General features: G+C 35.8%; 46 protein-coding genes and 9 pseudogenes (1 of these 55 only partly in view). 46 read left to right on the forward strand and 9 right to left on the reverse strand.

Annotated features, from left to right (window positions below):
* The first annotated feature begins 493 nt into the window (after positions 1–493).
* The 18 genes and pseudogenes from CD001_RS16850 to CD001_RS16935 all read left to right on the forward strand — a co-directional run bounded on the left by CD001_RS16850 (position 494) and on the right by CD001_RS16935 (position 23477).
* Positions 494–1594, forward strand: a complete 1101-nt coding sequence (locus tag CD001_RS16850; protein ID WP_096188802.1) for a polysaccharide deacetylase family protein — start codon at positions 494–496, stop codon at positions 1592–1594.
* 242 nt (positions 1595–1836) lie between these two features.
* Complete coding sequence (locus CD001_RS16855) at positions 1837–5421, forward strand: dynamin family protein (protein ID WP_096188803.1); 3585 nt, start codon at positions 1837–1839, stop codon at positions 5419–5421.
* An 843-nt stretch (positions 5422–6264) separates the two neighbouring features.
* On the forward strand, positions 6265–7122 hold the full coding sequence (locus CD001_RS16860) for a CvfB family protein (RefSeq protein WP_096188804.1): 858 nt from the start codon (positions 6265–6267) through the stop codon (positions 7120–7122).
* Between the two features lie 374 nt (positions 7123–7496).
* Positions 7497–9656 carry a type IA DNA topoisomerase gene (locus CD001_RS16865; RefSeq protein WP_096188805.1) on the forward strand — a complete coding sequence of 720 codons (2160 nt, stop codon included), beginning with the start codon at positions 7497–7499 and terminating at the stop codon, positions 9654–9656.
* A 184-nt stretch (positions 9657–9840) separates the two neighbouring features.
* A complete protein-coding gene (locus CD001_RS16870) occupies positions 9841–10614 on the forward strand; it encodes an IclR family transcriptional regulator (protein WP_096188806.1) in 774 nt (257 codons plus the stop codon).
* Between the two features lie 289 nt (positions 10615–10903).
* Positions 10904–12069 (forward strand): annotated as a pseudogene (locus CD001_RS16880) (CaiB/BaiF CoA transferase family protein).
* Positions 12070–12087: 18 nt separating this feature from the next.
* On the forward strand, positions 12088–13068 hold the full coding sequence (locus tag CD001_RS16885) for an MBL fold metallo-hydrolase (RefSeq protein WP_096188809.1): 981 nt from the start codon (positions 12088–12090) through the stop codon (positions 13066–13068).
* Positions 13069–13071: 3 nt separating this feature from the next.
* A complete protein-coding gene (locus CD001_RS16890; protein WP_096188810.1) occupies positions 13072–13833 on the forward strand; it encodes an SDR family NAD(P)-dependent oxidoreductase in 762 nt (253 codons plus the stop codon).
* 25 nt (positions 13834–13858) lie between these two features.
* Positions 13859–15022 carry an ABC transporter substrate-binding protein gene (locus CD001_RS16895; RefSeq protein ID WP_096188811.1) on the forward strand — a complete coding sequence of 388 codons (1164 nt, stop codon included), beginning with the start codon at positions 13859–13861 and terminating at the stop codon, positions 15020–15022.
* 19 nt (positions 15023–15041) lie between these two features.
* Positions 15042–16016 carry an aldose 1-epimerase gene (locus tag CD001_RS16900; protein ID WP_179298793.1) on the forward strand — a complete coding sequence of 325 codons (975 nt, stop codon included), beginning with the start codon at positions 15042–15044 and terminating at the stop codon, positions 16014–16016.
* A 107-nt stretch (positions 16017–16123) separates the two neighbouring features.
* Positions 16124–16411: a Gfo/Idh/MocA family oxidoreductase gene (locus tag CD001_RS26955; RefSeq protein WP_257009842.1), complete on the forward strand. Its 288-nt coding sequence runs from the start codon at positions 16124–16126 to the stop codon at positions 16409–16411.
* Between the two features lie 69 nt (positions 16412–16480).
* Positions 16481–17251: a Gfo/Idh/MocA family protein gene (locus CD001_RS16905; RefSeq protein WP_257009843.1), complete on the forward strand. Its 771-nt coding sequence runs from the start codon at positions 16481–16483 to the stop codon at positions 17249–17251.
* Positions 17248–18150, forward strand: a complete 903-nt coding sequence (locus CD001_RS16910; RefSeq protein ID WP_096188813.1) for a sugar phosphate isomerase/epimerase family protein — start codon at positions 17248–17250, stop codon at positions 18148–18150. Before CD001_RS16905 ends, CD001_RS16910 begins: the two co-directional genes overlap by 4 nt.
* 95 nt (positions 18151–18245) lie before the next feature.
* Entirely contained in the window at positions 18246–19151 is a 906-nt protein-coding gene (locus tag CD001_RS16915; protein WP_096188814.1) for a fumarylacetoacetate hydrolase family protein, read from the forward strand.
* Between the two features lie 36 nt (positions 19152–19187).
* Positions 19188–20654, forward strand: a complete 1467-nt coding sequence (gene gucD, locus CD001_RS16920; protein WP_096188815.1) for an alpha-ketoglutaric semialdehyde dehydrogenase GucD — start codon at positions 19188–19190, stop codon at positions 20652–20654.
* 109 nt (positions 20655–20763) lie between these two features.
* The gene (locus CD001_RS16925; protein WP_096188816.1) at positions 20764–21531 is read left to right on the forward strand and encodes an enoyl-CoA hydratase/isomerase family protein; all 768 of its coding nucleotides are present in this window, start codon (positions 20764–20766) and stop codon (positions 21529–21531) included.
* Between the two features lie 36 nt (positions 21532–21567).
* Positions 21568–22761: a CaiB/BaiF CoA transferase family protein gene (locus CD001_RS16930; RefSeq protein WP_096188817.1), complete on the forward strand. Its 1194-nt coding sequence runs from the start codon at positions 21568–21570 to the stop codon at positions 22759–22761.
* Positions 22762–22979: 218 nt separating this feature from the next.
* Positions 22980–23477: a L,D-transpeptidase family protein gene (locus CD001_RS16935; protein ID WP_096188818.1), complete on the forward strand. Its 498-nt coding sequence runs from the start codon at positions 22980–22982 to the stop codon at positions 23475–23477.
* Between the two features lie 76 nt (positions 23478–23553).
* Here the strand turns inward: CD001_RS16935 and CD001_RS16940 are convergent.
* A pseudogene (locus CD001_RS16940) lies at positions 23554–24255 on the reverse strand (Tn3 family transposase); the annotation flags it as partial.
* 129 nt (positions 24256–24384) lie between these two features.
* Here CD001_RS16940 and CD001_RS16945 point away from each other — a divergent pair.
* From CD001_RS16945 to CD001_RS16955, 3 genes are read left to right on the forward strand one after another with little or no spacing between them, the layout of a single operon-like run.
* Positions 24385–25476, forward strand: coding sequence for a tyrosine-type recombinase/integrase (locus tag CD001_RS16945; protein ID WP_022629640.1), 1092 nt, complete (start codon positions 24385–24387; stop codon positions 25474–25476).
* The gene (locus tag CD001_RS16950; protein WP_022629639.1) at positions 25476–27512 is read left to right on the forward strand and encodes a tyrosine-type recombinase/integrase; all 2037 of its coding nucleotides are present in this window, start codon (positions 25476–25478) and stop codon (positions 27510–27512) included. The genes CD001_RS16945 and CD001_RS16950 overlap by 1 nt, the downstream gene beginning before the upstream one ends.
* Positions 27505–27888 (forward strand): DUF6262 family protein, encoded by a 384-nt coding sequence (locus tag CD001_RS16955; RefSeq protein WP_022629638.1) that lies wholly within the window; start codon positions 27505–27507, stop codon positions 27886–27888. The genes CD001_RS16950 and CD001_RS16955 overlap by 8 nt, the downstream gene beginning before the upstream one ends.
* A 216-nt stretch (positions 27889–28104) precedes the next feature.
* Here CD001_RS16955 and CD001_RS16960 read toward each other — a convergent pair whose 3' ends face one another.
* The 4 genes and pseudogenes from CD001_RS16960 to CD001_RS16980 form a co-directional block, all read right to left on the reverse strand.
* Positions 28105–29223 (reverse strand): Ger(x)C family spore germination protein, encoded by a 1119-nt coding sequence (locus CD001_RS16960; RefSeq protein ID WP_034633240.1) that lies wholly within the window; start codon positions 29221–29223, stop codon positions 28105–28107.
* Between the two features lie 3 nt (positions 29224–29226).
* Complete coding sequence (locus CD001_RS16965) at positions 29227–30684, reverse strand: spore germination protein (RefSeq protein ID WP_022629636.1); 1458 nt, start codon at positions 30682–30684, stop codon at positions 29227–29229.
* On the reverse strand, positions 30665–31756 hold the full coding sequence (locus CD001_RS16970) for an endospore germination permease (protein ID WP_022629635.1): 1092 nt from the start codon (positions 31754–31756) through the stop codon (positions 30665–30667). The genes CD001_RS16965 and CD001_RS16970 overlap by 20 nt, the downstream gene beginning before the upstream one ends.
* Before the next feature lie 505 nt (positions 31757–32261).
* Positions 32262–32471 (reverse strand): annotated as a pseudogene (locus tag CD001_RS16980) (glutamate synthase-related protein); the annotation flags it as partial.
* Between CD001_RS16980 and CD001_RS16985 the strand changes: the two are divergent.
* Both CD001_RS16985 and CD001_RS16990 read left to right on the forward strand, forming a co-directional pair.
* Positions 32454–33038, forward strand: a complete 585-nt coding sequence (locus CD001_RS16985; protein WP_022629633.1) for a hypothetical protein — start codon at positions 32454–32456, stop codon at positions 33036–33038. The pseudogene CD001_RS16980 and the gene CD001_RS16985 overlap by 18 nt on opposite strands.
* A 221-nt stretch (positions 33039–33259) precedes the next feature.
* A pseudogene (locus tag CD001_RS16990) lies at positions 33260–34054 on the forward strand (phosphotransferase).
* Between the two features lie 252 nt (positions 34055–34306).
* Here CD001_RS16990 and CD001_RS16995 read toward each other — a convergent pair.
* Positions 34307–36589 (reverse strand): annotated as a pseudogene (locus CD001_RS16995) (Tn3 family transposase); the annotation flags it as partial.
* A gap of 147 nt (positions 36590–36736) precedes the next feature.
* Here CD001_RS16995 and CD001_RS17000 point away from each other — a divergent pair.
* The 12 genes and pseudogenes from CD001_RS17000 to CD001_RS17055 form a co-directional block, all read left to right on the forward strand.
* Complete coding sequence (locus CD001_RS17000; RefSeq protein ID WP_096190655.1) at positions 36737–37312, forward strand: recombinase family protein; 576 nt, start codon at positions 36737–36739, stop codon at positions 37310–37312.
* Positions 37313–37541: 229 nt separating this feature from the next.
* The gene (locus CD001_RS17005) at positions 37542–38018 is read left to right on the forward strand and encodes a DUF2975 domain-containing protein (RefSeq protein ID WP_096188819.1); all 477 of its coding nucleotides are present in this window, start codon (positions 37542–37544) and stop codon (positions 38016–38018) included.
* A 10-nt stretch (positions 38019–38028) separates the two neighbouring features.
* Positions 38029–38235 carry a helix-turn-helix domain-containing protein gene (locus CD001_RS17010; RefSeq protein WP_096188820.1) on the forward strand — a complete coding sequence of 69 codons (207 nt, stop codon included), beginning with the start codon at positions 38029–38031 and terminating at the stop codon, positions 38233–38235.
* 56 nt (positions 38236–38291) lie between these two features.
* On the forward strand, positions 38292–38663 hold the full coding sequence (locus CD001_RS17015) for a hypothetical protein (RefSeq protein WP_142303606.1): 372 nt from the start codon (positions 38292–38294) through the stop codon (positions 38661–38663).
* A gap of 23 nt (positions 38664–38686) precedes the next feature.
* The gene (locus CD001_RS17020) at positions 38687–39025 is read left to right on the forward strand and encodes a hypothetical protein (RefSeq protein ID WP_096188822.1); all 339 of its coding nucleotides are present in this window, start codon (positions 38687–38689) and stop codon (positions 39023–39025) included.
* Between the two features lie 521 nt (positions 39026–39546).
* Positions 39547–39738 (forward strand): hypothetical protein, encoded by a 192-nt coding sequence (locus CD001_RS17025; RefSeq protein WP_096188823.1) that lies wholly within the window; start codon positions 39547–39549, stop codon positions 39736–39738.
* Positions 39739–39853: 115 nt separating this feature from the next.
* The gene (locus tag CD001_RS27355; protein WP_407081092.1) at positions 39854–40453 is read left to right on the forward strand and encodes a DUF6431 domain-containing protein; all 600 of its coding nucleotides are present in this window, start codon (positions 39854–39856) and stop codon (positions 40451–40453) included.
* Between the two features lie 196 nt (positions 40454–40649).
* Entirely contained in the window at positions 40650–42026 is a 1377-nt protein-coding gene (locus tag CD001_RS17035) for a DDE-type integrase/transposase/recombinase (protein ID WP_096186329.1), read from the forward strand.
* Positions 42023–42823, forward strand: a complete 801-nt coding sequence (locus tag CD001_RS17040) for an ExeA family protein (RefSeq protein ID WP_096186330.1) — start codon at positions 42023–42025, stop codon at positions 42821–42823. The genes CD001_RS17035 and CD001_RS17040 overlap by 4 nt, the downstream gene beginning before the upstream one ends.
* Before the next feature lie 353 nt (positions 42824–43176).
* Positions 43177–44019 (forward strand): annotated as a pseudogene (locus CD001_RS17045) (BCCT family transporter); the annotation flags it as partial.
* A 162-nt stretch (positions 44020–44181) separates the two neighbouring features.
* Positions 44182–45411 (forward strand): IS4 family transposase, encoded by a 1230-nt coding sequence (locus CD001_RS17050; RefSeq protein WP_096188825.1) that lies wholly within the window; start codon positions 44182–44184, stop codon positions 45409–45411.
* A gap of 183 nt (positions 45412–45594) precedes the next feature.
* A pseudogene (locus CD001_RS17055) lies at positions 45595–46161 on the forward strand (BCCT family transporter); the annotation flags it as partial.
* Between the two features lie 143 nt (positions 46162–46304).
* On the opposite strand, the gene CD001_RS17060 reads toward CD001_RS17055, so the two are convergent.
* Both CD001_RS17060 and CD001_RS17065 read right to left on the reverse strand, forming a co-directional pair.
* Positions 46305–46742, reverse strand: a complete 438-nt coding sequence (locus CD001_RS17060; RefSeq protein WP_096188827.1) for a VOC family protein — start codon at positions 46740–46742, stop codon at positions 46305–46307.
* 467 nt (positions 46743–47209) lie between these two features.
* Entirely contained in the window at positions 47210–47509 is a 300-nt protein-coding gene (locus CD001_RS17065) for a hypothetical protein (RefSeq protein WP_096188828.1), read from the reverse strand.
* A 142-nt stretch (positions 47510–47651) separates the two neighbouring features.
* Between CD001_RS17065 and CD001_RS17070 the strand changes: the two genes are divergently transcribed.
* The 4 genes and pseudogenes from CD001_RS17070 (at position 47652) to CD001_RS17080 (ending at position 50617) form a co-directional block, all read left to right on the forward strand.
* Positions 47652–48698 carry a DmpA family aminopeptidase gene (locus tag CD001_RS17070; RefSeq protein ID WP_096188829.1) on the forward strand — a complete coding sequence of 349 codons (1047 nt, stop codon included), beginning with the start codon at positions 47652–47654 and terminating at the stop codon, positions 48696–48698.
* Between the two features lie 94 nt (positions 48699–48792).
* Complete coding sequence (locus CD001_RS27175) at positions 48793–49458, forward strand: CAP domain-containing protein (protein WP_320411720.1); 666 nt, start codon at positions 48793–48795, stop codon at positions 49456–49458.
* A pseudogene (locus CD001_RS27180) lies at positions 49427–49588 on the forward strand (CAP domain-containing protein); the annotation flags it as partial. The gene CD001_RS27175 and the pseudogene CD001_RS27180, both read left to right, overlap by 32 nt.
* A gap of 189 nt (positions 49589–49777) precedes the next feature.
* On the forward strand, positions 49778–50617 hold the full coding sequence (locus CD001_RS17080; protein ID WP_096190656.1) for an SDR family oxidoreductase: 840 nt from the start codon (positions 49778–49780) through the stop codon (positions 50615–50617).
* 38 nt (positions 50618–50655) lie between these two features.
* Here the strand turns inward: CD001_RS17080 and CD001_RS17085 are convergent, their stop codons facing one another.
* A complete protein-coding gene (locus tag CD001_RS17085) occupies positions 50656–51498 on the reverse strand; it encodes an alpha/beta hydrolase (protein ID WP_096188830.1) in 843 nt (280 codons plus the stop codon).
* A 285-nt stretch (positions 51499–51783) separates the two neighbouring features.
* Between CD001_RS17085 and CD001_RS26510 the strand changes: the two genes are divergently transcribed.
* The 7 genes and pseudogenes from CD001_RS26510 to CD001_RS17115 all read left to right on the forward strand — a co-directional run.
* On the forward strand, positions 51784–51957 hold the full coding sequence (locus CD001_RS26510; RefSeq protein WP_179298794.1) for a hypothetical protein: 174 nt from the start codon (positions 51784–51786) through the stop codon (positions 51955–51957).
* Between the two features lie 235 nt (positions 51958–52192).
* Positions 52193–53218, forward strand: a complete 1026-nt coding sequence (locus tag CD001_RS17090) for a serine hydrolase domain-containing protein (protein WP_096188831.1) — start codon at positions 52193–52195, stop codon at positions 53216–53218.
* A 600-nt stretch (positions 53219–53818) separates the two neighbouring features.
* Positions 53819–55078: pseudogene (gene ltrA, locus CD001_RS17095) on the forward strand (group II intron reverse transcriptase/maturase).
* Between the two features lie 121 nt (positions 55079–55199).
* Positions 55200–55652, forward strand: a complete 453-nt coding sequence (locus CD001_RS17100; protein WP_096188832.1) for a GNAT family N-acetyltransferase — start codon at positions 55200–55202, stop codon at positions 55650–55652.
* 78 nt (positions 55653–55730) lie between these two features.
* On the forward strand, positions 55731–56153 hold the full coding sequence (locus tag CD001_RS17105; protein WP_096188833.1) for an NUDIX hydrolase: 423 nt from the start codon (positions 55731–55733) through the stop codon (positions 56151–56153).
* A 40-nt stretch (positions 56154–56193) separates the two neighbouring features.
* Positions 56194–57042 (forward strand): sulfurtransferase, encoded by an 849-nt coding sequence (locus CD001_RS17110; protein ID WP_306454077.1) that lies wholly within the window; start codon positions 56194–56196, stop codon positions 57040–57042.
* 168 nt (positions 57043–57210) lie between these two features.
* On the forward strand, positions 57211–57671 hold the 5' end (the start) of the coding sequence (locus CD001_RS17115) for a Rieske (2Fe-2S) protein (RefSeq protein WP_096188835.1). Its footprint extends 1303 nt past the window's final position; the window shows 461 of its 1764 coding nt (coding positions 1–461); its start codon is at positions 57211–57213; its stop codon lies beyond the right edge, outside the window.

Here is a 57671-nt window from a genome sequence, read left to right on the forward strand (position 1 = left end):
GCAGAAAAACAATGCTCCTGCGATTACTCGTCGCAGAAAAACAATGCTCCTGCGATTACTCGTCGCAGACTCCGTGCTTCTTCCTCTGCAAGATAAATCAAAGAAGAGAATGCGTCGAAGCAGCTCGTAGAGAATTCAGCGAAGAATCGCTCGTTGCTCCTGCGATTACTCGTCGCAGACTACGTGCTTCTTCCTCTGCAAGATAAATCAAAGAAGAGAATGCGTCGAAGCAGCTCGTAGAGAATTCAACGAAGAATCGCTCGTTGCTCCTGCGATTACTCGTGTCGCAAGTTTACGGGTTATTCAAAACTATTCCATTAGATCTCTATTTAAATTTCATCTCGATTGTATTAATAAGAGGAATTTACTTTAAGCTATATCTGTACCTTTCATTTGTAATTAAAAATTTGTCAAAGATATATCGATTTGAAGTATTTCTCCTTATTATTGGGAAACATACGACTGAAACTATAAAGAAGGAGATTACTTTAATATGAAACAATCCCATTTAAAACAAAATCCTCTCATTAAAATAAGTATTGCTCTATCTGCGATAATAATCATGATCAATTTATTCCCTAGTTTAATCGTTGCAGCACAGGAATCGAGCCTATTAGAGGCACCTATAAATATCGATAATCAAGACATTGATACAAAATACTTACTAAGAGATGGTCATTTAATGGTTCCTGCCTTATTTTTTAAGAATACTGGTGCAAAAGTAAATTGGAATGAACAATTCGAATCCGTTGTTTTCCAAGTTGGTGAAAAGAAAGTTGCTGCACCAATCGGAAAGACGTATACCGACATTTTTAATCCAGACACGAGGCAGTGGGAACGAGGTGAACTATCAGTTTCCCCGTTAAGCGCGAATGGACAAACATTCGTTCCATTAAGAGAAATCGCAAATGAGCTCGGGTTTAATGTTCATTATCGCCCCGACTTAAAAAGAACGATCATCCAAACGAATATTCCAAGAGTAGGAAAACGAATCGGTTCGGGGGGCACGAAAGAAAAACTTGTTGCTTTAACATTTGATGATGGACCAGATCTAACGTATACGCCGCAAATATTAGATATCTTAAAAGATAAAGGTGTAAAAGCTACGTTCTTCGTTGTCGGAAATCAAATTCAAAAATATCCTGAGATGATGCAAAGAATTGTTAAAGAAGGACACGCATTAGGTAACCATACTTTCTCTCATCCGAAACTACCGAATCAAACGACTGCAGAAGTGACTGAAGAACTTTTAACAACACAAGAAGCAATATCTGATACTGTAGGACGAAGACCAGACTTGTTTCGTCCACCATATGGCATGTTAACGAAAGCCGATGAGCAAGTGCTTCATGATTACGGTTTCCGCATTGTGCTATGGTCTGTCGATACGCTCGACTATACAGGATTAGCTGCAGAGAATATTTTAGAAATCGTCGAACGAGATATTTCTCCTGGAGGAATTGTTCTGCAACATAATATTGATACAAATCCACATTTATTAGACGGGACTGTAGAAGCATTACCACAAATGATTGATAAGCTAAGAGCGCAAGGCTACTCATTCGTGACCGTTCAAACTTTATTAGACGAATAACCTTATTTTAATATCCCGGAACCTTCGTAAAAGCGATGATCTTTTACAATGCTTTTTAGGTTATCCGGGATATTTACCTACTAGAAGATGCCCAAAAGTCCGGGAATAATAACTTTTGTATCTTTGTGTTAACTCATTTCCCCGCTACTACAATTAGTTTTTTCAGTTTTTTTCGACCATAAACTCTTCTATTTTAATTCAAAGTTCGTTATAGTGTTAATTGGTAGAAAGGGGAAGGACGCATGTCAATAGTACAAGATAAATGGCAGCTTGATTCTCTTCCATATTCTGATGAAGAGAAAGATCGTTTACAATTATTAGAGGAAAAGCAAAACAATCACACATTTGAGATCGCATTTTGTGGACACTTTTCTGCTGGTAAATCATCATTATTAAATCGTTTACTCGGAGCAGAATTGTTACCAACAAGTCCAATTCCAACGAGTGCAAATATTATACGAGTTGAGAATGGGCAGTTAGGTTTATCGGTTAAGTCAAACGATGGAAAGAACAAAACATGGGCAGGGGAAATTCCATGGAATGAAGTACGCCAATGGGGAATGGATGGTCACAACATTTCTGAAATTACAATAAAGGCAGACTTTCCTTTCTTAGGAGCGAACAGCTCGATAGTCGATACACCTGGAGTTGATTCTACTGACCGTTCTCATGAATCTGTGACAGTGGGAAAACTATATACGACAGATGCCGTTGTGTATGTCATGGATTATAATCACGTTCAATCCGAAACGAACCTATACTTTTTAAAGCAGCTATCACAGGAAAGAAAACCAATTTATATAGTCATTAATCAAATTGATAAGCATCAAGAAACTGAAATCCCGTTTACAACCTTCCGTCAATCATTAAATCATGTATTAAAACGGTGGGGAATTCAATATGTAAAACTATTTTTTACTTCCATGAAGCAGATGGACCACCCATTAAATCAATATTCTTCATTTGAGAGAGAGCTGAAATCGTTATTATACAATAGTCACGAAATGATTAGCTCATCTCACGACGCAATCATATCTAGTTTTTATTATGCGATGGAAAATCGATTACAAGAAGAGAAGCTCGAAAAAGTGAATCGTTTGAAGCAGCAAATGGAGACTGAAGGATATAGTTTTAACCAGCTTTCAGAAAAAGAGGAATTAGAAAAACAACTACACTTCATAAAAAATTATCAAGATGACATAACAGATGATTTTCATCATCATATAGGAAAACTGTTCAACAATGTTACTTTATTTCCATTTACGACAACTGATTTAACGAGGCAGTGGATAGAAAGCTTAAAACCAGGCTTTAAGGTCGGTATCTTATTTTCTAAAAAGAAAACAGAAGAAGAGCGGGAAAAAAGGTTGACTCGTTTAATAGAAGATTTGCAAGATAAAATCAAAACACAGTTGCTTTTTCATATTCAAAGCTATTTTCAGCAAGTGGATCGTTCTACTTTGATAAATAAGGAAAGATTTGAGAAATCTGTAAATGAACTTAATTATGACGTACCAAACGAGCTGTTAAAGAGTCATGTGAAAACAGATTATACAAATAGAGATTATGTTTATACTTTTACGAAAGAGATAACCGAGATCATCTCTAGAGATATTAAAGGAAAAGCAAAGAAAACACTTGAAATCCAAATAGATGAAATGAAAGAATACATGGAGAAAAAACAAAGAACGATCGAAAAACAAATCGAACAATTGAAAAAAATATATGCATATGATGAGAAGTTGCAGCTAATTAATCAAACATATGACACGTATATTGAAGACATTCAAACGATGCTCCCTACATTTTCGTATTCGCTGTTCACAAAAGAGTTATCCCTTATTACTAACAAAGACTTTCCTACTCATACATCTAATTCTTTAGCAAGAATGACTCTACCTAGTGACGGCGTGATTGATACAGAGTGGCAAGTGGATGAATCGGAAAATATCCCTGATTTTTCTGAAGATGACACATTCCAATGGATAACAACAGTTAAAAGTGCGATTCAGTCATTTACGACCAATACGTTATTATCTGAAGAACGTGAGCGATTACTTAGCCGTATTGCGCGTTATGAAAACCAATCATTTGTTATTTCGCTGTTTGGTGCTTTTAGTGCTGGTAAATCAAGCTTTGCTAATGCTTTAATTGGAGAAAGCATTTTACCTGTATCACCTAATCCAACTACAGCAACGATTAATACTGTAAAGAAATCAGATGATAACCATGCTCATAGATCAGCAAAAATTTCGTTTAAGTCTAGGGAACAATTGAATGAAGAAATAAAAACAGTAAGTAATCAAATCGATGAGTCTTTTTCAATCGACTCGCTTCTAAACTGGACTCCGGATAAAAGCAAACACCAAACAAGCTGGGAAAAAACATATGTCGACTATTTATTAACATTACAAAAAAGCATCAAGCATACTCCATACACCTTAGGGGAAACGATTACAAAAGATTTGAAGGAATTAGATCATTACGTTACAAATGAAGAGGTTGCTTGTTTAATTCAAGAAACGACCATTTACTATGATTGTGATTTGACAAATAAAGGTATAGTTTTAGTAGATACTCCAGGAGTAAATTCGATACATGGTCGACATACAAATGTCGCCTTTCAACAAATGAAAAAATCTGATGCTATCTTTTATTTAACGTATTATAATCATGCCTTTTCTAAAGCAGATGAATATTTCCTGCAACAAATAGGAAAAGTGAACGAAAGCTTTGCATTTGACAAATTATATTTTATTATTAACGCTTCCGATTTGGCAGCAAATGAAAATGAGTTAAACGGTGTGAAAAAGCACGTTTATGACCAGCTGTTAAGAAATGGAATTAACAGTCCTCGATTATATGATTTATCAAGCAAGCAAGGGCTGCAAGCTAAAAATGGAATGGATCAAAGAAGTTCCAGTTTTTCAAAGTTCGAAGCGGCATTTTATCAACAAACAATTTTAGAATTAAAAGCACTTAGTTACAATATGATCGTCAATCAATCTGAACAATATAGAGAAAAACTCGATGAAAGTATTCAATTTTTGAACGAAGATGAAGCAGTTAAGCAAAAACGATATGAAGAGATGCAACAAATAGTGAAAGCAACGACTGCGGAAGTGAAAGAATCCTCTTTTGATTTCGTTCATCGAGACTTATTACAAGAGTTTGATCAATTAACATTATACTTGCGTGAAAGAATGAAATTTGTTTTAAATGATTATTTTCCTGCAGCGATAAATGTGGCAACGGTTAATGGAAATACGAAAAGAGAATTGCAAACTCAACTTATCGGAGCAATGAAGGAATGGAAAGGACTAGGGGAATATTTTTTAAAACAAGAGCTTGAAGCAACATCTGTAAGGCTGGAAGCTAAAATGTCTGAAAGAGCCGTTTTGTGGCTGAATGAGGAAATGAGAGGTATTCAAAAACAGATACCGACTATTACACTTGACCATAGCGATGCGGATTTCACAAAAGATTTATCGCTAACAATGCCAAACTGGAAGTTGAATATTCAATTAGAAAATTTCACTTCATATATAAAATCTAAAAAGGATTTTTTTGAAGGCGGAACGATAAAACAATTAAAAGAACAATTAGTTCAAAAAGGTACTGATGAATCAAGCAAGCTCATTTCACATTTTGCTGAAGCTTTCACAAACAATTTAGATAGTGTTCTCGTGGAGCTAGAAAACAATTTGAAAAATAAATTAATTCATTTACTACAACATGAACTAAAACATTCTGAAGCTCTGCTGGATAAACAGTCGCAAAGCTTATTAGAAGAAGAACTTGAACAATTATATAAATATCTTTTATAAAGAAGGGCTGACGGACTGTCAATCGTGTTCCAATCGTCTAAATAGTGATGTATGGTCGTTTGAACATGAACGGGCAGTCCTCATTAATTTTCTACTTATGTCACGGGAAGTGTTAAAATAATAGATGCGAACGGAATAATTTTGAGGTGAGACGGATGAAGTTAACTAATGATGCAAGTGTATTTCTGAAGAAGCTTGCAGATAAACAACCGAAAAAAGCATTTCGTATTGGATTTAATGAAAAGAGTACATGAGGAAAGTCAAAATTCAACTTAACTCTGGATGAGTTAAATAAAGACGATCATTATTTAATTATTGATGGGCTAACCTTTATATATCAAAACTGCGTTGCTAAACATATTGATCGACTATCTATTCGTTATGACGAAGGTAGATTAACATTAAACGACTGCTTAAAAACTGACAAAAGTGAACACTAATAAATAATAATGGGGGCTGTCCAAAAAGTTTTGAGAAAGCCTTATTTTCATTTATTAGATCTAAAAAAATTCAAAACCGCTATCACCTGACGCTTTCATCCAGTAGTCCAAAGCGTCATCATTTGAGACAACCTCATCAATTATGCGTTTAACGATGATTGTATTATGCTACATGTTTTTCGCTAGCTTGCGGTACAGTATTTCGACGTAAACATATTATGTTCGATTTAGCGAATGTGACAAATACTTACATAACCGCGTTTAACTTTGATGTATTGATGTGAAAAAGTGTGAGCAAATACAGAACGCTTCATTTAAATAGCATTTTACTAACCGTTGATTTATCAGCTATAATATTTTACAAAGCTGTAAATTGCAGAAAATATGTTGAAAGTAGGTTTTTATGATTATGCAGTTTCAAGTAGGAGAATTACATACACTTAAAGTGATCCACAAAACTAAAAATGGTTTTCATTTGTCAAATGGTAGTAATGAGACAATCCTTCCTTTTTTTGAAATAACAGATCCGATAAACAAGGGTGATGAAATTACCGTATTTTTCTATTTAAATAAAGATGGCAAAATTGCCCCAACAATGAAAATACCTTTCGTTTCTTTTGACCAGTTTGGCTGGGCGGATGTTGTTGATCGAGTTGATAATCTAGGTGTATTTGTTAATATCGGCACAGCAAAGGAAGTTCTTGTATCAAAGGATGACCTTCCATTAAAAGAAAATGTTTGGCCAGTTGCTGGCGACCAATTATTTGTTAAGTTAGGTCTTGATAAAAAAGGACGGTTGCTTGCATTACCAGCAGGTGAATATGATATCGTGAAACAAATGACACACGCCGAGAAAAAAATTATTCATCATGAAGTAAACGGACGTGTGTATCGATCAACAAAAATTGGCACATTTGTTCTTACAGAAGAAGGGTATCGTGGATTTATCCATTACACAGAGCGAAAAGAAGAGCCACGTCTCGGTGAATATGTAGAAGGGAGAATTATCGGTGTCAAGGATGATGGAACAATTAATATCTCACTAAGGTCAGAAAAAGTTCCTGCAATGGATGAAGACGCTAACCGCATTTTAACATATTTACAAGAGAACGAAGGTGAGATGCCTTTTGGAGATAAAAGTGATGCTAATACGATCCGAGAAACGTTCAAAATTAGTAAATCCGCCTTTAAAAGAGCATTAGGTAAACTCATGAAAGAAAAGAAAATTGAACAAAAAAATGGGAAGACATTTTTGAAATAACTATCCGCCTGTAAAACGGGCGGTTTTAATTTCGCCCTATACGGGCACTTTACGACCAGATTCCCTTAAGGGACCTATTTAATTGGGGGTGTCGCAAAAATTAGTTTAAGGACGCTAGCTTTTCTATGGTCGTAATTAATCGTGAATTTATTATGATATTTTACGGAATTATGATAAAATAAGAACAAACATTCGTTCGATCCCTCATTCACTCCCGCTTAGTCAGTAAACTGCATTCCCATCCAAAATTTCTATAGAACTAGGTGATGCCATTATGATATTAGTTGCAGAAAAGCCTGATCAAGGTGTTAAATTAGCTGCTCCATTTCCATGTAAAAAAATGCAAGGATACATAACAATTGAGGGGGGAGAACATGCTTAGTGTTATAATTTCAGAGAAACCTTCTGTTGCTAAAAATATTGCGGATGCGTTAAAGATTAAGTCTAAGAAGGAAGGGTACTTTGAAGGAAAGGATTATATTGTTACATGGGCTTTTGGCCATTTATTACAGCTTTATGACGCCAAAGATTACGATAAGGGTATGACAAGGTGGAATATGGACAACTTTCCTTTTATCCCTTCCAATTTTCGTTATAAAGTTAAAAGTGATCCCCGAAATAAAGGGAAAGAAGATTTTCGTGCCAAAAAGCAGTTGAAAATCATATACAGTTTAATCAATCGAAATGACGTAGATACTGTTATATCTGCTTGTGATTTTGATCGGGAAGGACAAATAATTGGGGACACGATTATTTACAACCTTAAGACTCAAAAGAAGGTGTATCGCTTATTACTAAACGAATGGACACCAGATGAAGTGTTAAAAGGAATCCGAAGCATAAAACCAAATAAAGAAATGAAATCACTTCAAGATGCAGGTATAAGCCGACAATGGGCAGATTGGGTCATCGGAATTAATTTAACTTCTGTGGCAACATTGAAGTATCAAAAAGGTTCTGGTAAGGCACTGAACATTGGAAGAGTGCTACTTCCAACCTTAAAAATAATTTATGATCGAGATAAAGAAATTGAAAACTTTGTACCTAAAGATTATTTTAAATTAGCAGCTAAATTTAAAACAAAAGATGGTAATGAGTACGAAGGGACATATGTGGAATATGAAGAGGATAAATTTAAGAATAAGGAAACGTTGGAGTTAATACAAAAAGCTCTAATTAATCAAACAGCCACAATTTTAGACAAAAAAGTTGAACTAAAAAAAGAATATCCCCCATATTTATTTAATCTTTCAAACTTACAGGGGTTTATAACGAATAAATATAAAGGCTGGACTTCTGACAAAGTTCTTAAAGTGGCTCAATCTCTTTATGAAAAGAAATATATTACATATCCACGTACTGCCAGTGTAGTATTGGAAGAAAGCTTAGTAGATAAGGCAGCAAAGGTACTAAATAACTTAAAAAAAGGATTACCATATGAAAACGAAATTACATTTGCAAAGAAAAAACGTGTTTTTGATAACTCAAAGGTAGAAAGTCACAGTGCAATAACTCCGACATATTTACTTCCAAAATCCTTAACGAAGGATGAGGAAATTGTGTATAATGCAATCAAAAATCGTTTTATTATGCAGTTTATGCCTATTGCTAAACATGAAGAAACTAAAATAATGACTAAAGCAAATATGGATGATATAAAAGGTTTGTTTATATCAAAAGGAAAAGTACAGTTGGTTGAAGGGTGGAAAAAGGTTGAGAAAATTGAATCTAAGGATACTATCCTCCCTCAAGTAAAAATAGATGAAGTTGTTAGCATTATAGATCAAAAATTGACTTCTCATGTGACAAAACCACCAAAACATCATACGGAAAAAACGTTACTTAGAGTAATGGAAACATGCGGTAAAGGCAAAGAGGATGAAGAAAGTGTAGTAATGATGGAGAATATATTAAGTGGCTATAGTATAGGTACACCAGCTACAAGGGCTGAAACAATTAAAAAACTAAAAGTTGTTGGCTATATAGCTATTCAAAATAAAAATTTAACCTGCACAGAACTAGGGAAAAAGTTAGTTGAAACATTTCCAGTAAAGGAATTATTTGATTTAGAATTCACTGGTAGATTGGAAAAAACATTGTCTGATATTGAAAAGCACAAGTTTACAAAGGAAAGTTTCTTGAACTTAATTTTTGATTTTACAACTGATGCTGTTAAAACAATTAAAAATGAAAAAGACATCATTATTAATAAAATATCAAATGAAAGGAAATCAATTGAGGTTCTTGGAAAGTGTCCTCTTTGTAGGAATGGAATTATTGAAGGAAAAAAAGGCTTTGGATGCAGCAACTGGAAAAATGGCTGTAAATATGTCATTTGGAAAAATGATAAATATTTAGCGTCGATGAAAAAGAAACCAACAAAAACAATGGTAAAAAGTCTTTTAAAAAATGGAGTCGTTTTGGTTAAAGGACTAACGAGTAAAAAAGGTAATAAGTTTGATGCTAATTTACGTTATGAGAAAAATTCTGATAACGAATTTTTTAGTTGGAAGATGGAGTTTCTTGAAAAGTAAAACATGTTAAAAGTGACCTTAACATGATTAGAAAATTGTTGATTATGATAACGGGTTCCGTTACATTTGGGGAGTGTTGATCCTCCTTGAGGCCAACACTCCCAAACTTCCATTTCTCCCCTTTGTCCGACACAGTATGTTATAATAGTAAAAATCATTTTTTATATAGAAAGGGATATGTGTGATGTGTGCAAAGCCGAATAAAAAGTATACGGTTCCATCCGTAGACAAGGCGATTGATGTGCTCATGTTGTTAAGTGAAAATCCAAATTTGTCTTTAAATCAAGTTGTCGAAACTTTAGGCTTTTCTATGAGCACTTGCTATAACATTCTAAATACTTTACAAAACAGAGGTTTGGTAGAAAAGGATTCATTAACTGCCCGTTATTCTCTAGGTTTAACCTTAATGAGATTAGGAATGGAAATCTATGAAAAGATTGATATTCGGATAATTGCCCACCCCGTCATGAAGGACCTAGTAAATAAGTTTGGAGAAACGAGCTATTTATCTAGTATTGACAAGAGCACTTACGAGGGTGTGGTTTTAGATAAAATAGAAAGTCTAAAAACGGTTACAGTAGTAAGGTCAATAGGAAGTAGAGTTCCTCTATATGCTTCTGCAACAGGAAAGTCCTTATTATCGGGTTTGTCACCTGCAGAACTAGAAGAATACCTTCAAACTGTTTCATTTTACAAATATACTGAAAACACCATTACGCAAGCAGAAGAGTTAAAAAATGAATTAGAGAAAATTAAACAGCAGGGGTATGCTATTACCGAAGATGAGATGGGTGACGGTGCTTCGTCAGTTAGTGTACCCATTAATGATTATCAAGGAAATGTGATTGCTGCTATGAGTGTTGCGGGTCCTATCGATCGAATGAAGAATCTTATTCCGCAAATTATACCTGAAGTAAAAGTTTCAGCAGAAAGAATATCTGAGCTGTTAAGAAGATAGGTTTAAACAAATTTATAGCTGTTCACTTCTCGGAGAGCTTCTTTCAAATAGATGGAAAGAAGCTCTTTTTTGCTTTTTCTTATTAAAGTATTTTAAAGTATTATGTCGAATTTTTTATTTTTAGAAAAATTTGATTATTTACATTGACAACGAAAGGAAATGTGTTGTATTATTCCAATAAGATATTTTTACAAATAAAAAATTAATTTTATATATATAAAATAGGAGGGTGGAAGGATTGGAAGATGGTGCGTTGAAAGGGCTTCGAGTTTTGGAAATTGCACATCACATGGCAGGTCCAATTGCAACACAAAAGCTTGGAGATATGGGGGCAGAAGTGATTAAGGTAGAGCCGCCTGGTCTAGGTGAGTGGACACGGTCAAGACCGATTGGCAATGCTTGGGTAGGGGAAATCAATTCCTCTCTTATTGCTTTAAATCGAAACAAAAAGAGTATCACACTAAATCTTAAATCTAAGCAAGGGTTGAATATTTTTTATGACCTCGTAAAAAAATCCGACATTATTGTTAGTAACTATCGCCCAACAGTACATAAACGGCTTGGAACGGACTATGAGACCGTAAAGGAAATCAATTCAAGGATCATTTACTGTTCCATAACAGGCTATGGTGAAACAGGCCATATGAAAAGAGACCAGGACAAGATCTCATCATTCAGGCATTATCCGGGGTCGTTTGGAATTCTGGGAGAAAGAGTGACCCTCCAATCCCACTTGGAACATTTGTCATTGATGCTGCAACGGGAAATCTTGCATTAGCAGGGATTACGACTGCTTTATACAGCCGTGAAAAAACCGGAAAAGGACAAAAAATTGAAGTAAATTTATTAAGTTCTATAATGGATGTGCAAATTCAAGAATTTACAACCTATCTTAATTGTGGGATATTGCCTCAGCGGAGTGATGAAATCATGGGTCATCCTTTTATTAATAGTCCTTATGGTATTCACAAAACAAAGGATGGCTATTTAGCATTAGCGATGACACCATTTGAAAAACTATCAAAAGCATTAGAGTGTAACGAACTAATGACTTATCAAAAATGGGTCGATGGTCAAACGTACAAGGATGAGATTTTTAACATTGTTTCTAAAGTGCTAGAAACGAAAAACACGAGTGAATGGATTGAACAGCTGGATGCACATGATGTGTGGTGTGGTCCTGTCTATACCTATGAAGAAGTAGAAGCTGATCCACAAATTCAACATAATAAAACCATACAAGTCGTACACCATCCAAAATACGGGGATTTAAAAGTAGTAGCCAATCCAATTACATTTTCGGACACACCTGTTTCTTATCAAATGGGGCCTCCAGACTTAGGGGAGCACAATGCTGATATTTTGAGAGAGTTAGGGTACAGTGAGGAGAAAATCGACTTATTGAAGAAAGACCATATTATTCAAAGGGAACAACCTAAAACATACAAGATATAAAAGGAAAGGAGAATCGAAATGTCCTACAAAGTAACCGATATAAAACAAGGCCTTTATCAAATTAGTAGTCCTTTAGGTGTTCGGTATATCCATCAGTATTTAATGGTTGAAAATGAAAGCGTTCTATTAATTGATGTTGGAATGAAAGAAACACCTACAGAAGTTCTTCAACCTGCTTTACAAGAATTAGATTTATCTATGAATCAATTAAAAACAGTAGTTATCTCTCATGCGGATGTGGATCATTTTAGTGGGGGTGCTAGTCTAAAGGATTTAGCTAAGCATGTCACATTAATGGCACACAAGCGAGATGCCCCATGGATAGAATCAAAGAAGAAAATCATGGAAGAACGATATTTTTATTATGAACCGTTCGGTGTTTCTCATGATGAGGAAACGAAGCAATGGTTTAAAGATGGACTGCAGGAAACAAATGTAGATATTCAATTAAATGGGAATGAATCGATACACCTAGGATCTGATCGGTACATAGATATTATACATACTCCAGGACATACTCCAGGTCATCTTTCCTTTTATGATCGAAAAAATCGTGCATGTATCATCCTAGACGCTATATTGTGGAAGGGACTATATGATGTAGAGAAAAAGATTGTCAGTCCACCACCGTACTACACCATTTCTTCTTATCTAAAATCGATTGAAAAGATTATGTCGCTTGATATTGACGTGTTACTAACCGGACATTATGACGTAATGACTGGCGAAGATGCAAAACAATTTCTACAGGAGAGTAAGGAATTTGTAACGACTGTTGAAAAGAGTATCCTTGAAATCCTGAACAAAAGTCTTGAAGCTTTATCACTTTCAGAAATCCTTGAGAAAACAAATGAGAAAGTGGGCAGCTTCAATGTAATGATGGTAGAACTAGTGGGCCCTGTTTATGCGCATTTAAAAGACTTGGAAGCCAAACAACAAGTAGAATGCATTATGAATGGGACTATACCATATTGGAAAGCAAAATGGGGAGGTCTGTAAAAAATGTTTTCACCAAATCAATTTTCAGGAAAAGTCGTTGTTGTAACTGGAGGAGGAACTGGCCTTGGCAAACAAACAAGCAAACGCTTTGCAGAAAATGGGGCCACTGTTATTCTAGCCTCCAATGATGGTCCATCCATTCAGGAAACAGAGAATGAAATTAAAGATGCTGGAGGGAGTGCGCTAGCTATTGAAACAGATGTATCAAGTAAATCTAGTGTAAAAAATATGGTGAAAAAAACTAACCAACTATACGGTGGTGTAGACATTCTAATCAATAGTGCCGCTATTTATCCAAGTAAACCCTTTGAGGAAGTGGATGTAGAAGAGTGGGATCAAGTTTTTGCGGTGAACTCCAGAGGTTACTTCCTATGTGCAAAGGAGGTGCTTACATACATGAAAAATAAACGCTGGGGAAGAATTGTTAACATTTCATCTATTACGTATTTTCTAGGCTTTAAAGATCTCGTTCATTATGTATCTACCAAAGGTGCCGCTATTGGATTTACTCGTGCACTTGCACGGGAGGTAGGGAAGCACGGGATTACCGTAAATAGTATTGCTCCAGGTGCTTTTCCAACAGCTGCTGAAGAAATTCATCCAGATCGAGAGGCATATAATCAAAAGATTCTAGATAATCAAAGCATTAAAAGAAGAGGAAATCCTGATGATATTGCAAATACGGTCTTATTCTTTGCAAGTAATGAAAGCGGATTCATATCAGGTCAAAGTCTATTAGTCGACGGTGGCTGGGCAATGGGATAAGAAAAAAAAGGTAGGAGCGTAGAATATGATTCATTTAAAAGGTATGACATGGAATCACAAAAGGGGTATTAATCCATTAGTAGCAGCATCAGAAGCGTTTATGAAGAAAAGGCTAGACGTAAAAATTACATGGGACTCTCGCTCACTTGAAGATTTTGAAGATTATCCGATTGATAAATTAGCAAATTCGTATGACATGATATTGCTCGATCATCCCTGTATCGGGACAGGTGTAACGAAACAAGCTCTTGAACCTTTAAATCAATGGATAAGTACTGAATTTTTAAGCAACCAAAAGAAGAATAGTGTTGGTGGCAGCTATGAGAGCTATACATGGGAGGGAAGGCAGTGGGCATTACCAATTGACGCAGCTTCCCAAGTTTCTGCTTACCGTCAAGATTTATTTACTAAAGTTGGACTATCATTACCTCCTGTAGCACTAGAGGAAATAGATAATTTGATTACCTTTCTTCCGAGTAACTATCAAATGGGCATCCCGTTAAATCCAACCCATTCCTTTTTAAGTTTTATCACGATATCAGCAAACATTGGGGGAGCCGATTTTTACAAGGAAGGGAAAGGTTTTAAAGAAGAGATCGGCATTCCGGTTCTTCAAAAATTAAAAAAGTGGAAAGAGAAAGCTCATCCCATTTCAATAGATTCAAATCCCATTCAAATTCTAGATTACATGACCACGACAAATGAGATTTTATATGTGCCATTTATCTTTGGTTATTCGAACTATGGGAGGAATCAATCGAACATCATCCGATTTGCAAATATTCCATCAGCACATTCTAAGCCTAGTGGAAGTATTTTAGGGGGTGTTGGCATTGCCCTGTCATCCAAGTCTAAGCATAAACAGGAATCCGTGCAATTTATGGAATATGTAACGAGTGAAGATTGTCAATGTGGGGTTTATCTAGAAAGTGATGGCCAACCTGCCTATCGAAAAGCTTGGTTAATGAAGGAAAGCAACGATCGAACCAATGACTTTTTTAGCAACACATTACAATCAATGGATTTATCTTATATCCGGCCTCGATACTACGGATATGTTGAGTTTCAAAAACGTGCTGGTGAACTTATTCATCATTTTTTAAAAAAATATAAAGAAGAGCCTAGCACGATTATTCAACAGTTAAATCAACTACATAGCACTTCACTGCTCACAACTAAAGAAGATTAATAGAAAGGAGGGGTTACTATTGCGATATAAACTAACTAAAAAAGTAGTAGAGGGGATTGAAACGTTAGTTTTAACCGATAAAGAAACACATACCGAATGTGAAATTGTACCAAGTATTGGGAATAACCTAATTCGGTTCAGTCATCAGGGAGAGTCTTTTATCTCAATACCGCCAAGTGTTAAGAAAATGAAAGACGAAGTGACCTGTTATCAATATGGAAGTGCTATTTTATTTCCACCTAATCGTGTTAAAAAGGCAACTTTTTCATATCAAAACAAAACCTATCATTTACCGAAAAATGAGGACCCAAATCATTTGCATGGGGAGCTTTGCTTTAAACCTTGGCAGGTGGTAGACACTTCGTGTGATGAATCAAATGGCTGTTCCATTACATCTCAGTTTAAATTGCAACACCATCCAACTATGATGAATTATTTTCCCCATGATTTAACATTCACGCTAACGTATGTACTAAAAGACGGAATACTTGAACTTACAGGAATGGTAGAAAATCAAGGTGAGGATGAGTCTCCTTATGCATTAGGATTTCATCCGTATTTTCCAATACCAAAGGGAAATGAGGAGCAAGTTCACCTTCGTGTGCCAGCCATCCAAGAATGGCCTGTCACTAATGAAGCTTTTGTTGAAGGACTACCGCGGGAAACTAACTTTAGTCAAGCAGTAGCGAAAGGAATGACCTTAGAGGGAGTTAATGCTTTAGATTGCTGGCTAATATCCCTTGATCAAGATGAGGATGCGATCTGTGAAATCTATTACACAAATACAGGTAAAAAATTGACATACAAACTAGATTCGAAGGCTTTTCCTTTTCTAGTTATTTTTAAGCCTGACTGGACTTCTGCGATATCATTAGAGCCCTATTCTTATGTTACTGATGGATTTAATTTGCCTTGGTCTCACGATAGAACTGGAGTAAAGGGGATAAAGCCAAGTGAGCAAATTGATTTTCATTTATCCATACAAGTGACCTAGCTAAATTCAGGTTGTAGACATCTACAGTTCGAATCGGAAGGGAGGATCGTTTGGCTTAGGCATAGATGCATGGGGTAAATATAAAAAGTACAGGAGGGAACCATTATATGAAGTTAGAGGATTTACAGCTGGAACTAAATGTTGAACCAGAACTTCCAAAACGTAAAGATTATCGCATCGGTTGTATCGGTTCTGGGTTCATCATGCGTGACTGCCATTTGGTAGCATACAAAGATGGTGGTCTTAACGCTTATGGAATTGCATCAAGAACATATGAAAATGCAAAAGAGGTTGCAGAGATGCATCATATCCCAAATGTTTATCAGTCATGGAAGGAGCTAGTTAAAGATCCAAACATTGAAATTTTAGATATTGCCATTCCTCCAGATAAGTAATTAGAGGTTGTAAAGGAAGCTGTTAAACACGATCATATTAAAGGGATTCTCTGCCAGAAGCCTTTAGCGATGAATTATGAAGAAGCACTAGAGATGGTCGAACTTTGTGAGAAGGCTGGTACCAAATTAGGTGTGAACTCAAATATGCGCTACGACTCATCAATGCGTGCGCTGAAATCAATTATCGATGAGGGCTATTTAGGCAAGATCGTTCTCGCAACGATTGAAATGCGAGCGATTCCGCACTGGCAAGATTTCTTACATCAATATCAGACCATTGAAATTTTAAATATGGGGATTCACCATATTGATATTTTCCGATACTTATTTGGTGATCCGAAGTATATTACAGCCCTAACTAGGAAGGACCCACGTACAACCTTTGATCATATTGATGGGATTTCCCAATACACCTTCCAATATGAAAATGATTTAATGGCAACAAGTCTTGATGATGTTTGGGCATGGCAGGGGGAAGGTACAGAAGAAGACATCTACATTAAGTGGAGAGTAGAGGGTATTGATGGAATGGCTCAAGGTAAGTTTTTCTGGCCGAAGTTTCCAGATCGTTGTCCTAGTACAATAGAGTTTACATCAAAAAAAGTACCAAACCAGTGGGTACGACCTAAAATGGATCGGACTTGGTTCCCCGATGCCTTTTTAGGAACGATGTCTCAGTTGCTATGTGCGGTGGAAAACGATGAAGAGCCTGAAATTGGTGGAAGAGATAATTTGAAAACAATGGCTGCTATCGATGCATGTTATCAGTCTATTGGTGAGAAGAAGACAATTGATTTTTCACAAATTAAAAATAATATAGATGGGGGTATTAAAATATGATTTCTGTAGGTATATTTAACGGGTATTACCCGTACACGTTGGATGAAACGATTGCTAGAATAAAAAAAGATGGATTCACATCTGTCCAGTTAGATCTATCTTTTAAGGACATGGATTTAGCCCTTGAGTCGCTAACTACAGAGAAATGTCACAAGATTCGTGATGCTTTTAGAGAGGCAAACCTACCGATTGTTTCGATTTCTGGGTATACGAATATTATTCATCCAGATTCGACGAAACGAGAGGAAAATTTATTTGGTTTAAAACAATTGTTAAAGTTTGCTCGTGACTTAGGTACTCCATATGTTATCAGTGAAACAGGGACATATAATGAAGAAAGTGATTGGGTACATCACCCGAGAAATGATACAGAAGAAGCATACGAGGAAGTAGCAGAAACGATTTTAGACTTGTCCAAGTTTGCCTATGACCATGGTTCCGTATTCCTTATTGAAAACTATGTAAACAATGTGATTGGATCTGTTGAGGAAGTATCTAGACTTATATCAGATATCAACCATCCAGGATTAGGTCTACTAATGGATCCAACAAACTATTTCACAGAAAGTAATATAGGTGATGTGGATAAGGAGATTAATCGAATGTTTGATATCCTTGGAGATAAGATCAAAATCGCTCATGCGAAGGATTGTAAATTAGCCGAGGATACGTCGGAGAAGCATGCAAATATTGATGCAGTAGAATCTCATACATTTAGAGGTGCGGGTTCAGTAGAATTACCAGCACCAGGCTTAGGGGATTTAAACTACGATTTATTTGTAAAAAGACTAGCTGAAAAACATCCAAACATCCCAATCATTATTGAGCACTTAGATGAAAAGGATATTCCAAGAGCGAAAAAGTTTTTAGACGGTAAATTAAAAGAAAACGGTTGTTAAGGTAATTAAAGAGAAAACAGGCCGATATATTCGGTCTTTTCTTTAGTGTTTTATAAATACGAAATAAAAATTATATATATAAAGGGTGAGTGATCTTGCGAATCATACGATATAAAGATGAACATTCGAATACAATACTTGCTGCCTATACGGAAGAGGGGGAAATATACAATCTTCCTTTTACGAGTCTACTAGATATCGTACACCGGGCGGAGGAATGTAATTGCCCCCCAGCTTCATTAATAGAAGAAATAATTACGTCAAGTTTTCCACTAAGTGAGAAACTTCATGATCTGGAGTTGCTTACCCCCATAGAAGCCCCGGAAGTATGGGCAGCGGGTGTAACGTACCAAAAAAGTATGGAAGCTAGAAACTATGAAGCAACAGGTGGGAAGCTAAATGCGAAGACCTTTTATGACAAGGTGTATGATGCAAAACGTCCTGAAATTTTCTTCAAATCAACAAAGGAGCGTACAGTTGGGCCAAATCAAGACGTCTGTTTGAGGTCAGATTCAACTTGGCAAATTCCAGAACCTGAACTCGGTCTCGTAATTGGAAATGAAGGAAAAATCATTGGCTATACGATTGGCAATGATATGAGCTGTCGGGATATTGAAGGGGAAAATCCATTATATTTGCCACAGGCTAAAATTTGGAAACAATCATGCTCCATAGGCCCAGCGGTTCGCTTAGCAGAGACGGTTCCAAACCCCTATGATTTGACTATAACCTGCCGAATTTATCGGGATGGATCCTGTGTTTTTGAAGGGGATGCGAATACGGGTCAGTTGAAGCGGACATATGATGAGCTCGTTACTTATCTAACGCTTGACAATACCGTTTTTGAAGGGACTGTTCTCTTAACAGGCACATGTATTGTTCCACCAAATGATTTCTCATTGCAAGAGGATGATCAGATCGAAATTGAAATTGATGGAATTGGTGTTTTGATCAATATCGTCAAAAAGGTGGTGCAAATATCGGACATATCTATGTCATGAAAGGGATAAAAAGGTAAATGAAAGGTGTGAATTAATTTGGCTTTACAAAAAGAAGGAGCAGTTTTTGATAATTATGTGAACGGGCAATGGATACCTAGTGTAAGTAATGATCGAATTACTAGTGTAAATCCAGCTAACGTTAATGAGGTGGTAGGGTATACCCAGAAATCCACTATGGAGGATTTAGATCAAGCAGTAACATCAGCTAAACATGCACGAACATCATGGAGGAAACTGGCGGGGGCTGAACGAGGGGAATTTTTATATAAAGTGGCCTCCGTTATGGAAACGAGGGCGGATGAAATTGCAGAGACCATGACAAAGGAAATGGGAAAAACACTTCCGGAGGCAAAGGGAGAGACAGCAAGAGGGATAGCTATTTTAAAATATTTTGCTGGTGAAGGAATGCGAAAGGTAGGTGATGTGATTCCGTCTACTGATAAGGATGCGCTCATGTTGACGACAAGAGCACCTTTAGGCGTTGTCGGAGTGATTACTCCGTGGAATTTTCCTGTTGCTATTCCAATTTGGAAGGTGGCACCAGCCTTAATATATGGAAATACAGTCGTTTTAAAACCGGCAAGAGAAGGAGCGGTGACAGCAGTAAAGGTTATCGAATGTTTTCATGAGGCTGGATTACCAGCAGGAGTCGTTAATCTTGTTACGGGATCAGGCTCTGTAATTGGCCAAGGAATAATTGATCATAAGGATATTCAAGGCATTACCTTTACAGGCTCTAATGAAATTGGCAAACAGATTGGGCAGGGTGCGCTTGCGCGAGGAATTAAGTACCAATTAGAAATGGGAGGAAAGAATCCTGTAATCGTAACAAATGATGCAGACCTTGACTTAGCTGTTGAAGCAACCATTACTGGCGGGCTTCGCTCAACAGGTCAAAAGTGTACTGCAACAAGTAGGGTAATTGTTCAGTCAGATATATACGATGCTTTTAAGACTAAATTAGTGTCGAAAATTAAGGGATTGAAAATAGGAGATGGCATGCAAGAAGGAACTTGGATGGGACCTTCTGTCAATGAAAGCCAATATCGTACAGTTCTCTCTTATATTGAAAAGGGAAAAGAAGAAGGGGCGACCTTAGTTTGTGGTGGTGAAAAGATTGAGGATGAAAGACTAAGGAACGGATATTTTTTGCAACCAACCGTCTTTGAACATGTTACATCGTCTATGACCATAGCTCAGGAGGAAATCTTCGGTCCCGTTCTTGCTTTAATGAAGGTAGATTCCTTGGAGGAAGCGATAAGAATAGCAAATGATGTTGACTATGGCTTAAGTGCATCGATTTTTACAACCAATATCCAAAAGATGCTTAACTTCATTGAAGATATGGATGCAGGCTTAGTCCGGATCAATGCAGAAACTGCAGGAGTTGAGCTTCAAGTACCATTTGGTGGTATGAAACAATCAAGTTCCCACTCTAGGGAGCAAGGGGAAGCTGCTAAAGAATTCTTTACTTCTATTAAAACTGTTTTTATTAAAGGGTAAGTTCAAATCAGTTATAATAGGTAATTTTTGAAGGAAACAACATTGCTGCAAATATGCTACTAAATGTAGGTATTTTATAGGATTTTAATACTGTGAGAGAGGTGAGTTAATGGCATCCGTTGATTTTATAAAGGATCATCACATTGCCACGATTACATTTAATCGGCCTGAAAAATTAAACACGATGACAAAAGAGATGGCATCCCAGTTATTAAATGCCGTTCATAAAGTAAATAATGATGATAATATTCGTGTAGTAGTTTTGACTGGTACTGGAGAAAAAGCGTTTTCAGCAGGAAGCGATATTAGTATATTAGATGAATATGGTGATAACTGGAAGTATCGAAACCGCTTAGAATACTGTGATGTATTAAGAAGTATTAAAAAACCTCTTATTGCTATGGTGAATGGATACGCAGTAGGAGGTGGTTTGGAATTAGCGCTATGTGCAGATATGCGCTTTGCTGCAAAAAATGCAAAATTAGGCGCAGTAGAGATAAAGTTAGGTTGGATTGGTGGTGGGGGAGTCACTCAATTATTAACTAATTTAATCGGTTATGGGAAAGCAATGAAAATGATTTTGTCTGGGGATATGATATCAGCTGACGAGGCTTACAAGGATGGGTTAGTCGAAGTGGTTGTTCCTTATGATGAATTAGAGAAATATACGTATGACTATGCCCATAAAATTGCTGAATACTCCCCAATAGCACTTCAGTCTGCAAAGCATTCCTGCAGGATGGCGCTAAGTGTACCATTAGAAGCAGGTATTTTGTATGAACGTGATTTACAAGCCCTCTCCTTCTATACAGAGGATAAAGAAGAAGGCATACAAGCTTTTCTAGAAAAAAGAAGTCCAAATTTTAAAGGGAAATAAGGGGAAGCGTTTTGTCAAAATCGAGGAGGATAATGGATGAGTAACGGACCTTTAGATGGAATTATAGTATTAGACTGTTCACTAGCCATGTCTGGCCCTTTCGCTGCTCAAAAGTTAGGGGACATGGGAGCAGAAATTATAAAAATCGAACCTACAGGTAATGGGGAATGGCACAGAACTCGACCTGCAGCTAATGCATGGGTCAATAAGCTTAATTCCTCTTTCATATCGTTTAACCGAAATAAAAAGAGCTTATCTGTAAATTTAAAATCGGATGAAGGAAGGAAAGTAGTTTATCAATTAGTAAAAGAGGCAGATGTTATTTTACAAAATTTTCGTCCAGGAGTTGTGAAAAGGTTAGGTTTGGACTATGATACTGTTTCGAAGCTAAATAAGGAAATTATCTATTGTAGTATTTCTGGTTACGGAGAAACAGGTCCTTATGTAAACAGACCAGGCCAAGACCTCGTCCTACAAGGGTATAGTGGTGCTTTATGGAATACAGGTAAGCAGGGTGATCCACCACAGCCAATTCCTTTATATGCTTGTGATGCAACGGCAGCTCATAATGCAGTCGAAGGTATTTTATCTGCACTCTTTTATCGACAGAAGCATGGCAAAGGTCAAAAAGTAGAAGTGAATATGTTAAATGCCATTATGGATATGCAAGTACAAGAATTATCGGTTTACCTCACAGGAGGAATAAAACCAGAAAGAACTGAAGAACCATTAGCCCATACATTACTGACTGCACCATATGGAATCTACCAAACAAAGGATGGCTATATGACTTTGTCGATAGGACCAATCGATGTCTTAGGTGAGGCACTTGATAGTGATCGCTTACGTTCGTTTACCGAATGGAATGATGGCATGATTCACCGTGATGAAATATATCGCATTGTTTCCAGTATATTATTATCTAAAACAACAGCTGAATGGATCGAAATACTTGATAAGCATAATTATTGGGCAGGTCCAGTATATGATTATGATGACCTAGTTAATGATCCACAAGTACAACATAACAAGATGATTGTAGAAATGGATCATCCAACAGAAGGAAAGCTTAAAGTTCTAGGAATACCTATTAAATTTAACAAAACACCTGGTACTTATCGTGACCACCCACCTTTATTGGGTGAACATACAAAAGAAATTTTAGCAAGATTAGGTTACACAAAAGAAGAAATAAACGAATTAAAAGAATCACAAGTCGTCCAATATTGATCTTCCTAGGACACCAGGGACAGGAAGGAACCTGTCCCTGGACTTGAAAAAGTATATTTAAAAGAAAGGTAGAGAAGCCATGATGTTGGCATCTTTACCTTTTAAACTTGACTTCTATATGTGGAAAATGAAGGTAAATCCATATTATAAGAGACGTACAAACAATTTCTCCTTTTTAGAACATATTCTATAATAAAAATATGTTTAAGGAGGACGCAATGTATTTTCATACTGTACAAAGAGGTGAGACGTTATTTTCAATCTCAGAAGATTATAGAGTACCTTACCAAGAACTTTTACAAGCAAATGAAAATATCGATCCTAATGTAATTATTGAAGGACAGCAAATTGTCATTCCCGGACTGCCTGACCCTGATCTTCTTCCATATAAAATAGTTGTTTCACTAAGTGAACGAAGATTAACGTTAAATGAGAATGGAAACAATATCCAAACATATCCGATTGCAGTAGGTAAAATATTATCTGAAACGCCTGTAGGTAATTTTGTCATCATAAACAAAGCGCCAAATCCTGGCGGTCCTTTCGGAACGATGTGGATGTCACTTTCTAAAAAGCATTACGGTATTCATGGAACAAATGACCCTTCCTCTATAGGAAAAGCTGTATCTCGCGGATGTATCCGGATGCATAATAACGATGTTGAAGAGTTAGCTAGTATAGTGCCGATTGGAACCCCCGTTTTTATTCATCCATAATGGGGGTAGCGTCAGGAAAATGCGGATTTACAACGATAAGCCTATTTTCCTGACGAATTCTCTATTTTTAACAACGTTAAGAAAGTTTCAATGGTCTTAAAGAATCTAACGAAACTATTTTATCGGAATTAAAATGGTATTCTCCTAATAAATTAATATGTTCCCAACCTAGAGGTGACATATGGTGCAATAATTCTTCATTTAAACTATCTGACCGTTTTTGATATTCAACTGCTTTTGTTAGATGTAAAGTATTCCAGATACTGATGGCATTGATGATTATGTTTAAGGCACTGGCTCTTTGCAATTGATGCTGTATGGTTCGTTCCCTAAGCTCTCCTTGCTTTCCGAAGAAAATAGCTCGTGCCAGTCCATTCATAGATTCTCCTTTATTCAATCCTCTTTGTATTTTTCTTCTTAAAGATTCATCTGAAATATAATTAAGAATAAAGATAGTTTTTTCTATTCGGCCCATCTCACGTAAGGCTGTAGCTAGGCTGTTTTGTCTTGAATAAGAACCTAATTTCCCCATAATAAGGGATGCTGAAACTGTTCCTTCTCTTATAGAATGAGCTAATCGCAAAACATCCTCATAATTTTCTTTAATGACCTTTGTATTTATTTGTCCACGTAAAATGGCTTCTAATTTTGGATATTCACTTGCTTTATCTATTGTAAATAATTTCGAATCTGATAAATCTCTTATTCTTGGAGCAAAATTAAATCCTAATAAATGAGTCAGTCCGAATATTTGGTCTGTATAACCGGCTTTAATTGTACTATCATTAGAAGTAGTTATTAACGTATCTTACGATAACAACTACTTCTTTTTTATTTCCTTATAGAATCATTATCTGTACTATGAAATTTATGTATATAAAGTATCCTAAGAAACCAGGGGGTGGTAATGTTGAAAGTACAAGAGGTTCTTATTCAAGAGAAGAAAAGATATCTGTTAATTGACAAGGATGGCTATCCTGTCATACCGGTTGCAAAGTATATAAAGTATTTAGATAACGTTGGAAAAGCTGAAAACACACTAAAATCATACTGTTACCATCTAAAGCTTTACTTTCAATTCCTAGAGGAGTGTGGATTAGAATATCAAGAAGTAAACCTTGATATTTTGGCTCAGTTCATCGGATGGCTGAGAATTCCTGATCAATCTACAAAAGTCATTTATTTTGAAGAAACCTTAGCAAAACGATCAGAAAAAACGGTCAATACCGTCATAACATGTGTCATGGGGTTCTATGACTATTTGACTCGTAATGAGGATTACGGAGGAAATGTAAATGATCAGTTAAAAAAACAAGCCCCAGGGCGTTTTAAGACTTTTAAACCTTTCCTCCACCACATTACAAAAGGGAATTCATACGATAAAAACATTTTAAAGATTAAGGAACCAAAGCGTTTAATCAAAACTTTGAGTAAAAATCAAATCCAAGTGATCCATGATGCTTGCAGCAATATACGGGATGAATTATTATTCCGTATATTATATGAAGGGGGATTACGTATTGGAGAGGCCCTTTCTCTGTGGGTAGAGGATTTTGATATAGGTAAAAATGCTATTACGGTGAGGAAATCCAAAACATCCGATGGGGAAAAACGAAAAATTTATGTATCTATTGAGACTATGAATCTCTTTCAAGATTATCTAATAGACTTTCATTCTTACGAAATTGATAGCAATTATGTTTTTATCACCTTAACTGGACCAAATCGTGGTAAGCCAATGACTGATGGTTCTGTACGTTCTTTAATTAAACGGATGAAGAAAAAAACAGGAATAGATTTTACCCCTCATATGCTTCGGCATACATATGCTACAGAGTTACATGAAGCAGGAGTAGATATTGCCATCATACAGAGGTTATTAGGGCATGCACACGTTCAAACAACCATACAGACTTATATCCATGCATCCGATGAAACCATACGTGGAAGCTGGGAACAAGCTCAATCAAATAAAAAAATGGGAAGAAGAGATAAATAATGATACAGAGTGCATTGGAAATTAAACCCCTTCCCCACCATCTGGAACAGATAAATGAACCATTACTTGGATATTGGGCAAATGATGTGTGGAATGTACAAGAATGTCCCTTCTTGGATAAACACTATGATTGGAATAGAAAATTGATTTTTGATAAGGTACAAAATCTTGGATTAAAAAATGAACTAAAATATTATTTTTATAAGGGGTTACAGGAGACAAGGATTTCGATTACCTATGCTTTTATGCATTATTCTCCATGTCTTAAAGTTTTTACAGAATTCATCTCTCGATATTATGCTAATTTAGATTCTATTATTGATATACCGAAAGAAAAGTTTCTAACAGAATATCGAACATTTCTTGTAGAGAATGGAAAATCAGTTGAAATTATACACCGGAAAAAGTCATCACCATGGATATCACCAACAGTTCAACCATCCTTGTATATTAGACTATTTCTTCAAGTTTATGAATTTTATTATCACCTTTATGATGAACGTGAAGAAACAGATAAGGATTGTTGGGATGTTCGAAAATTGAAGATTAATTATAACAATACAATCAGTAGATATTCATTAGACTTTTCGAAGGTTCCGCAACCTTATAGACAATTATTTAAAAAATATATAAAGACTCGCCTAGTTTTTCAGCAATCCATTAGCTTTTCTACAGCCGTATGTTATTTAAATAGACTTTCGTTTTTCTTCACCTTTTTGAAGGATAAACATCCTGAGTGGAAAGAATTAAACCAGCTATCCAGAATGGATATCGAGGAGTACATTGAATACTTGCGACATTCCACTATTAAAAAGGGAAAATATTTAATTAATCCAGATCACAATTATGTAAATCGTTTTTTAATAGACCTTAAAACGTTTATCTCATACATACAGAAATTCGAATGGGAAGAAGCTCCGACAAAGTCAGTAATTTCACTATTGTCAATTGAAGATATCCCTAAAAAGAAAAGAGCAAAAGCTGATGAAATTAAATATATTCCGGATGAAGTATGGGAACAGTTAGTTTACCATATTAACCAACTTTCCTCAGATCATATACCTATAATTCTTCTAATGGAAGCTACAGGTTTTCGAATAAGTGACGTTTTATCACTTAAAATTGACTGCTTAGTAAATCAAGAAGATGGTTGGTGGATTATCGGAGATCAAAGAAAAGTAAGTTATAAAAATCATAAAGTTCCTATTTCAGAAGAAATTGCTAATGTGGTCTTAGCGCAGCAAGAACTTACAAAAAAGAGATCAACTTCGGACACGAACCCTAAGAAATATTTGTTTCCAATACTAAAAGGGAAAAGGATGGGTAATCCCATATCACAGGATTCCATTAAGCTGAACCTTAATAAACTAGCTAATAGATGTAATATTAAGGACAAGGATGGAGAAATTTATTGGTTTAAAAATCATGCATTTCGACACCGTTACGGTGTTAATTTGATTAATAACGGAATGAATATCCTTCATGTTCAAAAACTGATGGCACATGCCAGTCCTGAAATGACATTAGTCTATGCCCAAATTCATGATAAAACACTACGTGATGAATGGGAAAAGGCTCGAGATAATGGTGCAGTAAGACTAGATACTCATGGAGAAGTTATTGTCGCTGATTTAGCTCAACAGGCTGAAGAAAATGGAGTTGAACTGGAGTGGATACGGCACAACATGGACTCCATTCGTTTAGATCATGGGTTTTGTGTAAAAAGCCCAAAACTTCATTGTGATTTTCTTGAACAGACATTGGAACCACCGTGTATTAAAAATAACTGCAGAAGTTTTCACGTTGACAAGACTTTTCTCGGCTATTATCAAGATCAAATATCTAAAATGGAAGCTGATATTGAAGTATACAAAAAATCCGGAAGGTTACGTTCTATTGAGTTAATCGAACCCAAATTAAAGAGATATAAAGAATTAGCAAGTGGTTTACTACATACTGGTGGTATCTTTGGTTTGGATAAAACTAGACGTGAGTATGTTGGAAATGAACGTGAAAAGGTGATGCAAAATGTCTAATGAAAGCCCAAATACCGAAGGTATTATAAAACATGCGAAGTTGAAAACGGAAAAGACCATTCAAAAAGTTGAAGAAACGATCAAAAAGATGATAAAAAAACAAATAAAAATCAATTTTAACTCTGTATCTGCAGAATCAGGGGTTTCAAAGGCATTTCTATACAGAAATACAGAGCTCCGAGATCGAATCGAAACACTTCGCAAACAACAAGAAGGTCTCTCCTCAATAAAACAAGTTAAAAGGAATATGAGTGACGCATCAAAAGATGTAATTATTGCTTCCTTACGGAAGCGAGTCAAGGATTTAGAAAATGAAAATAAAGAAATTAAAGAACAATTGAAAATTCAATTTGGGAAGATTTATGAGGGAATTTAAGTTCCTACGATTTTCCCTTCCCTGATTGATTTTTTTGTGTAATATGACAATGCCATTTAAAAGATAAGTTGTATTCCGCAATCTGGCCAGATTGTTGAAGATCGAATAATGGATAAAGACCATTAATGTCGTATTAGAAATAAATAAAAAGTATGACTATTAATTTTGTTAAGTGAGCAAAGCAATTGCATCTTCCATGTTTCAAATATTGTCCTTTTAATGTTTATAGTTTATATTTTGTTCAATGTGTATCTTTACTTCAATATGTTCTATAGATTCTTTATCAATCGAATTAATTGCACTTACATCCCACTTTTTCAGATGATATCGATATGTTTTTTCACTTATATTTAACAAATCTGCATTTATTTCTTCACTTTTCTCCATCGTCTTTAATATTTCCCTTTTAATTTTCTTTTCTAATACTTTTTTAATTTTATCTATACTAATATCTTCCTCATTTTGAATCAATACTGCATTGGCTTTTACAATTAAGTGATAGGAAGGTTTATAACCATTTACTACTTCAATTGTTTTTTTAGGTTTCTGTATGATTACACTTACTTTTTCTTCAAAGAGGGAGAGAGGGATATTAGTAGCTTTTTTAGAAAACCATTTTAAGCCAACTAGGTCTTTTTTATTTACCCATCCTTTATATTGTTTCTGTGAAATGACAAATCCTCCGGTAACAACAGCAATATTTTTCTTTTCTTCATCCTCTGAGTAATGAGTTTTATTCATTTCTAATGAAGGTATGATCTGTGTACCAACTGGCTGGGAATAGGTCGAGATAAATTTATTATACTTTTCAATGGGAATAAAAAAGTTGTTTTCAGTTAGGGTTTTGGGATTATGGATGATTGTATATAAAGATGGGAAATTAAAAAAGCTCTCACTTGTTAAAATTTGTTTAATATCCTGTTCCGTACCAAAAAGCCATATATTGTATCTAAGTAAAGAATTTTGTCCAATAAATTCGATGACGGACTTCATTTGCTCCTTTATAAGATTTTCACTTAAAAGAATGGATTCAACATGCCCGTAATAGAGAGGTAATGCCGACTTTTGTTCTAATTTGCTTAAAGCGGCCTGTATTGTTTTTCCTTTAGCTTCTCCAATTAAGATGGGGGAGGCTTGCTGTAGAGAAGAAGCGCCTTCTTGCTTCGCGATATTGGCAAAATTCAAGGCTTGAATATAGGCGATAAATTCTCCTTCAGCGTAATCTAGTCCTAAAGCTGTAATATAAGTTTGACTTTGTATTTCTTTTGCACCCCAGCACCCAGTCAGGAAAAAAATCTGACTGCTTATCATGATGATCAATAAAATCTTTTTCATATATTACTCCTTTTGACTATCGCTATCAATAGGTTGGTATGCTTGATTTCGCTTCTTCATAAATCGATAAGGCAACTTCAACATATTTTTAATGATATCTGCTCCATGGGGTTTGGATAAATACGACATATACGGCTGACCAAAGCTTTCTAATGAAACCACGTTTGTTAGAATGAGAAAAAAAGAAATAAAGAAGCCATATAATCCAAATAGACCTGAAAAGGCTAAAACTAGAAATCGCAGAATCACGAGATTGCCTGCCAGGGTTTGATTACTTAGGATATAACCTGATATCACTGTAACAGCAACAATGACCAAACAGGATGGAGATGTTAACCCTGCACGAATCGCAGCATCACCAATAAATAATCCGCCTAAAACAGCAACAGTTTGTCCAACAGCCTTAGGTAGGCGTACCCCGGCTTCTTTAAATAATTCAAATAAAACAAGCATAATAAAAACTTCCATAGGCGCAGATATAGGCAAGCCAATTCTAGAGGCAGATATTGTTGCGATAAGTGAATAAGGAATTTGATCAAGTTGAAAGGTTATTAACGAAATATAAAAACCAGGTAAGAAAATCGTCGTAGATATAGCCAAAAACCGCAGAACACGGACCATACTAACGTAAAAAAAACTATCATGAGCGTCTTCTGGTGAATATAATAGTTGATTTAAATTTGCGGGTCCTATTAGGCAAGTCGGATTTCCATCTACTATGATCACAAATCTTCCTTGTGTTAAGGATTGAACAGCAAAGTCTGGTCTGCCTGAATTCTCCATCAAAGGGAATAGTGAAAAGGTTTTGTCATATAGGAATTCCTCAATTTCGTAACTGCTAGCGACACTATCTACCTTTATGGAATCTAATCGCTTTTTGACATCTTCAAGAATAGAAGGATTCATAATATCATTTATATAAAGTAATAAGATTTTCGTTCTGCTTCTTTCACCAATTGTATAATCAATGCTTTTTAATGATGATGTTTTTAATCTCTGACGAATTAATGCCATATTATCCGATATATTTTCTACTAATCCATCCCTTGGCCCTCTAATTGAGGATTCCATGTTAGATTCTTCAGGACCTCGTTTTGGAAGATTTGATACGGGTAGAAAGTAAAGATCGTTTAAATGATGATTAAATATGATTAATTCACCTGAAAATAGTTTTTCCTCTGTCTCTGTTTTAACGGTATGTATATCTTTAAGCTTATTGGCCTCCAGAACATTATTTAATAATTCAAAATTTAAGTGACCGTTCTTTTCTATAACTTCATTAATAGTTGGAAAAATAACCTCATTTATAAATTTCATATCTACTAATTGAGGACAATACAAAAAATCCAAAGTATGATCTTGATAGTCCCTCGTTTTTATCACGGTATCAGAAGAACCTTCAAACCAAATTTTCAATTGTTCTATGCTGACGACTTTTTTATTAGGTTGAACTTTCTTCATGTTGATCTCCTTTTAAATGAATGATTAGTAAAAAAATCAGTAGCGTGCAAATTTGAAAAATAAGGCTAAAAGGGAAAAAATAATTTTGTAAAAAGTAAAAAAATGAGGTAGCATTCCAAGGAATGGAGGCACCAATGATTAATAGTAAATAAAGGATAGGAAGACCCCATTTTTTCCTTTTGTTTGATAAAAATAGTTTGTCTGCAATAAATAATGATAAGCTTATCCGAACAAATGCTCCAGAGAGCCATTGAAAGATTGAAAGAAAATCAAGTCGAGTAATATGCTCGCTAATTTCTAAAAGCTTCCACTGCTCATAAGCTGGATTCTTCAATTTTGTTGCTTCTTCTGGACCAAATTGTGAAATGGCTCCCACAAGTGGACCTAAGATTAAAAACACAAGGATGATCCCAACCAATATAAGCCATTTAATCTTTAATCTGTCTTTAATAAAAGACGTTAAAAACAAAAGAAAGATCATTTCAAACAAACCAGCACAGCTATACACTAAACCATGAAGAAAATCTATGTATCCATTCTCAAATATCGGAAATAACAGTTCATAATTCTTATTTTTCGAATTTCCGAAACCTACTAAAAATCCGAAAAATGACACTAATGGAAACACTAGAAAAGCAATCGTACTTATCGTTCGTATTCCTTTCACAGACGCATACAAGCAAATGAGTCCGAATAACAATACACTGACAAAATTAGGGACCTCAAAAGTATAATTAGCATTTGCCCAAAAAAAAGTATACTTAAGAGTAATAAAGGCAGAAATTAGAAAATAGGCTCCGAATACTATTGAAAATATTATAAAAACCCCGGATTGAGATAATTTTCGTTTAAGTAAAGAGAGAATATCATCATGAGTATTTAATTTTTTATAAATATGAAAAACAAGCAGAATCCAGAGGATAAATGGTATCGTACTGAAAATGACACTTAACCAGGCATCCCTGTTAGCGGTTGATAATATAGCTGGGATAATTAGAACATGTACCATGAATCCTGTAGACATAATAAATAAGATATAAATATGAACAGCTTGAATCATCTTTTGATTCATGGAAAACCACCTTAAAATCAGCTAATTATAATTACTTGCATAGTTTAGCCTTGAAGCTGAAAAAAATTCACGAGAGTGTATAAAAAATTGTTTAAATTGTTAAAGTCAACAACAAAACGAACAGGATAATTTACAAAGCTTTAAAAATGACTTAATAATTTTGTTTCAGTTGACAATGGAATAAAAAACTTTCATTAGTAGCACATTATTAATAAAATTTTAAAAGCAAAAGTTTACAACGAAAGGATTTGAAAGATTGGATTTGATTAAAAAAAGATTAACTTCTGCAGAAATAACAAATTTATGGATCTATTATATTCAGGAAACTATGGCAATTCCAATCATTAAAATGCAGATTAAAGAAATTTAACTTGGAAATTTCCGAGGATAAAACCAAAATTATTTCTTTCGGACGTTTTGCGGAGAATTATGCAAAACAAAATCTCTTTTCGGAAATTACGAAGGGCTTTGTTTAACACCATTTCAGCAAATTCAAAACCTGAACTGAATTAATCGCAGTTCCTGTCTTTTTTGCTGCTTCCGCCAAAGAAAGCCTTGCTTGTTCACTAAGTGCAATCCCATATGCCATTCCACTGATCAAAAGTGGAATTTTTATTTTCATTGTTTTTTTTGCCTTTGGACCAATGGTAACGGCAACATCTACTACTTCTTCACCATCAATTGGAAATGGTGACGTTTGTGCGGGGAAGCTAGTGAAATCTTAACAGACAAAGACATTGATAGAGAAGAAGCAATAAGATTAGCTGAACAAGTCAAAAGGGATATGGAAGCTAACCCAGACAAAGTAATGTACGCTTCTCCAGTAGAAGAACCTATTATAAGCGATGAGAGATTTATTGAACTATTAAGTAAAGAAGGCGACTTAACAGAAGAAGAATCTAAACAACTTTCCAAAAGAGTTGAGCGCGATCAAAAAAACAATCCAGATAAGGTTTTCAATGCTTCTCCAGTTAAGGAAGATGATTTCTCCATCCAAAATGTTGGTTTTGAATTTGATTTCCTCGGTCCCTCTCTTCCTGGTAGGAATCATATAAGCGCTACGACTAGCACTTTAAAAGTTAGAATACAAACAACCATAAATTTGCCAGTAACTTTCAACCTATATAGAGTAAGCGACGGTGCCTTCATGGGTAGTAGGACATACCCTAAGCTAGCAACTACAGAGGCTACTTTTGGTGTGCAGATTTTATCAAGTTACAGATTTATATTAACAGGTAAAGATGGATCTTGGAAACGAGGGGTAGGTTTTATGTACCACTAAAACCATAAAGAAAAGTTATTATAATCCAACCGGGGTGATATATCATCCCGGTTTTTTTGTGGTTTAGATATCCCTCTGGAGAGCATGTAAAATCTACACCTTTTTCTTTATTCCGTTTAAATGGAGCGATTGTTCAATATAGGCAATCGTTTTTTCTTCTAACAACGAATGATAGGAGGTAATATAGAGTGCCTTAATTGTTAGTAAGGGAGATGAATACAATGTCAAACTCTAAGGAAGAAGAAAAGTTAGCTGGAGGGAATGTCTCAAATGTATATCGATTTGAAGATACTGTTCGACGAGAAATAAAACCTAATAGTTTGAAAATACATAAATTATTGCAGCACTTAGAGAGCAAAGGTTTTAATTATGCTCCGAAGTTTTTGGGTATTGATGAAAAATACAGGGAGATATTATCCTTCATTGAAGGATAGGCTGGAAATTACCCTTTGAAAAAATATATGTGGTCAAATGATGTGTTAAAAGAAATAGCACATATGCTTCGTCTTTACCATGACGCAGTTAGTGACTTTCCTTTGTTTGATGAATGGATTCCAATTGACAATACTCCTATAAATAGAGAGGTCCTTTGTCATAATGATTTTGCTGTGTACAATATTATTTTTAATCATGAACAGCCAGTAGGCATTATTGACTTTGATGTTGCAGCTCCCGGCCCAAGACTTTGGGACATAGCTTACACCCTCTATATATGCGTTCCTTTAAGCAGACTTTATCATAATGAAAAAGGTGAGACAGTCAATTATAATACTTTATATGATGCAGAAAGGATCAAAACAAGAATCAAGTTGTTCTTTAACTCTTACGATATTGAAGGTATAGATGAAGACTATTTAGAGATGGTATTGTTACGGTTAGAAGGGTTATGTAAATACATAAAGAGAAAATCCAACGAAGGAGACACTGCATTTCAAAAAATGATAGCCGAAGGACACCTTGAGCATTATGAAAAGGATATAGAATTCATTCGTGAACATAGGAGAGAGTGGTATTAATCAGAGTAATAAATTGATTTTAAAGGGACTAGACTATTTGATATCTCCAGATCACGCCTTAAACAATCTCGGAGTTTTAATCGAAGAACATATATAAGTTATCTCGAAATCGAGTCTTCCGCAATCGGGCGCGATTGCAGAAGATGATGGCTAACGACTTTGAATCGTTAGTCATTTTTAAATCATTCTTTAAATACATGTCTACAATGAAAGATCACATTATAATTCTAATTTTTTTATAAAAAGGTATTGATAACCAGCTGTGTCTGTATAATGCTCTTCTATGTTTAAATCCGTCTCATGGTGCAACAAACCATCTAAAACATGAATCGCATCCCTTGAATTAGTATGAATAATCTTTGTGTAGTAAGAAGAGAATTGATCACTAGTAAAACGATAGATGGTTGCTCCTTTTCCGGTTCCATAATGTGGATTTGCATCTGCATGTAGTGATGAAACACCTAGCTGCATTCTCATACCATCCGATGAGGATGTTGTACCGTCGCCCCAATAGGAAGACAATTGTAATTTATGATGAAAATTTACTAATACTGCTTGTGCTTTATTCATGGCATCTTCATACATGCGCCATTGAGATACATTGGCTAGTTGCTTATATGTAAGTCCGGGTGTTGCTTCAGCCATCTTACTCAAACCAATATTCATTCCCATTCCTAAAAGGGCTGCCATAATAATAATCGTTTCTTCTTTATCCGGTTTTCGACTATTGGAAGCATGAGTGAATTGTTCATGAAATCCTGTTATATAAGCAACATCCATGAGTAAATCGGTTAATTTTATTCTTGGGAGCATCTGATACAGGCTCGCACTAAATTTTTTTGCTTCTTCCGGAACATCTTTTTCCAAGCGTGCAATTGATATCTTTCCTTTTTCAAGAGAAACTCCGTCCAACTTGACAGAATTGGCAGCTAACCACTTTAGCCTTTCATTAAGACTTTTGGTTCTCTCCGTCATATAATCTTCGAATGATAAACTAACTGATAATCTCGTATTCTCCTTCGCTTCATTCCATGTATCTTCTGAAAACAAATATTCCTCAAAATCTCTATATTGCCTGCTACCAACAATGGAAACATCTCCTGCCCGAACATGCTCCCGCAGTTCCGTTAAAACAGCCATTTCATAGTAATGACGGTTAATTGTTGTACCATCGTCCTCGTATAAATGCCTTTTCCAGCGTTTTGAAATAAAATCCACTGGTGAGTCATCAGGTACTTTTCGCTTTCCAGATTCGTTCATTCCTCGGATAATCTCTACAGCTTGTAAAAGTGGCTCATTTGCCTTTGTAGAATGAAAGTCTAATACTCTTAATAGCGTTGGAGTATATTTTCTAAGTGAATAAAAGCGTTTTTGCAGTAAGTCTAAATAATCATAGTCAGCAGGACGTGCAAGCTCCTGAGCTTCTTCTACAGAAGAAACAAAAGAATTCCATTTAATAACAGATTCCAAAACCTCAAAAACATCTAATTTATCCTTTTTTGCTTTGATTAAAGCCTGTCCGATGTTCGTAAAGTGTATAACCTTCTCATTTAGCTTTTTACCGTTTTGTTTCTGAATTTCTTCTTGTGCCTTACGGCCTTTTGATAACAGACTTAGTATTTGTCTGTCATGAATTTCAAATGCCTTATCCGTTAACTCCTGAGTAAGATGTAATAAATAGACGGTTAATATCGAATATCGTTTATTTTCTTGAAAGTCACGAAATGCATAAGGCTCATATCTTGAACCTAAGCGAGATAGCTGTAACAGGCGATTGCGATGCAAATGACTAATTTGTACCGTTTCTAACTCCATTCCTCGTATGTATTCGAGTCGTTCTATTACTTTTAGAAATGTTTCGGGTGAAGGATGACCTGGTGGTTCCTTTAACCAACCCAATATCGTTTTATTGGATTCGGATGGATGCTGCGAAGTAATGACCTCTTCCAGCTTTTCTTTTTGCTTTTTTGTTAGAGATTGATTAACCATATTAAATAGCTTCTTTTCAGCCCTTGCCCTTGCCTCCCACACCATTCTCTCAAGTGTGGTGAAAGCAGGTAATATGATTTTATTTTTTCTTAGAAAATCTATGCATTCATGTAGTAAATGTATGGCATCACCATTTTCCAAAGCTACTTGATGAAGATGCTTAAATGTCATTCGATATTCTTTTAGGGTAAAGGTTACAAAGTCGTATTCACTTCGAATTTCTTTCAAATGATCCCAAAGTGTATTTTCTCTTTGAGGATAAAGACTAATCGTGGATGGTATGGCACCGATTTGTTTCGATATATAATGTATGACGGAATCTGGGATGCTTTTGATATGAGTGTATGGCCATCCGGGATACCGAAGAACGGCCAATTGAACTGCGAAGCCTAAACGATTTTCTTCTCTCCTTCGCTTATTTATAATTTCTAAATCTCGTTTGGAAAAAGTGTAGTAGGTTCCCAATACCCATTCATCTTCAGGGATTTGCATTAAAGCAAGTCTCTGATCTGGTGTAAGTAATTCTCTACCTCTCGCAATATTCATGTAGTCTCATCCCATTTCTGTAATTTTTCAGTTAATTAGTTTAATTATATATCAATAGAGTGTACTCTATTGATACAAGTATAGTAGACTGATAAAATCATAGTTAAGAGTGTCTCATAAGACTTGTCTCAAAAACGAGGTGAAATTTTGCAGAAAATCGGTTATGTACGCGTCAGTTCGACTAGCCAAAATCCTTCAAGGCAATTTCGGCAATTGAACGAAATTGGAATGGATATTATTTATGAAGAAAAAATTTCAGGAGCCACAAAAGATCGTGAACAACTTCAAAAAATGTTAGAGGATTTACAGGAAGGTGACATTATTTATGTTACAGACCTAACTCGTATTACTCGTAGTACGCAGGATTTATTTGAATTGATTGATTTAATACGGAGTAAAAAGGCAAGCTTAAAATCACTCAAGGATACATGGCTAGATTTGTCAGAAGCTAACCCATACAGCCAATTCTTAATCACAGTAATGGCTGGTGTTAACCAATTAGAACGAGATTTAATCCGTATGCGTCAACGTGAAGGGATTGAGCTGGCTAAGAAAGAAGGCAAGTTTAAAGGCCGGTTAAAGAAGTATCATAAAAATCATGCGGGAATGAATTATGCAGTAAAGCTTTATAGAGAAGGAAATATGACTGTAAATCAAATTTGTGAAATTACAAATGTGTCTAGAGCTTCATTATATAGAAAGCTGTCAGAAGGGAGACAATAATCGTTCCTTATTCCATTAAAGGGACCACGATTGTGGAATAAGGCTGTGTTGAAACAATGAGGTATTATTTAGGCTCACAATATTTTTGAAAAGTATCTTTGTTTAATCAAAGATGCTTTTTTATGTCAATAATCAATAACAATACATTAAAAGTAAATATATTTTTATTGAAATACGATAAATTTATGTGTTATCATTACAATGATGATAATTAAGTGAGGTGCTTTTAATGCAAAGAGGAACAACACTCTTTTTAAGAATAGCCGTTTATTTTATTGGGATTATGGTACTTGCCTTGTTTATATTTTGGTTACCTAGATTAGCAAACGATACAGCAGAAATGTTTCCGGAGTTTTCCTATTTACGATTTCCCATTTTAATCGGTTTGTATGTAACAGGAATCCCGTTTTACTTTGCTTTGTATAAAGCTTTGAAACTTTTAACCTACATTGATAAAAACAATGCCTTCTCGGAGCTGTCTGTAAATGCATTAAGATATATAAAATACTGTGCAATAACAATTAGTTGTTTATATGCAATAGGGACTATCTTCTTATTGGCACAAAACGCTTTACATCCCGGAATAGCAATTATCATATTTACAATTATTTTTAGTTCCGTTGTTATTGCAGTCTTCACAATGGTTCTTCAGAAGTTGTTGAAAAGTGCTTTAGATATAAAATCAGAAAATGATTTAACGGTCTGAGGTGAAAATAGTGGCAATTATAATCAATATTGACGTGATGTTGGCAAAAAGAAAAATGAGTGTAACAGAATTATCCGAAAAGGTTGGAATCACAATGGCTAACATATCTATTTTAAAAAATGGAAAAGCAAAAGCGATTCGATTATCTACTTTAGAATCAATTTGCAAGGCATTGGATTGTCAGCCGGGGGATATTCTTGAATATCGAAGGGATTAGACAATCAAGATCGGAAATGAAATCGGAGCCGGTACTTGTTCATAAATTGAAAGGAAGTGTTAATCATTACTATTTCATTAATACTTTTGGTGATTTTTGGTGTCATTGTACTTACAACGTTTATTGTGCCTGCAATTTTGGCTATTAGAAAAAGTGAAAAGGGAAAACGTCCTTATAAGATTTCTTATATAATAGTAGGACTATTAATTTTTCAATGGCTCTTTTTCTTGATTAATGGATACAGTTTACTACCAATGGACGTTGCCGATGCATTGTTTGTGCCTATATGGTTGGTGCTGTGTGTAGGGGGGGCAATCACGGCTATCGTTGAATTCAAAAACAACAAGTTTTTTTCTATTCCCGTTGGAGGCTTAACAATCATTAGTTTTTTATTTAGTGTCCTTGCTTATGGAATTGGAGAAATGTGATTATCCATACAGGGGGAGACATTTTGAAAAAAATACTTTTTATATTATTGTTATCTTTTTGTACATTACTTTTATTTGCTTGTCAATCTCAAGAAAAGGAAATGATGATGTTAGATGATATTTCATCGATTTCCATATCTAAATCTAGTGGCTATGGTGGAATAAACGAAAATTATATTGCAACAATTGATAACGACACAACCATTTCAAGGTTTAAAGAGGCTTTGAAAGATGCAGAAGGTAGGGAACAGAAAGTTAATGTCGATACTGAAAAGCCTGATTATGATATTTTAATTCGCTATGAAAATGGGGAAACTCACGGATTGCACCTTGTGCTTGGGAATACAGGAGAAAAAAGCTGAGTAATGTATGTTGGTCACGAACAAAATGGCTTTGACATATCTTCAGAAGACACAAAGATTTTAAAGGATATTTTTAAAAAACAATAAAGAATTATTCCTCAAACTTTTTAACGGAGCAACGAAAAAGCCCAATTTCTCAATACAAATGTTGAGAAATTGGGCTTTTTAATATGGGGATTTCCTTATCGTTGTAATTCCGCATTTTCCTGACGCTACCCCTAATGGAACAAGTATTACATCCTCTAAATTTTTAGAGGATTTTTTTGTTGTTGAAGTTCTGATCTAACGAATTGTCTCGACGGACAGGACGTCCTAATTGTGGGCATGCCACAGGACGTGGCGTATTGCCCGGGTGACGGATATGCTTCGGAGCGTTGCTAGTAGAGGAAGAGACGAGGCGCTTACGTTTTTCATTCAAGGTACGTAATCCTCGTTATAAATTTAAGGAGATTCGTTCAAACTAAGGTAGCTCTCATAAATAATAGCAACGAAACTTCAAATATAAGCGAGGAGTTCTACATATGAAAAAAGTTTCTATCGTATTTTATGTATCAATTGCTGTCTTAATATTATTAGTCATTGCAGGAGTTGCACTCCCAGACACATTAGAACAATTAACAACTTCTATCCAAGGATTCATCTCAAGCTGTCCGCCGCCATTTCCAATGACGGCGGATTTTGACATTTTAGGAATTAATATTGACGTTACATGAGGTAGATTATATGTGACAATGGATTTTTGAGAAAAATATCCATTACGGAAGAAAGGCAAAATAAAAGCCCCAAAGAGATGACCGTCTCTTTGAGGCAAAAACATTTTCAAAAACCATGATTATCATAAAACATATCTCTAAATCTATCAAGGGGTACTTGAGGAATTACCATGAAGTACCACCCGTCTATAATGAACCATGCCCATTATGTGGAAGTAACCTTCATAAACATGGTTATTACAAAAGAACAGTCCTTACAAAGTCAAAGAGTTATATCCTTCGGATTTATCGCTGGAGATGCTCGAATCAAACTTGTAGACAAACAATCTCTATTCTCCCTGACTTTTTAATACCATATCGAGCTCATTACACATTGATCTATGAGAGTTTCTTTTTGAGGATTTTTCATAAAAGAGAAACGTATCAAAGTGCTAATCTAAAGATAACACGTGGCTACCCTTATCTTATACCAAAGGGAACCTTGAAACGTTGGAAACGACAATGTAATAAACAACTTCAACGTCTCACCCAGCAAATGTTAAAAATGTTATTAAGGGTGTATCCTGCCTTCAATGTTGGATCAAAGGTCCGTCACCCGAATGTGGCGGAGACTCTTATTCAACTCATCTTAACCGTTTGGAAAAAAGTTCATCCTTCGAATCCTTACCCCTTCTACGGTTTTCTCCCATGGATAAATTTGCTTATACAAGAATAAATGCCTCGCAATGGAATTTCCTTCAGGAAGTCTTTCACCGACATCATCAATGCCATTTTGTATTCGCCTAAAATACGGCTAATAATAACCATAAAGTTCCAATAAGGGTCGTGAAATCCCACAGAACTTGTCCCCTCTTCAATTGAGCCCCTTTATAAGAAAATAGAAAAGACATTTTATTTAAAGGAGGCAGGAGATGGACGAACAACTGAGAACAAACATCGCACTATTTCGGTTTGGTTTAATATCAAACGTTGTAACCAGAACCTTGGAAAAAGGAGAATTATCACAACATCTAAGATCTATATCCAATCAAAAGCACATCAATGCATATGGAGAAGAGCAAACCATTAGCAAACGAACACTCGAACGTTATCTTCAACTTTATCGTCAAGGAGGCTTCGAAGCACTAAAACCTAGTAAACGTGCAACATGTACATCAAGAGTGATTGGAGAAGAAGTATTAACGAAAGCGATTAGATTGAAAAAGGAAAAGCCTGAACGCTCTGTCGAGCAAATCATTCGTATTCTAGAGTTAGCAGGTGTTATTAAACAAGGAGAAATATCAGAGAGTACGTTATCGAAACAATTAAGAAAGCTAAATATTACGAGAAAGAAATTAAGAGGATCAAAGTCGGGGAGTTATCGTCGTTTTGAGTTCCCTTATCGAAATGCATGTTGGCAAGGGGATGTTCAACATACACTTTATCTTCCAGATCCTAATAAACCAGAGCGTAGACTCACTGCGAAACTCATTGCATTCATGGATGACTATTCAAGGTCCATCGTCCATGGCGAATTTTACTTTCAGGAACGAGGACCACAATTAGAAGACTGTTTACAAAAAGCAATGATTTCTCAAGGGAAGCCTGAACAAATTTACGTCGATAACGGAGCAGTATATCGATCGGATATTTTAAAACTTGCATGTGCAAAGTTAGGGATTAAACTTTCCCACTCTAAACCTGGACGTCCTGAAGGACGTGGGAAATTAGAGCGCTTTTTCCAGTTTGTCGATACCTCTTTTAAAGTTGAAGCTTATGACTTAATCGAATCTGGAAAAATACAAACCATTGAGGAACTAAATCATTATTTTCAAATTTGGTTAGGTACGTTCTATCATGAACGCAAACATGGAGAAACAAAGCAAACACCTAGAGAGCGTTTTGAAGAAAATGATCATCCACTCGTTTTTCCCACATTAGAAGAAATGAAGCAAGCATTCTTATGGGAGGAAAAGAGAAAGGTAGATAAGACAGGGTGTATATCCTTTCAAAATAATAAATATGAAGTAGATTCTGTGCTTAGTGGCAGTGAAATTATTGTTCGATACGACCCAATCGATTTAAATCATCTTGAAGTGTGGCACGATGGAAAAAGCTTTGGTATGGCAAACGCTTTGGAAGTTCATCGAACAATTGATAGACGGTTCATTATGGAAGAAGAAACACAAGAAGAAATAAAAACACAATATAACTTTTTAGAACTCATCCTTCCTGAGCATGAAAAGAAAAAGAAAGAGCAATTGGGACGCTTAAGTTACAGTTCCATTATAAGAGGTGAAGACAAATGATAGCAGCTTATTTTGGGTGGGAAAAAACCCCTTTTCAAAAACAAATATTAACGCATGATTTATTCCAATCCGAACAGTTCGAAGAAATGCAAGCAAGACTCGAATTCATGATTAACCAAAGAGAATTCGGCCTTATCACAGGAGAAGTTGGTGCAGGAAAAACAACCGCCCTACGGGCTTTGCATGACCGTCTTGTATCAAGTGAACATGTTTTTCTTTATTTATCAGATTCATCTTTAAAACCAAGGGATTTTTACCGAGAGATGCTTGTGCAAGTTGGGATTGAACCAATGTTTTTAGCAAGTGATCTGAAAAGACAATTCAAAGCCGCTCTACTAGACTTATATCAAAACAAGGAAAAAACACCGATTGTAGTGATCGATGAAGCACACCTTTTATCGCCTACAATGTTGCAAGAAATTCGTTTCTTAACAAACTTTGAAATTGACTCATTATCCCCTTTAGCACTTATTTTAGTGGGGCAACCAGAATTACGTGATAAAATACGCCTTCGAAGTCTAGAAGCTATTTCTCAACGAATTACAACTCGTTTTCATTTAGTAGGATTAACGTATGATGAAATGAAAGAATATATAGAGCATCATTTGAAAGTTGCAGGCGAAGAAAGACAAATATTTACGGAAGCTGCCATGAAGAATATTTATACGTACACAAAAGGAATTTTACGATTAACAAATCGTTTATGTACAGAGTGTTTATTAGATTGCGTTGCGAGAAAAGATAAGTTAGTTGACGAAGATACCGTAGAAAGAGTAATCGCTGACCAGAGATATTAAATAAACAATTTGACTTCGGAAAGGGTTAATTTAATGGAGACCAAATTAAGTACCATTACCATAAAAAGCATGAGCATGGATGACAAGATGGAACTGCTTAAACAAATAGAAAAAGAAAATGAAGAATTAAAGAAGCAAAACAAAGAGTTAATCAAAGCAATTTAAAAGCATAGAGAGCATATAGAAATGAAATTATTATTATAATTATCTCCCTCGTCTTAAAGACGGGGATTTTTTATAGCTGACAAAAAAGTGGCGGTTAAAAGAAGGAAAACGAAATGGCGGTTCCGAAGGAAGTTAGTCAACGACAGTGACGTTTCCGAAAGAACCGTCATTTAATATGGCTTCTGACATCAAGCGCATTTGGTTGGTATTACTTAATTGTAGTTACATTGATTACAATTATTTGTTTATATTTCTTAATTAGCCCACTAGGTAAAATTAAATTAGGAAAGGAAGGTGATGAGCCAGAATTTTCTCGACCAACTTGGTTTGCGATGTTATTTAGTGCAGGGATGGGGATTGGACTCGTTTTTTGGGGGACTGCAGAGCCAATTAGTCACTATGCAGTCAGTTCACCAACAGGTGAGGTTGGTTCAGATGAAGCAATTTTTGATGCAATGAGATTTACATTCTTTCATTGGGGAATTCATGCATGGGGTATTTACGGGATTGTAGCGTTAGTATTAGCTTATTTCAATTTTCGTCATGGTGAAAGAGGGTTAATTAGTGCAACATTAAAACCTGTATTAGGGAAGCTGGCGGAAGGAACGACAGGTAAAGTGATAGACATTTTGGCCGTATTGGCAACTGTTGTTGGTGTAGCCACAACACTAGGATTTGGAGCTGTCCAAATTAATGGCTGGATTTCTTATTTATTCGGTGTACCATCAACTATTTCCGTTCAATTTATCATCGTATTAGTTGTAACAGTTCTCTTTTTAATTTCGGCTTGGTCAGGCTTAAAAAGAGGAATCAAAATTTTAAGTAATGTGAATATGGGGCTTGCTACTCTTTTATTTCTTATTTTATTTATCGTTGGACCAACTTTGTTTATTTTAGATATCTTTACGCATTCAATCGGCACTTACGTCCAAAATTTACCTGCGATGAGTTTCAGAATTCATCCATTAGATGACGACTTACGTGAATGGATCGATAGCTGGACTATATTTTACTGGGCATGGTCACTAGCGTTGCATAAAATAAAATTCAATTTGTCAAGTTATTAGCGCCATGTAATTAAATGGGATTTATGGCAATTTCAAGTCTTTATGGATGCAAAAAAACTCCTTATAATTAGGTGGACAACGAAGATAGGTAGTCCTGTCCAAATCCTAATAATAAGGAGCTCAATCATGGACAAGAATACCATAAAAACAGTTTTAAAGGAATACATCCACCCGATTAATGAAAAAGTTTTTTCGGCAATGGTGGATCAAATGGAATTAGATAAATATACGAAAAAGCTCGATTGTCTCACATTCACAAAGGTATTTATCTATGCCCAATTGCTTCAAATAGATAGCCTTAAAAAAATTAGTTTCAAGGTAAAGCATAAAAAAAGATTGCAACGAGAACTAGGGTTAAAAAGTATTAGTAAATCACAACTTTCGAGAAAACTTTCAGACCTCCCACCAGAAATCTTCCAGGCTGTTATGCACCATCTCGTTCAACAGATTCACCAGGAATATGGGAAGAAAAAAGGAGATCAATTATTAAAAAAAATTCATCTCATTGATTCTTCGACCCTCTCTTTAACAATCAGCCAATATCGATGGGCAGATTTCCGAGAAACCAAAGCTGGCGTAAAAATTCATTCTCGTGTGGTTTTTTATGATGGAGAAACCGCTCCAGGTGAGATCATTGTCACCTCTGCAAGACCGGCAGATCTCACGCAATTGGATAACTTAATGGTGATAGAAAAAGATGCACTCCACGTCTTTGACCGAGGTTACTTTAGCTACTCAAAATTTGACTACTACTGTAGTAAGAACATTCGATTTTGTACACGAATAAAGGACAACACAGTCATTAAAGTGATTGAAGAGCTTCCCGTTGATCCATCTTCTGATATTGATCGTGAAGCTGTGGTCAAACTAGGAAATATGAAGTACCCACTCAGGTTAATTGAAACAAAAGATAGCCAAGGGAATCCTATTGAAATCATTATTAATGATGCAAAAATGATTGCACAGGAAGTTAGTGACCTTTATCGAAATAGATGGCAAATTGAATTGTTCTTCAAATGGATGAAGCAACACCTCGTATTGAAAAAGTGTTATGGGAAGAGCAGAAATGCTGTGTACAACCAAATCTTTATAGCAATAATCACTTTCTGCTTAACTTTGTTAATGAAGAAAAGCGTGTCGTTTAAAGGTACTCTCCTAGAAATGATTGAATTCATAGGTGAGTACTGGTGGAGAAGCTTCTCCGTATTCATAAAGGAGCTATTTCGAAAACCAGATCGAACGACAGCTGGTAGACAGAAGCTTGATCATGAGAAAGTTTTTCAAGAAACCGTGAAACAATTCGAACAAGAAGAGATTGAACATTTGAATGATTTAACATATGACCCTATCATCTAAAAACATTTGGTAAAAAGTGGATAAGGACTACCTTCGTAAGCCCCCCTTATCCTTTTGACTCTTTACCTCCAAAATACTATAAACTGAATATTCAGAATAACCATAAAAAGGAATATTATGGATGGCTTAACCAGCCGTTTTATGGTTGACATTATAAGAAAATTTTAATGCAACGCTAGTGGGGCATGGTGGATTGCTTGGTCACCGTTTGTCGGGATCTTTATTGCTCGAGTTTCAAAAGGAAGGTCCATCCGTGAATTTGTATTTGGTGTATTATTTGTTCCTTCCATTGTCGGCTTCTTATGGTTTTCTACATTTGGAGGATCTGCGATAATGCTTGAACATGAAGGGATTGAAATGATTTCACAATATGCGACTGAGGAAGCATTATTTGCTGTTTTTGACCAATTTCCTTTTATTGGACTCATTGCTTCTATCATTGCAATGATTCTAATCAGTACGTTTTTCATTACCTCTGCAGATTCTGGTACGTACGTAATTGGGATGATGACAACGAATGGCTCTCACTCACCTGGAACAAGAATTAAAATGATATGGGGAGTGATGCTTTCAGCTACAGCACTTGTACTCCTCTACACTGGTGGATTACAAGCGTTAGAAAACACAATGATTATAGCCGCATTGCCATTTTCGATCATTATGGGATTAATGACATTAAGTTTTCTAAAATCGATTTATAAAGAGGGAAAAGACTTAGGAATCGGTAGAATTAGAAAACAAAAATCATAGTGAATAATTGATCAGCAGCTTACTTTAATTGTGCCATGTCTAAAGTGAAGTAGGGATTGAGATTGGGAGATAAAAAATGAAGATGAGCAAAACATATTCGCCCGTAAATCGGGCGTTTTACATTTAATATCTCCCCTCAATATTTATTTGACTTGCTCCGCTAACTCTAAAATAATTCCTTCTGGTCCACGAACGTAGCATAATTTATATGCGTTTTTGTAGTTTTGTATCTCACCAAAAAGTTCTACGTCTTTCTTTTTTAATTTAGCAACAATGGCTTCAATATCTTCAACAGCAAATGCAATATGCCTGATACCCAAAGTATTTGCAAAAGATTGCTGAATACCTTTTTCATCTGACGGCGTATGGAATTTGACCAGCTCCAAAGTTGCCTCGCCGTCTGGCATTCCAAACATTACAACCGTCTCTCTAACGTCATTAAGCCCAATTATCCGTTCCACCCACTCCCCTTTCACATCTGTTTCCCCTAACACTTCAAGTCCAAGGTCAAGAAAAAAAGCTTTAGCAGCAGGAAGATCATTTACGATTACACCCACATGATCTATTCTTTGGATCTTCATATCTCATACCTCCTATTTTTCAAATTTATCACATATGTCTCCTAAAGTTTCTTCTCGATTGCTTAAAAAGCTTTCCTCTTTATTCCACATGAGGTCGTTTTCTGAAAAAAACATGACTATTATGTTCATACGAACCATTAGCATAAAACAATATTTTTGTAATACCTTATGATGAATAGACGAGCTAATGATGGATAACTTAATTATTGCAAGACAATTTTTTTTTGAACAGAAAGGGTGGTTTCATTGAGTAAAAATAAACAAAATCATAATGTGAAACATAAAAACAAGAATGACTCTAGTCCAAAGCATAAAACGAGCGGAAGCGCTAATAAGAGAAACAATTATCATTAACATATTTCCACCTGCAATGAATCAATTGTAGGTGGTTTTATATGCACATAAAGGCCATTATAAATCATTGGAAACGAAAGGAGCGACATTTACATTCGCTCCTTTCGTTTCGACTACTTCATTTTTTTTATTTTTTCAGTGATGATTAAAGCAAGATCATGATTCCCAAATAACCCTAACACAGCTAACAATGTTTCATTTGAAATAGGACCTGCTTCTTCTTTTGATACAGTTAAGTTAATTACTTCGTTCAAAGCAGTGTTATCATTTTGTTCAGGGTATGCCTCTTTATAAACATCTTTCGGATCTAATTCGTGATTTACACACCATTGAGCAAATACAAGAATCATCATATTTTCATCTTTTTTATAATTGTCGATGACTTGCTGCTGAATATGATTCGTATTATTCATGCATTAATCCCCTTCCTATACATTATAATTATAACTTATACTAATTGATATCTTAAACCGATATCGTGATCGAAACTAAATTCCTGTTACTATTAAGATAGAGGTAAATAATAGAGAATTTTTGTAAAAGGAGGAATAATCATTGAATCGAAACGATCACACAAGAATAAAGGTTGGAACATTGCCTTCTGGGGAGAAAAACTGTATTACAGATGTTCAAGGCGTTAAAGTTGGACATAGGACCTTAGACTATTCGATTGATGAAGAGCAACAAAAATATGCTTGTACTGGTGTAACAGCGATATTACCTCATTCTGGAAACTTATTTCGCGAGAAAGTGCCAGCTGCAAGCTATGTAATAAATGGGTTTGGCAAAACAACTGGGTTAATTCAACTTAATGAGCTTGGCCTCTTAGAATCACCGATTATGCTTACGAACACGTTTAGTGTACCTGCTGTCTCACAAGGAACACTACAATACATGCTAGATCATAACAAAGATATTGGCGACAGCACTTCGACGATAAATTTAGTTACAGGTGAGTGTAATGATAGTTATTTAAATTCTATAAGAGAGCTGCAAGTAAAACCTGAGCATGCAATTGAAGCGATAAAGCAAGCAACATCAGAACGTGCTGCAGAGGGAGCAATCGGAGCTGGTAAAGGGATGGTTTGTTTCGGATATAAAGGAGGGATTGGAACAGCCTCCAGACTCATTAATAATAAGGGTGTAAAAGATGAATATGTCATTGGTGCTCTTGTTTTAACTAATTTCGGAAAAAAGGAAGAGTTTATTTATCAATTAATTAAAGATCATCATGATGTAAAAGACGTTTCAGATGGTTCAATTATGATCATTATTGCTACTGACGCTCCTGTTAATGACAGGCAATTATTAAGAATTGCTAAAAGATCAACTGTTGGATTGGGGCGAACAGGGAGTCAGCTCAGTCACGGAAGCGGAGATATCGTAATTGCATTTTCTACAGCCAATAAGATATCGCATCATACAGGCTTGCATCTCGAACAGCATACATTCGTTCGAGAAGATGCGGGAGTAATGAATTCCTTTTTCACTGCTGCAGCTGACATTACGGAGGAAGCAATATTAAATTCCTTATTGCAAGCAAATAGTACGAAAGGTAGAAACGATAGATATGTAAAAGCTTTCCCATTTCCAAATGATTAATAATACGTATTCCATTTTTCACGTTATTTACCAATTATATTTTATTCCATTTTATGAAGACTAGTAGTGAATAAAATATAGGAGGAAAGGTCCAATGAAAAAAATTTATGGAATACTTTGCCTTAGCTGTATATGTGTGTTTTTATTTGGATGTAATGGTCAAGAAGATAATGCACTTGAGTATAGAAACTATGCGGAACCTTATCCAGAAGGTGGACATTATAGCCCAATGGATACGATTTCAAGTGATAGTACGAACATTCAAAGTAAAGAATTTCCGCATACGAAAGCAAGACAAATACAGCAAGCTAAATTTGAGTTTGAAGTCGACCCAAATCAGCTACATCCTGAACACTTATATGATTTAATACAGGATGAACTAAATATTGAATTAGAAAGAAGACAAGATGGTCAGCCTCAAGAGCCAGCACCAGAACAGGGCCAGCCCGGACAACCAACTCGAGAGCCTGCACCTGAGCCAGATCAAGCTCAACCAGGACAACCAGCACCAGAACCTGCTCCTACTGAGCCAGATCCAGCTGAACCAGAGCAGCCGGAGCCTGAACAAGAGGAGCAAGAGGAACCAGAAGAGGATACCCCACAACAGGAGGATCTAGATGGACAACTGAATGATGCAGAACGCCAAGTCATTGAGTTAACAAATCAAGAACGTAGAAATAATGGTCTTTCAGATCTTGAAACACACGAGACATTAAGCGGTGTAGCGAGAGAATATCGCTCAAGGCCAACAAACTCCTGAACAAGTTGTTCAAGCATGGATGGAAAGTGAAGGTCATCGGCAAAATATATTAAACGGTAACTTTACACACATAGGCGTCGGCTATGTTGAAAACGGAAACTATTGGACGCAAATGTTCATAAGCGAATAGTGCTGTATTCATTTTCACCTGCGATACCTCGTCGCAGGTGAAAAACGTTTTTTACAAACTTAATAAAAAGTCTTTCATTAAAATCTTTTGGAATAGAGCTATATATATACTCACTCATTCTTGACTAACGAATTGGATGAAATCTAAAATTGTATATAACATAAGTTGATTTTCGAAATGGGTGAAAAAATGGATAAAAAAATAGTTTTAATAACAGGAGCCAGCAGCGGGTTCGGAAAATTAGCAGTACGCAATTTGGCAGAAAAGGGGTATTTTGTCATTGCTACAATGAGAAATAAAGCAAAAGAAATATCATTATTGGAAGAAATCAAAAAAGAAAAATTATTACATCAAGTAGATACTTTTTTACTCGATGTGACGGATGACAAGCAAATAGACGCACGTATTAACGAGATCAAACATAAATACGGTCGAATTGATGTACTTATTAATAATGCTGGATACAGTCAAGGAGGCTTAATTGAAAATACACATATTGACAGGTGGAAGGAGCAATTTGATACGAATTTATTTGGTGTAGTCAGAGTGACGAAAGCGGTCTTACCATTTATGAGAGAAAGGAGAGAAGGGAAGATTATAAACGTCGGGAGTATAAGTGGACGAATTGGATTGCCTGGAATGGGACCATATGCTGCCTCTAAGTTCGCTCTTGCTGGGTTTAGTGAATCATTATACTTTGAAATGGCCCCATTTAATATTCATGTGAGCTTAATTGAAGCTGGCTCTTACAAAACAAATATTTGGCAAAAAGCTTTATCAAATGTGGAGCGTTCAATAGAAAATGATTATGAGATACTAATGAACAAACTTATGGACGAAGCAGAGAAAACATCTAGAAACGCAGCAGATCCATCAGAAGTTATTCAACTAATTCATAAAATTTGTTCATCTGATTATCCAAAATTTCGCTATCAAATTGGTAGAGGTGTTAAATTAGCAATCTTTTTAAAATCAATAATGCCTTGGTCCATTGTGAGCAAATCGATTCAGCATAAAATAAATAACTAATTTTTCTGTTTTAGACTTTCGATTACGATGTATATACTTTAGTTGTTTAATTTGTTTAAAAACTGTTTTATATTTGCCCAATATTGATCACTCGTCTGAATGTTATTATGATGTTTTCCTTCGAAAATAATTTTTTCAGCATGACCTTGCCAACGTTCATATAACTTCTTCGAATGGATAGGAGGGATGACTTCATCATCATTTGCAATCATTGTAAGCAATGGAGATGTGATCTTGTCAGCTTTTGATATGTTGTTAAAATTATGCTTTAATAAAACACTTACTGGAATAAGCGGATATCTGTCCTTAGCAACTTCCGTTAAACTATCGTATGGAGATACTAACACAGTGCCTTTAACATCCCGATGCCGACTCAAATAAACAGCAGGTCCAGTTCCCATACTTCTTCCAATCACAGCAATTGAAGAGGGATCTATACGAAAGTTTTCTATTGCATAGTCATAGATAGCAAGCGCATCATTGAACATTGCTTCTTCACTAGGAGAGCCCTCACTCATTCCGTAACCACGATAATTCATCAATATAACAGAATATGGATCCAAGCTTATCATGTCTTCAATAAGGTGAGAAACCTCTTCAGCATTACCACCAAAATAAATGATCAGTGGGGGGCTAACCTTATGATCATTACGATTAATAAACCATCCGTGAATCGTTTTATCTTCTGTAACGCCTATTTCAATCTCCTCAACCTCTTCGTACTGCTCATTTATCATATCTACTCTTGCTTCTGTTATCGGCTGTGGGTAAAAGAGAAAACGATTTTGAAAGAGATAAAAAAATAAGTAAATGATTAACAATGAAAAAGTGACAATAATCGCTATTAAACCAATTAATTTCACAACCTTTGCTCGATACATGAAAATTCCCCCATATACTTCAGGTTATAGTAATTTCCACGATAATGGCATTCCATTAATAAGATTTATAGATATCATAGCAGAGAATGTTTTTCATGCACATGCATGAACGTGATTTACTTCTTTCTACGACTAAAGTCTACGTAAAGTTCATACTTCAGTTGTTCTTCTTTATGAAACATTTGTGATGAAATAATAAGTAACAATACTAGATGAATACGATTAAAAACGTTTTCAAGTGAAAATAAATACCGCTATTTTAGCAAAAAAGATGAGGAACATAGGATGGACAAAAATGTAGAACATATTTGGAAAAAACCAAATTTCATTAAATTGTTTATTTCTCAAATGTTTGCCGGAATTATGTATTTATTATCAGCACTCATTGCTTTTCACCAAAAAGATTTACGCGATTATCAAATTCATCACAATCAAAAAAGTAATAAAATGTTTGGATAAATACAATACACCGACAATCATCAATAAGATAGAACAACCTTTCAATAAATGAAAATTTAAAAATAGTGCTTTTCGAAAAAATGTCATCTGTATCATGGTTTAGGTCAATACTATAAAACGATGATTGAATTAATCGCCTTTTCTGATAATTTATGGTATGGTATTTTTAGAGTGAGTCCTGAACCGATAAGAGCTCGTGTATAGTAGCAGAAATTAGGTGAAGGAGTCGAAAAAAATGAATGTAAAAGATAACTTAAATGAAAAGCTTCAACGTGTCATACAGCAAATTGATTTTTCAGGAACTGTATTAGTAAAGCAAGGGAATCATATGAAGATCGAAGTTGCAGCTAGTTATGCGAACCGATCTGAACAAATTGCTAATAACATGGATACTAGGTTTGGAATTGCTTCCGGTTGCAAATTGTTTACAGCTATTGCTGTTTGCCAATTAGTAGAAGAAAAGAAACTCTCATTTGACATGCGTTTAAAAGATTGTTTAAATATCGATTTCCCTCATTTTGACAGTAACATAACCGTGCACCAATTATTAACTCACAGTTCAGGAATTCCTGACTATTTTGATGAAGAAGTAATGGACGATTATGAACAACTATGGCAAGAAAGACCTGTTTACTTAATAAAACGTTTAAACGATTTTTTGCCGATGTTTCAAAATGAATCAATGAAGTTTAATCCAGGAGAAAAGTTTCATTACAATAATGCTGGCTATATCATCTTAGGGTTAATTGTCGAACAGCACACAAATATGACGTTTACTCATTATGTTGAGACGAATATTTTTAAAAAAGCAGGTATGGTGAATTCTGGGTATTTTTCGTTAGACCGACTACCACAAAATTGTGCACTCGGATATATTGATGATACAGAAACCGGAGAGTGGAGAACGAACATATACTCTGTGCCGATTGTTGGGGGAGCTGACGGCGGAGCATTTATTTCATCTTCAGATATGATAAAGTGCTGGAAAGCGTTGCAATCTAATAAACTTCTAGGAGAAGAGTATACGAGTCTGCTTTTATATCCTCACATTCATGTAGATGAGGATGAGTATTATGGCTATGGCGTATGGATGACAAAAAGAGAAGACAAAGTCTATAAATATCATGTTATGGGATATGATCCAGGTATAAGCTTTCACTCAGCTGTTTATCCATCTTTGGACCTTCAACTTGTTATTTCATCAAATAAAGAATCTGGCGCATACGATGTTATGAAGGAAATTGAAAGTCAATTCAACTAAGTTACAAAAAACAAGCATCACATAATCAATTTTCTGTGGTGCTTGTTTAGTGCGCCCAGCATGGGTGTAATCTATAGGGTGAAAGTCCCGAACCACGAAGGCAGAAGTAGTGGTTAGCCAAACGCAAGGGTGTCCATGGTGACGTGGAATCTGAAGGAAGCGAGCGGCAGACCTCCGGTCTGAGGAACACGAACTTCATATGAGGCTAGGTATCACTGGATGAGTTTGCTAAACAAAACAAAGTCCGTTCTGCCGAAGGTGGTACAGAGTAAATGAAGCAGATAGGTGGAGGGAAAGATTGCACTCTTACCTGGGGAGGCCTGGCTGTAACGCCAAGCTCACTTGGTAACCTATTTAGTGATAAATAGCTGAACAGTCAGGAGTCAGCAGAGGCCATAGTACTTTGAATGATCTAGAGATTTAAGGGAAGGGCCGAATCATTTAAGAAGAATTAGCGCTTGGCGTACGTATTACTCAATGAAGCAGAAACATATAATCCTTCCTAATGGAGGACGTGGTGAATCCCACAGGGGACATAAGAAGGGCTGAGAGTAATACCACACAAGAAGATGATCTAATTCACGTAGGAGATTGATAAGAATGTTGGAACGAGTTCTATCACGGCAAAATTTAAATCGCGCACTCGAAAGAGTGGAGCGTAATAAAGGAAGTCACGGTGTAGATGGGATGAACGTACAAAACCTACGACCTTATCTTCATGAACACTGGGCATCCCTGCGAGCTCAGCTCGAAAGTGGTACCTATCAACCTCAACCTGTTCGCCGAGTCGAAATCCCGAAACCGAGCGGAGGTAAGAGGAAATTAGGAATCCCGACTGTGATAGACCGTTTCATACAACAGGCTATTGCACAAACACTGAGTGAGGTTTATGACCCAACATTCTCCACCAAAAGTTTTGGGTTCCGACCAGACAAACGTGCTCACGACGCTGTTCGACAAGCTAGGGGGTATATTAAAGAGGGTTGTCGCTGGGTCGTGGACATTGACCTAGAGAAATTCTTCGATAAGGTAAACCATGATAGATTAATGAGAACAATAAGTTATCGAGTGGATGACCCCATACTACTTAGGTTGATACGTAGGTATCTTCAATCTGGTGTGATGGAGAAAGGCCTTGTCAGTCCTAATACTGAAGGGACTCCGTAAGGAGGACCGCTTAGTCCCCTCCTGTCTAACATTGTTCTAGACGAACTTGACAAGGAACTGGAGGAAAGAGGTCTTGCCTTCGTACGCTATGCCGACGATTGTAATATCTACGTCCGCTCTAGAAGAGCAGGTGAACGGATAATGGAAAGTATTACAACGTTTATTGAGAAGAAACTCAAACTGAAGGTGAACAAAGAGAAGAGTGCAGTAGACCGACCATGGAGAAGAACATTCCTAGGCTTCACTTTCACCAACAACATTAAACAACCGAAAATTAGAGTATCCAAGCAAAGTATTCAACGTTTTAAACTGAGAATACGAAAACTCACCTCGAGGAAATGGTCAATTTCTATGGGGGATAGGATAGAGAAAATCAACCGCTATCTGATCGGTTGGATGGGCTATTATCAACTAGCCGAAACTACCTCAGTCTTTAAAAGGATTGATGGTTGGCTTCGAAGAAGGTTGAGGATGATTCGATGGAAAGAGTGGAAGAAGATTAAAACGAAACAAAAGAATCTTAGGAAGCAAGGAATCAATGAACAACAGGCATGGGAGTGGGCTAATTCTAGACTAGGATACTGGCGTATAGCTAAAAGTCCTATATTAGATAGAGCCCTTGATAACCGATATTGGAATAATCAAGGGCTTAAAAGTCTACTTTTGAGATATCAATCGTTACGTTGGACTTAAATGAAACCGCCGTGTACCGAACGGTACGCACGGTGGTGTGAGAGGTCGGGGGTTAGTCACCCCCTCCTACTCGATTTTATGGCTCATATATAGATCTCAAGAATAGAAAGTAGAGTGGATCATGAGGGATAGGCTCGTTATACAGATTTTAAATGAAGAAAACGAAGAAAAATGTAAAGAACTTATTCTATTAGGGTTAAAAGAACGTTTTGGATTTATTGACCATACTTTAAATCCTGATCTACACAAAATGTTTGATTATTACTCTCAAAATAATCGGTTATTTTTAACTGGATTTATTGATGATACACTCGTTTGTACAGGCGCTCTAGTTGAAGAGAAGAATACAGTAGGTCGAATCGTTCGAATGTCTGTGAAGAAGGAATATAGAGGAAGGGGTATTGCTCGGAGGCTGCTTAGAGAACTCGAAGACGCTGCTAAAAATAAGGGATATCGAGTGATTGTTATCGAGACAAATAATCGTTGGAAAAGTGCACTTAGCCTTTATCATTCTAGTGGATATATTGACTATTTAAATGATGGCGATTGTACACATATGTCAAAAACAATCTAATTAGCTATATAATACGATACTCCAGATAAAAGGTTATGAGTGATTGATATGACAATATTAGAGAAGGGGAACAAGACGATGAAAAGAGTAGATGTTGTCTATGCTTTTATTTATGACGAGCAAAAGCATGAAGTTTTAATGGTGAAAAACAAGAAATATAACAATTGGTCATTGCCAGGAGGATCTGTTGAACAAGGAGAAACATTAGATGAAGCTGCTGTTCGAGAAGCCTTTGAAGAAACCGGATTAAACATCGAATGTAAGCATATCGTTAGTGTGAATGAGGCATTTATGAAAAACGATAACAACCATGCTCTATTTATTACATTTAAAGCAAAAATTGTTGGGGGTGATATTTCAATCCAAGATCGAGGCGGTATTTCAGAAGTAAGGTGGGTAAGCGTAAAAGAAGCAAACAAATTAATGCCCTATCATCCTAATGGCGTGAAACCTTTCATTACATCAGACATTCCATATATAAACCAAGGAATAAATCAATAATTTATAAACTTTAAGAATGATAGAAGGGAGGAGTATTATTTTGTCATCAAACTTAGTCAGTCCACAATGGTTAAATGACCATTTAGAAGAAAAGAATATAACAATCGTTGATTGCAGCTTCGATCTTAGAAATCCTGATATAGGTCATCAAGCTTACGTGAGAGAGCACATACCAGGCGCTGTTTACGTAGACCTTGAAAAGGATCTGTCATCAAACGTAAAAAAGCACGGTGGCAGGCACCCTTTACCATCGATAAATCATTTTGTAAATACTTTAAATCGATTAGGAATTGATTCAACTAAGCATGTCATTTGCTATGATAACCAAGGGGGAGCAATGGCGTCTCGGTTATGGTGGATGTTAAAGTATGTCGGGCATCAAAACGTATCAATTTTGGAGGTTGGGTTTACGGTGTGGAAAAAACAGGGCTATCCAGTGACAGCACATATTCCATCTCAAACAGCTACAAATTTCACTCCTGTTATTCAACATCAGATGTTAGTGACAAAAGACGATGTTAAAGAGAAACTTCGTAATAATCAAACACTTCTTATTGATTCTCGCGCCCATGTACGTTATACCGGAGAAAAAGAAGAGGTTGATCCTGTCGCCGGACACATCCCAGGAGCAGTAAATGAAGACTGGCAAAACCGATTATTAGCTACTGGGGAGTGGAAATCTAAAAATCAAATAAAGGAAGACTTTAAAAAGTATCGTCATACAAACAAAGAGATTATCGTTTATTGCGGTTCAGGTGTAACAGCTTGTACAAATATTTTAGCCTTAGCTGAAATAGGGATTCAATCACGATTATATGCAGGCAGCTGGAGTGACTGGATTTCATATAAAAATCATCCAATAGCAGTGACGAAGGATGAAAATCATTGAACGATTATAAGGATGTCTTTCTAGTAGATTTTTTTGACTGATAGATGTCAATATCATATATATAAAATACTGAAATCTCATTTTCTTGAAAGCGTTATTTTATGATTGAAAGGAATAGAAAGTATGGAGGTAATCGTGCACATTCTAATTTATAGGAGGAGATAGAAGATGGCAGATTATATTTATGCTGGTAACGTTCAAGAATTAAAGGATACCGGGGCTAAAGTAGTAAAAGGGGGAAAACACGGTATAGCAATCCTTTTTAGCGAAGGAAACTTTTACGCAGTTGATAACCGGTGTCCACATTTAGGATTTCCGCTTCATATGGGGAGTACGTGTGACGGGATCTTAACATGTCATTGGCATCATGCTAGATTTGACATAAAAAGCGGGGGAACAATGGACCCTTGGGCTGATGATGTCCCTACTTATCCAGTAAAAATAGATAATAATGAGGTCTGGGTAAAGCCTGTTCCTCGTAAACAAAGAGATGTGGAATCCTACCGTAAACGTTTGCGAGAAGGCTTAGAACAAAGCCTTAGTCTCGTAATCGCTAAGGCAGTTGTCGGTTTAATCGAATTAGGAGAGACTGAAAAGGAAATTGCCCGAATTGGTGTAGAGTTTGGTAC

Origin of the sequence: Evansella halocellulosilytica, from assembly GCF_002335745.1 — a bacterium.
In the GTDB taxonomy this organism is placed as follows: Bacteria; Bacillota; Bacilli; order Bacillales; family Salisediminibacteriaceae; genus Bacillus_CA; species Bacillus_CA halocellulosilytica.

Coding starts and splice junctions, on each gene's coding strand:
- CD001_RS16890 (WP_096188810.1), top strand. CDS start 13,072: ATGTTTTCACCAAATCAATTTTCAGGAAAAGTCGTTGTTGTAACTGGA.
- CD001_RS16965 (WP_022629636.1), bottom strand. CDS start 30,684: ATGAAGAAAGTTCAACCTAATAAAAAAGTCGTCAGCATAGAACAATTG.
- CD001_RS16970 (WP_022629635.1), bottom strand. CDS start 31,756: ATGAATCAAAAGATGATTCAAGCTGTTCATATTTATATCTTATTTATT.
- CD001_RS16870 (WP_096188806.1), top strand. CDS start 9,841: ATGTGTGCAAAGCCGAATAAAAAGTATACGGTTCCATCCGTAGACAAG.
- CD001_RS16960 (WP_034633240.1), bottom strand. CDS start 29,223: ATGAAAAAGATTTTATTGATCATCATGATAAGCAGTCAGATTTTTTTC.
- CD001_RS16895 (WP_096188811.1), top strand. CDS start 13,859: ATGATTCATTTAAAAGGTATGACATGGAATCACAAAAGGGGTATTAAT.
- CD001_RS16950 (WP_022629639.1), top strand. CDS start 25,476: ATGATACAGAGTGCATTGGAAATTAAACCCCTTCCCCACCATCTGGAA.
- CD001_RS17025 (WP_096188823.1), top strand. CDS start 39,547: ATGAAAAAAGTTTCTATCGTATTTTATGTATCAATTGCTGTCTTAATA.
- CD001_RS16855 (WP_096188803.1), top strand. CDS start 1,837: ATGTCAATAGTACAAGATAAATGGCAGCTTGATTCTCTTCCATATTCT.
- CD001_RS27175 (WP_320411720.1), top strand. CDS start 48,793: ATGAAAAAAATTTATGGAATACTTTGCCTTAGCTGTATATGTGTGTTT.
- CD001_RS17085 (WP_096188830.1), bottom strand. CDS start 51,498: ATGTATCGAGCAAAGGTTGTGAAATTAATTGGTTTAATAGCGATTATT.
- CD001_RS17060 (WP_096188827.1), bottom strand. CDS start 46,742: ATGAAGATCCAAAGAATAGATCATGTGGGTGTAATCGTAAATGATCTT.
- CD001_RS16930 (WP_096188817.1), top strand. CDS start 21,568: ATGAGTAACGGACCTTTAGATGGAATTATAGTATTAGACTGTTCACTA.
- CD001_RS26510 (WP_179298794.1), top strand. CDS start 51,784: ATGGACAAAAATGTAGAACATATTTGGAAAAAACCAAATTTCATTAAA.
- CD001_RS17100 (WP_096188832.1), top strand. CDS start 55,200: ATGAGGGATAGGCTCGTTATACAGATTTTAAATGAAGAAAACGAAGAA.
- CD001_RS16885 (WP_096188809.1), top strand. CDS start 12,088: ATGTCCTACAAAGTAACCGATATAAAACAAGGCCTTTATCAAATTAGT.
- CD001_RS17035 (WP_096186329.1), top strand. CDS start 40,650: ATGGACGAACAACTGAGAACAAACATCGCACTATTTCGGTTTGGTTTA.
- CD001_RS17005 (WP_096188819.1), top strand. CDS start 37,542: ATGCAAAGAGGAACAACACTCTTTTTAAGAATAGCCGTTTATTTTATT.
- CD001_RS16905 (WP_257009843.1), top strand. CDS start 16,481: ATGAATTATGAAGAAGCACTAGAGATGGTCGAACTTTGTGAGAAGGCT.
- CD001_RS17080 (WP_096190656.1), top strand. CDS start 49,778: ATGGATAAAAAAATAGTTTTAATAACAGGAGCCAGCAGCGGGTTCGGA.
- CD001_RS17040 (WP_096186330.1), top strand. CDS start 42,023: ATGATAGCAGCTTATTTTGGGTGGGAAAAAACCCCTTTTCAAAAACAA.
- CD001_RS16925 (WP_096188816.1), top strand. CDS start 20,764: ATGGCATCCGTTGATTTTATAAAGGATCATCACATTGCCACGATTACA.
- CD001_RS27355 (WP_407081092.1), top strand. CDS start 39,854: ATGATTATCATAAAACATATCTCTAAATCTATCAAGGGGTACTTGAGG.
- CD001_RS16860 (WP_096188804.1), top strand. CDS start 6,265: ATGATTATGCAGTTTCAAGTAGGAGAATTACATACACTTAAAGTGATC.
- CD001_RS17065 (WP_096188828.1), bottom strand. CDS start 47,509: ATGAATAATACGAATCATATTCAGCAGCAAGTCATCGACAATTATAAA.
- CD001_RS16945 (WP_022629640.1), top strand. CDS start 24,385: ATGTTGAAAGTACAAGAGGTTCTTATTCAAGAGAAGAAAAGATATCTG.
- CD001_RS26955 (WP_257009842.1), top strand. CDS start 16,124: ATGAAGTTAGAGGATTTACAGCTGGAACTAAATGTTGAACCAGAACTT.
- CD001_RS17050 (WP_096188825.1), top strand. CDS start 44,182: ATGGACAAGAATACCATAAAAACAGTTTTAAAGGAATACATCCACCCG.
- CD001_RS16850 (WP_096188802.1), top strand. CDS start 494: ATGAAACAATCCCATTTAAAACAAAATCCTCTCATTAAAATAAGTATT.
- CD001_RS16865 (WP_096188805.1), top strand. CDS start 7,497: ATGCTTAGTGTTATAATTTCAGAGAAACCTTCTGTTGCTAAAAATATT.
- CD001_RS16935 (WP_096188818.1), top strand. CDS start 22,980: ATGTATTTTCATACTGTACAAAGAGGTGAGACGTTATTTTCAATCTCA.
- CD001_RS16955 (WP_022629638.1), top strand. CDS start 27,505: ATGTCTAATGAAAGCCCAAATACCGAAGGTATTATAAAACATGCGAAG.
- CD001_RS17105 (WP_096188833.1), top strand. CDS start 55,731: ATGAAAAGAGTAGATGTTGTCTATGCTTTTATTTATGACGAGCAAAAG.
- CD001_RS16910 (WP_096188813.1), top strand. CDS start 17,248: ATGATTTCTGTAGGTATATTTAACGGGTATTACCCGTACACGTTGGAT.
- CD001_RS17090 (WP_096188831.1), top strand. CDS start 52,193: ATGAATGTAAAAGATAACTTAAATGAAAAGCTTCAACGTGTCATACAG.